Raw genomic sequence first — 57671 nt, 5'->3', positions numbered from 1 at the left:
GCGGATGGCGTTGCTTGCGATAGCTGTGTTGATCGCCGAGCTGCCAGCCAATGCTGGATAAACCGATGGCACGCCTTTGCCTGAAGCTTGATGACAGGTCGCACATTGATTTTCATACAGCTTGGCACCTGCTGTGATCATCGCTTTTTTATCTTCAGGTCGGATGTTTTCGGCGCCCGCTTTTGGCACTGCGATCTGTTGCGGTAATGATTTCAAATAACCAGTTAATGCATTGATATCGGCATCGCTCATATGCTGCAAGCTGCCTGCGACCACTTCTGCCATCGGGCCGCTGACCGAACGATTTGGTGCGACGCCGGTTTTCAGGAAGGCGGCCAGATGTGCGGCTTCCCAATTGCCGAGGCCGTTTTCTTTATCGCTATTCAATGGCGGTGCGTACCAGTTCAACACGGGAATCATGCCGCCGCCGAGTTCGGCTTTCAAGCTGGTGCCGCCAAAAGAATCGCGTGGTGAATGACAGGCGCTGCAATGTCCCAGGCCTTGCGCAAGATAAGCGCCGCGATTCCATTCCACTGATTGCTTGTCATCGTTCGCGTATTGACCGGGGCGGAAGTACAAGGCGCGCCACACATACAAGAGTGCACGGTTATCGTAGGGGAAGCGCAATTCAGGCGAGATATTTTTTTGCGCAACTGCGGATAATGTTTGCAGGTAAGCGAAGATCGCATCCGAATCGGCGCGTGTGACCTTGGTGTAGTTTGTGTAAGGGAAAGCTGGGTAGAGCAGGCTGCCATCTTTCGATTTGCCATCATGCATCGCTTGCCAGAAATCGCCGTTATTCCATTTGCCGATGCCGGTTTCTGCATCGGGGGTCAGGTTCGATGTGTAGATATTGCCGAAAGGCGTAGGCACGGCGCGACCACCGGCATATTGTTCACCGCCACGTGCGGTGTGGCAGCTCATGCAATTGCCGACGCGCGCCAGGTATTCGCCTTGCTTGATTTGTTCTGCAGGATTGGCTGGTGCGACTGAAGGCTGATTCAGATCAGGATTGCGATTCGCCAGCGCGAGCCAGATCACGACGCTGGCAATGATTGCCAATAGCAGCGCAAGAATGCTCCACAAGATTTTTCGTTTCATCATCTGCTCTATATTTGTCTTTGCTTACTTTTACTTATTTCAACGACTTGATGGCGTGAGCCGGTCATCAGGCTCAAGGCGACAGCTTGCCGCATTCCAGTGGCAGTTTGATTTTTAGCGCAGGCGCTGGCGACGCATCTGCCGGCACGCGCTGTTCGGATAACCATGCGGTCACTGCGCTGATGTCGGCGGCATCCATTTTTTGCACGATGTGCGCCATGCAATCTGGTGTGGCGGCTTTGCGTGTGCCGATTTTCCATGCGCCTATCTGCCCGAGTAAATAATCACGTGGCAAACCGATCAGGCCGGGAATCGCTGGTGCAGTACCTGTCATTTTTGCGCTATGGCAGGCGACGCAAGCCGGAATGCCTTTGGCCTTGTCGCCGTCATGTACCAATACGCGACCACGTTCTCGCTCAGTTTGGGTGGATTGCGTTGGTTGTGGCTCTGGATAGGGCGGATGTTGGTCAGAAAAATATTGTGCGATCTCTCGCAGATAGGCATCCGACATGTTTTCCAGCATAGCCGTCATGACGGGATAGGTGCGCTTACCGTCGCGGAAATTGATAAGTTGGTTGTATAGATAGCCGGCGGGTTTGCCCGCGATACGCGGATAGTAACCATCGCTGCCAGCGCGACCTTCTTTGCCGTGGCAAACCACGCAAGCGGCGACGCGCTGCGCGATCGTGTCGGGAACTCTGGCTTCTTCAGCATGCGCAAAGTTGCTGCTGAATGTGAAGATCGTGATGCCAGCGATGAGCACGGATCTCAGCGCGGATCTGGCAAGCGTGTACTGATTGATGCGCATGGTGAATGATTCACTCATTTTTATGGTCTCTTGGCAAACGCTGGAAGCAGCGTTAATGATCCGGCAAATAAACTTGTAAACGCGATCAGGATTATGTGCTGGGGCGCGCAATGAATTGCGGTTTCTTGTGACAACTCAAGCCGCAGCTTCAGCAATCATACTGCAAGGGTAAGCGTACACAGGCGGTTTATCCAGAATCAGAAGCTGGATAACGTCCGCAGAAGTTTGGAGAGTGGAAGGCGAAGTCTTGTGATCGAGATAGCAAGCTCACGTCAAATCAGCAGGCTTTTCGTACCGTTTCATGCGGCTTGTTTAATTAGAATCGAGAGTGATGGTGCAGGGCAGACTCGGCATAGTCAGACGGATGATAAGACATTATCCGAGTCTTTCCCTGCGTGAGCGGCTACAATGTCGGCTGAAGCAAGCCAAGACAACCGCTGGCTGTCATTTCGGTGATGGCGGGAGGAAGGTCCGGACTCCATAGAGCAGGGTGACGGTTAATGGCCGTCCGCCGTGAGGCGAGGAATAGGGCCACAGAGACGAGCGTATTTAGTTACGGTGAAACGCGGTAACCTCCACCTGGAGCAATTTCAAATAGGCACGCGTTGACGTTGCTCGCGGAGCGTGCGGGTAGAAAGCTTGAGCCGTGGAGTAATTCACGGCCTAGAGGAATGGTTGTCATAGCGCATGGGCTTGCTCATGCGCCGTAACAGAATCCGGCCTATCGGCTTGCTTCAACTTTATTCAAAGGCGGTGCGATGATTCGCATCGCCTTTTTCTTTGCGCTGGTCTGATCAGAAATTCAAAAATAAGCGCAGCTCAAGTAGTCAACTGATTGGAAACTTCAATCAGATTGAAATCCGGATCACGTATATAGAGCGACAAAATCGGCCCAGTTGCACCAGTGCGCCGTATCGGGCCTTCTTCTATCGCGACCTTGCAATCGGCAAAATGCATCGCGACTTGATCCAGCGGAACCGAGGTAATAAAGCAAAGATCGGCTGAGCCCGGCGTAGGTCGTTCAGCCTTGGGTTCGAACTCCTTGCCTTGCTGATGCAGGTTGATCTTTTGCGCGCCGAAGGCCAGCGCTTTTCTTCCTTCGCCGAAGGTGACGGTCGTCATGCCCAACACACGTTGGTAAAAATCAACGGTGGCGGCTATGTCTTTAACGGTCAACACCAAGTGATCGAGTGAGTCCAGTTTCATCATTGCTTGCTTCGCTTAAAAGAGTCTACCCGTCATTCTAATCGTCGATTATCGCTGCTGCTACGAACAGTTCGCCGTCGCACACAAGATCCTGGACAGATGGGGTAAGCTAGTTCGATATGCACATGCGGTGCATAATTTTAATAAAAGGAATTTCCATGAATTTGCACATTACCTTGGCTCCACTGATTTCTCTGATCGCTGGTGTTTTGATTCTGTTGATGCCACGCTTGTTGAATTTTATCGTTGCGATTTATTTGATCGCCATCGGCTTGATCGGGATATTCGGAATTCGTTACTGAAGTAAGTTCAGATCTATGTCCGGTGTGCGATGCTTTTGACGATGTTGGCCACATATCTAAAGAAATGAGGCAATCATGACTAGCAAAATGGCGTTTCTATTTGCTTGCAGCATGCTGTTTTCCACAGCTTATGCGACGACGATTTATCAGTGGGTTGATGAAAACGGACGCACGCAGATTTCGGATACGGTACCGCCGCGCTACAAGGACGTCGCCACCAAGGTGGATACCAGTGCATCGCGCGTCAGTGAAAAGCAACGTCAAGAAGCTTTGGAGCGTGTCGCCAAAGAGAAAGAGCTGGTCGAGTCAGCCAATAGGGCGCGCGCCGACGCTGCGGCTACGAAAGCGGCCGATCAGTCTGCAGATCCAAAAAGTGCACCCCCAGTCGTCGATAACAAGAACGCAGATTGCGAACAATTGATGCGCGCATATCGCGAAAGCCAGGAATGCTTTGCTCCTTTCATGCGGGTTGAAGGTGGTACTAGAGAAGAAGCCTATAAATACTGCACGCCGGTGGCCGACCCTTCTGTCAAATGTGGATTGCCGTCGCAAGAATAGCGCGTTCTTCGTTGCTCGAAACTTGTCGAGTTATTTGAACAAAATGGCGGTATTCCACTCCAATCTGCCGGATAGATGCTGGTTCGAGTGGTAGTTAGCTACATAAAGTAGGTAGCAGATAAGCCCCGAACATTAGAAAAGTGCAATCGTCCTCCATCAAATAATCAACGTGCCAATGGAAGCTCATTGCCTATCATCAGATCAAGCTTTCTTGCGCACTTTAATGTGCGGACATGGGGCGCAGTGCAATAAGGGGAATTTTTGAAAAACCAATTTTGGACACAACCGCTCGTGAGACGCCTCAAGTCGCACGCACTGTTGAAGTCTGTGGGAAACGCCATCGGTTTTTCTGCATTTTTTTTCGCGTACTTCTGGGTGATGGATCATCCGGCGCCGTTTTCCCCGTTACAAGTCATACCGGTTTTTGCACTCGATCACTGGATCGTCGTGCAACAGTGGGCATTGATTCCGTACGCTTCTTTGTGGTTTTACGTTTGTATTGCATCGGGTTTGATAGAAACACGCGCTGAATTTCTTGATTATTTATATCGCGCAGGCTTTCTTTGCATTGCGGGATTGCTGACGTTCTGGCTTTTTCCGACCACCGTGCCGGATTTTGGTGTGGATTGGCAGTTGTATCCAGCGCTGGCTTTTCTTAAGAGCCAGGATGGCGGCGCCAATGCGATGCCGTCGCTACATGTGGCATTTGCGGTGTTCACCGCGGCCTACCTAAACGCACACTTAAGATCCTGTGGTGCGCCAACGGCGGCCAGATTATTCAACTACGCGTGGTGTGCGCTCATCATCTATTCAACTCTGGCGACACGCCAGCATGTCTTCCTCGACGCATTAGCTGGCATGGCGTTGGGCGCGCTTGCTTTTTCGCCGGTGCAAAAGGTAAGTAGTCGGCTTTGCCGGATCAATATGTAGTCATCAGAAGCACCGCGCGATCTCTTTCCATTTCCTCATGAAAAGAACGCAGACGGCTGCGGGCTCTGCTTTACTGGATGCCCCATCTGATCTTCTTCGAAGCAATTCAGCGCAATCTCGCAACATTATTTTTCCTTCAAATAATTCTCTGAATCAGCTAAACACATGTGTTTAGCTGATGTGCCACTTTCACTATCAATCATAAGTGCTTAATTCTTAGGGTTATTTAACAAACGTGTTGCATCAATGTAATGCGCTAAGTCATTGACTTCATTGAAAAAATTAGTGTTTTTGCCCCTGAATTTCGCTTGACCGGGTTTGGTGCATCCTCTAAAGTGGGCGACAGTGTGAAAAAGTGTTTATTTGTGGGTAATTTGAACCGCAAGACAAACGCAAATCACCATGCAACGCATACTAAAAAAGGATTTCAGGGTGTTTCAAGGCGCGTCTTCTCTCAATCTCGATGCTAAAGGCCGGATGACTATTCCAGCTCGGCATCGTGACGCATTGCTTTTGCAGTGTGAGGGGCGCATCACTCTGACTAAACATCCTGACGGTTGTTTGCTGCTCTTCCCGCGTCCCGTCTGGGAAATGCGTCGCGAAGAGATTGCCAAATGGCCGATTTCAGCACGCGCCTGGCAGCGCATCTTTCTTGGCAATGCCTCCGATGTCGATGTCGACAGCGCCGGTCGCATCCTGATCGCTCCTGAGTTGCGTACTGCAGCCGGCTTGACGCGTGACGTGATGATGATGGGCATGGGCAGTCATTTCGAAATCTGGGATGCGGCCAAGCTGGGCGAGAGCGAGTCGAATGCGATCGCTGCGGGCATGCCCGATGTATTAAACGATTTTTCTTTCTGACGCCGTGATGAATGTAGAAACGGTGCAGCAATACCAGCACCGGACCGTGTTGCTGGATGAGGCGGTCGACGCGCTGGCGCTGGAAGGCGAGCGCGCGGATGGCATTTACGTCGACGGTACGTTCGGGCGTGGTGGTCATAGCCGTTTGATCTTGCAGCGACTTGGTGCTGGCGGACGTTTGCTGGCGTTCGACAAGGACACGCAAGCGATTGCGAATGCTGCAACGATCAACGATACGCGCTTCGACATTGCGCACGACAGTTTTGCAACCTTGGGTGAAGCACTCGCAGGTCGCGGTATCAAGCAGGTGAATGGGGTGTTGCTGGATCTGGGGATTTCGTCACCGCAAGTTGACGACGCTACACGGGGATTCAGTTTTCGTGCAGATGGGCCTCTCGACATGCGTATGGATACGACGCGAGGCATTTCAGCGGCAGAGTGGTTGGCAACAGAAACCGAACAAAAAATCGAGAAAGTGATACGCGAATATGGGGAAGAACGGTTTGCTTTTCAGATTGCAAAGGCGATTGCTGCTCGCAGGGCAGTCGAACCAATTTCAAGCACACGACAGCTTGCCGAGATCGTGGCACGCACCGTTAAAACCCGCGAGAAGGGCAAGGACCCGGCCACTCGCACCTTTCAAGCTATCCGGATTTTCATCAATAAAGAGCTTGAAGAACTCGAGGTAGTTTTAGGCGAAGCCTATAAACATTTGGCCCCGCACGGGAGATTGGTTGTGATCAGCTTTCATTCGCTGGAAGATCGCATCGTCAAGCAGTTCATGGTAGGCAAAGCCAATGTGCCGCAGCCGGACCGTCGCTTGCCGATACGTGCAGTCGATCTGCCGCAGCCTGAAATGAAATTGATTGCCCGCATCAAACCTTCCGACGAAGAAATCAGTGCCAATCCCCGTTCCCGCTCAGCCGTCATGCGCGTTGCCGAACGCTTGCCAGCTCCTGGAGTTGCGCAATGAGCGGGCGCATCAGCCTTTTGATTACCTGCATCCTTGTGGTGTGCGCCTTGTCAGTGGTGAACGCGCATTATCAATTCCGCACTTTGTTTATTCAACTCGAACGCGCACAAGCGCAATCGCGTCAACTCGATATCGAGTGGGCGCAATTGCAGCTTGATCAGTCGACGCTAGGCAAACATTCCCGTATCGAACTGAACGCGCGCCGCGATTTGCGCATGGTGTCGGTATCGCCAGCCAGTACGCAATATCTGACGACGGGGGAGAAATGACGCGCGGTTCATCACGTAACTCTCGCACCGCCGCCGGTAAAGGCGTGCCTTTTGTAGCCAGCCCGGTGCTGGCAACAAAGCTGCCTGCGTGGCGTTCGCGTGTCGTATTGTTTCTGATCTTCGCCGCATTTTTAACGCTGGCTGGCCGTGCTCTGTGGCTGCAAGGAATGTCGAAAGACTTCCTGCAAAAGCAGGGCGCTTCACGTTACGCGCGCACACTTGAATTGCCGGCGACCCGCGGCAAGATTACCGATCGCAATGGCCAGGTTTTAGCATCGTCGATACCGGTGCGTGCGGTGTGGGCGATTCCTGACGATGTGTTGGAAGCACCAAAAGAAAAAATTCAGGCCTTGGCGAAATTGCTCGATATGAGCGAACGTGATTTGCGCGCCAAGCTGGATTCGGATCGCGGCTTTGTTTATCTGAAGCGCCAAGTCGAACTCGATACCGTCGACAAGATTCTGAAGCTCGGTATCGCCGGCATTGATACCCGTAAAGAATACAAACGTTACTATCCTGAAGGTGAAGTCATGGCGCACGTCGTCGGCTTTACCAGTGTTGAAGATAAAGGCCAGGACGGGATGGAATTGGCGTTCCAGAAAACCTTGGTTGGCGTCACCGGTAATCGTCGCGTCATTAAAGATCGTCTTGGCCGCATCGTTGAAGATATCGAGTCGGTGCGTGAACCGCACGACGGCAAAGATTTGACTTTGTCTCTCGACAGCAAGATTCAGTACATCGCCTTCTCGGCATTGAAAGATGCGGTTGAATTGCACAAGGCAAAAGCCGGCGGCATCGTCGTCCTTGATGCGAAAACCGGCGAAGTCTTGGCACTGGCAAATCTGCCAACTTACAACCCGAACAATCGCTCGGTACTGACCGGTGCGCAATTGCGTAACCGCGTAATGACCGACACGTTTGAGCCGGGTTCTACGCTCAAGCCTTTCACGATTGCATTGGCGCTGGATAATAAATACATCACGCCGAACACGATGATACAAACCGCGCCGGGCAAACTGAAGATTGGTACTGCGACAATTGGCGATGCGCATGCTGGCGGCTTGATGTCGGTATCGCAAGTGATCGAGAAATCGTCCAACGTCGGTACTGCAAAAATTGCACTGCAGATGGAACCACATGAAATGTGGGACATGTTTACTTCGGTCGGTTTCGGTCAACAACCTAAGGTTGGCTTCCCGGGCGCAGTTGCCGGCCGTGTGCGTCCGTATAAATCATGGCGTCCGATTGAACAGGCGACCATGAGCTATGGTCACGGTATCTCCGTGTCCTTGCTGCAGATTGCGCATGCGTACATGATCTTTGCGCGCGATGGCGAAATCATTCCAGTGACCTTTCAGCGTTCCAGCGATCAACCAATCGCGCAACGTGTGATCAGTGAAAAAACCGCACGCGCAACGCGCGGCATGCTGGAAATGGCAGCCGGCCCAACTGGCACGGCACCGCAAGCGCAAGTGCCAGGCTATCGCGTCGCCGGCAAAACTGGTACTGCCTACAAAATTGAAAAAGGTCAGTACGTTAAAAAATACGTATCGTCGTTTGTCGGCTTCGCGCCAGTTTCCGATCCACGCATCATTGTCGCTGTGATGATCGATGAGCCATCCGCCGGCAAGCATTATGGCGGTCAAGTCGCTGCGCCAATTTTTGCTGCGGTGACTGCGAATGCATTGCGTGCGATGAACGTGGCACCTGATTCGAGCATCACCAACATCATCATTCCGGCTGACGCTGCATTGGAGAATATGTAATGTCCTCCTTGCTTACCATCGCGGAAGTTCTGGACTGGCTGAAAGCCACTGCACCGAATGCAGAATTGACTTCTGATTCGCGTAGCGTGCGCGCTGGCGACGTCTTCGTTGCTTATCCCGGCGATGAAGCAGATGGCCGTTCATTTATTCTCGATGCGATTGAACGCGGTGCGGGCGCAGTGCTTTATGAAACTGCCGATTGCACATGGCGCGCAGAGTGGGATGTGCCGCATCTCGCCGTAGATAATTTGAAAGCGCATGCTGGCGATATCGCTGCACATTTTTACGTGCAACCTGATTTGGCGATGTCGACCATTGCGGTCACTGGCACCAACGGAAAAACATCATGCTCGCAATGGCTGGGTCATGCCTTGTCACGTTTGGGTGAGCCAACGGCAGTTATCGGCACCTTAGGTGTCGGCGTATTCCGCAATGGTTCTGCCGGTAATTTGACTGCAACTGGTTACACCACGCCGGATGCAGTATTGCTGCAACGTACCTTGGCAGAAATGCGCAAGCACGGCGCGACGACATTGGCGATTGAAGCCTCGTCCATCGGTTTGCATCAAGGTCGTTTGTCCGGCATGCATTTCGATATCGCGCTGTTCACTAATTTCACCCGCGATCATCTTGATTATCACGGTGATATGGCTGCGTACGAAGAAGCTAAAAATATCCTGTTCGACTGGCCGGGTTTGAAGCACGCAGTCATCAATCTGGATGATGCAATGGGCTTGCGTTTGGTTGAACGCATCAAGCGCAACAATCCTGATACGGCGATCACCGGTTATACACTGACGAATAATGAATTTGCTGGCGTCAATGTTTTGCGCGCGACGGAAATTCACAGCACGCAAAACGGTACCTCGTTCCAGTTTGCCTGCAGTCTTGGTGGCACGCATGTCAAAACCCAATTGGTCGGCCAATTCAATATCAGCAATGTACTGGCGGTAGTCGGCGCGATGCTGGCCAAAGGAATTAACTGGGGCAAGGCGCTGACAGCGGTAGAAATGCTGACAGCAGTTCCTGGTCGCATGCAGCAACTGGGCGGCGGCGAAGCGCCATTAGTCGTCATCGATTACGCGCATACGCCAGATGCCTTGGAAAAAGCATTGTCATCTTTACGTGATGTCGCGACAGAACGTGGTGGCGAATTGTGGTGTGTATTCGGTTGTGGCGGTGATCGCGATGCTGGCAAGCGTCCGCAAATGGGCAAGGTTGTAATGGCCGCCGATCACATCATCGTCACCAGCGACAATCCGCGTCACGAAGAGCCTGCCGACATCATCGCGCAAATCGTGACCGGCATCGGTGAGACCAAAAACGCGCCGCACATCATTGAGGATCGCGCGACAGCCATTCTGTGGGCTGGCAAACATGCGGCAAAACAGGACGTCATTTTGTTGGCAGGAAAAGGTCACGAGGCGTATCAAGAAATCAAAGGCAAAAAACAGATTTTCCTGGATGCTGATCATGCCGCACTGGCTTTGTCGGCACGTGTGATGCAGGGAGTGAGCTGATGAAATCGACATTAGCCATTCTTCAATCTGCAGTCGCTAATTCGACGGTGACAATGGATGCATCGTTCGATGGTGTTTCTACCGATAGCCGTAACGTCGCAGCTGGCAATTTGTTCGTCGCATTGCGCGGTGATCACTTCGATGCGCACGAATTTTTGCATCAAGTCGCAGATCGTAAAGTCGCCGCAATCGTCGTCGAAAAAATGCCGGCTGATTTGAATGTGCCTGCGTTGGTGGTGCCTGACACGCGTATCGCGCTGGGTCAAATCGCCCATTACTGGCGTCAGCAATTCACATTGCCTTTGATTGGTGTGACCGGCAGCAACGGTAAAACTACCGTCAAGGAAATGATCGCCGCGATTCTCGATGCGGCTTGCGGTACGGATGAATATCTGGCGACGCGCGGCAACTTCAATAATGACATCGGCGTGCCCTTGACCTTGCTGCGTTTGAATGTAGCTTGCAAAGCAGCAGTAATCGAACTCGGCATGAATCACCCTGGCGAAATCGCCGTGCTGTCCGCCATCGCGCAACCAACAGTCGGCCTCGTCAACAACGCACAACGCGAACATCAGGAATTCATGGAATCGGTGGAAGCCGTCGCGCGCGAAAACGGCGCGGTCTTCGCGTATCTGCCAGCCGATGGCATTGCGGTTTTCCCAGCTGACGATACCTATACCACTCTGTGGCGTGAGTATGCAGGTCAGCGCAAAACACTGACATTTGGTTTCTCGGATGACGCAGACGTAAGTTGCACTTACAAGGTGAATGATTTCGGTAGCGAACTTTCTGTTGTTAGTGGCCGTCAGAAATTTGAAATCAATCTGGCAGCGGCTGGAGTACATAACGTACGTAATGCATTGGCCGCTGTCGCATGCACGCTGGCAATCGGCATTGCGCAAGACGCAATCGTGCGTGGCTTGCAAGCATTCGCACCGGTGAATGGTCGGCTGCAACGCAAAGTTTCGGTTGATGGCGCATTGGTCATTGATGACACCTATAACGCCAATCCGGATTCAGTACGTGCTGCGATAGACGTACTGGCACAAGCCGCCGCGCCACGCATTCTGGTGTTGGGCGACATGGGCGAAGTTGGTAACGATGGTCGCCAATACCATGAAGAGATCGGCGCTTACGCACGCACGAATGGCATAGAACATGTACTCACACTCGGCGATTTGGCATCTTCTACCGCCAACGCTTTTGGTGCGGGCGCACATCACTACGAAAATCTGGAAACCTTGAACGATGCGCTCGCTGCAGTGGTCAATGCGCATGCAACTGTGTTGGTAAAGGGATCGCGCTTCATGAAAATGGAACGCGTGGTACAGCATTTAGTTAATCAACAAATTCAGGAAGCTCACTAATATGCTGCTCTGGCTGGCACAATTTTTTCAAGACGAAATCGGACCACTGCGCGTCTTTAATTTCATCACGTTCCGCGCGGTGTTCGCGACCTTGACCGCACTTGCGATCGGTTTGTTTTTTGGACCGATGGTAATTCGCATGTTGCAGCGCCTGAAGGTCGGACAAGCTGTCCGTACCGATGGCCCACAAACACATTTGATCAAAAGCGGTACGCCAACGATGGGCGGCGTTTTGATTTTGCTGTCGATTGGCATTTCCACTTTGTTGTGGACCGATTTGAGTAATCGTTTTGTTTGGGTCGTGTTGATCGTGACGCTGGGTTTTGGCGCAGTCGGCTGGGTCGATGACTATCGCAAAGTGGTTTACAAAGATCCTAAAGGCATGGCGTCGCGTGAAAAATACATGTGGCAATCGCTGATTGGTTTGTTCGCCGCGATCTATCTGGCCTTCTCGGTTTCGGCTCCTAGTAATTCTCAGTTTTTTGATTTGTTTGTCGCATGGGTGCAATCCGGTTTCAGCATGGATTTGCCGCCTAAGGCCGATTTGATCGTTCCATTCTTTAAAACAATCAGCTATCCATTGGGCGTGTGGGGCTTCATCGCGCTGACGTACTTTGTCATCGTCGGTACCAGCAACGCAGTCAATCTGACCGATGGCCTAGATGGCTTGGCGATCATGCCAACCGTGATGGTTGGTACGGCACTCGGTTTGTTTGCGTACCTGACCGGTAGCGTTACTTATGCAAAATATTTGTTCATTCCACACATCCCTGGCGCTGGCGAATTGATTATTTTTTGCGGCGCGATGGCTGGTGCGGGTTTGGCCTTCCTCTGGTTTAACGCACATCCGGCACAAGTCTTCATGGGCGACGTCGGCGCGCTGGCATTGGGTGGCGCGCTCGGCACCATCGCCGTCATCGTGCGTCAGGAAATCGTGCTCTTCATCATGGGCGGCGTGTTCGTGGTTGAAACACTGTCCGTCATGATCCAGGTTGCTTATTTCAAATACACGAAGATGCGCACCGGGACTGGGAAACGCGTTTTGTTGATGGCGCCTTTGCACCATCACTTCGAACAAAAAGGCTGGAAAGAAACGCAAGTTGTTGTGCGCTTCTGGATCATCACGATGATGTTGGTGTTGTTCGGTTTGTCCACTTTGAAATTACGGTAATCGTTTTAGAGAATCATTAAAAAATGAACTACGCAGGTAAACATGTTCTGGTTTTAGGCCTAGGTGAATCCGGGCTGGCGATGGCGCAGTGGCTGGTCCGCTGCGGCGCGTCCTTGCGCGTGGCAGATACGCGCGAGCAACCAGATCGCTTGCCGCAATTGCGCGAGATCGCAACTGATGTTGAGTTTTTTGGCGGTGCCGCTGCGACAACATCTTCCGTTGAGTTCAGTGCTGATTTACTGGATGGCATGGATTTCATCGCGGTCAGCCCAGGCTTGATGCCATCGCGAGAACTGGCCGCGATCATCTCTGCGGCTGAAGAAAAAGACATTCCAGTCTGGGGCGAAATCGAATTATTCGCGCAGGCATTGGCCGCGTTGAAAGAAGAAAAAGCGTACGCGCCAAAAGTCATTGCGATCACCGGCACCAATGGCAAAACTACCGTCACCAGTCTGGTCGGTTTGCTGTGCCAACGCGCAGGTTTGACTGTGCAGGTAGCAGGCAACATCAGCCCGGCCGCGCTCGATTGTTTGTACAAGGTAGTTGCTGAAGACACTTTGCCGCAAGTATGGGTGCTGGAATTATCCAGCTTCCAACTGCATACGACATACAGTCTGCAGGCAGATGTCGCGACGGTATTGAACCTGACGCAAGATCATCTGGATTGGCATGGCGATATGGCTGGCTATGCAGACGACAAGGCACGTATTTTTGGCGACAACACTATCCGTGTGTTGAATCGCGACGATGCGTTGGTCATGCAAATGGCCTTGCCATCTGCTTCCGTTATCACCTTCGGTGCCGATGAAGCAGAGCAGGCAGATTGCTTTGGTTTGGTCGATGAAAACGGCATGCGCTGGTTGTCGGTTGCAGTAGGCGAAGAAGAGTTGCCGCAAAAGCGCCGCAAAAAAGAATTGGTCGAGCTGGAAATCTCAACCAAAAAATTGATGCCAGTCGATGCACTGAAAATCCGCGGTCAGCACAATGCAATCAATGCCTTGTCCGCACTGGCTTTATGCCGTGCGATCGACTTGCCATTTGCTGCATTGCTGCATGGCTTGCGTGACTATCACGGCGAGCCACATCGCGTTGAACACGTCACTAATATTGGCGGCGTTGATTTTTACGACGACAGCAAAGGTACGAATGTTGGTGCAACGGTCGCAGCATTGAATGGTTTGGGCGTCAGTCAGGACGGCGCATCCAAACACCTGGTACTGATCGCTGGTGGCGATGGCAAAGGTCAGGATTTTTCACCTTTGGCTGATCCTGTTGCGAAGTACGCGCGCGCGGTTCTGTTGATCGGCAAAGACGCTGCAGCGATACGCTCAGTGTTGCAAGCAACGGGCGTGGAATTGATCGATTGCACAACTCTGGAAGAAGCCACAGAAAAAGCTGCAGTCATCGCGCAAGCCGGCGATGCTGTCTTGTTGTCGCCAGCTTGCGCCAGTCTCGATATGTTCAAGAATTATGCGCATCGCGCACAAGTGTTTGTCGATGCTGTACGTGAAATCGGTTTGTCGCGTGGCGAGGTAACGGCATGAAATTCGCCTTCCCATCATTCTCTGGCGCACCAGCTCAAAAGGGCGTGCCGAGTCTCGACCAGCGGTCGAAGATGATGGCGTACGACCAACCGTTGGTGTGGGTCGTTTTGTTGCTGATGCTGTTCGGCATGGTGATGGTGTATTCGGCGTCGATCTCGCTGCCTGACTCTCCTAAGTATGCGCGTTATGACAACGCGCATTTCCTGACGCGTCAGGCGATGTTCATTGGTGTTTCGATCTTCGCTGCAATGCTGGCCTTCCGCGTACGGATTGAAACATGGCAGCGCCTTGCTCCCTACCTGTTCGTTGCGACTTTGATTTTGCTGGTGCTGGTGTTGATTCCTGGCGTAGGTAAAGGCGTGAATGGTGCGCGTCGCTGGTTGTCGTTCAAGGTATTCAATATCCAGCCATCTGAATTGATGAAATTGTTTGTCGTCTTGTATGCGGCCGATTACACAGTGCGCAAGCAACAAGTGATGCACAAGCTGACCAAGGGTTTTATGCCGATGACCTTGGCGATCGGCTTTGTCGGTTTGCTGTTGTTGCTGGAACCAGATCTGGGTGCATTTGGCGTGATCGTTTGTATCGCGATGGGCATTCTGTTTTTGGGTGGCATCAACGGTATCTGGTTTGGCGGCATAGGCGTAACGCTGGTCAGTATTTTCAGCATGGTGATTCTGTTGTCACCTTGGCGTCGTGAACGGATTTTTGCTTATCTGAATCCTTGGGATGAAGAACATGCGCTGGGTAAGGCGTATCAGTTGTCGCATTCATTAATTGCATTTGGTCGCGGCGAATTATTCGGCGTCGGGCTGGGCGGCAGCGTAGAAAAATTGCATTACCTGCCGGAAGCGCACACCGATTTCTTGCTGGCGGTGATAGGTGAAGAGCTCGGATTCGTCGGCGTGTTTGTCGTCGTGGCGATGTTTTACTGGATCATCAAGCGCTCGTTTGAAATCGGCCGTCAGGCGATTGCGATGGATTTGACGTTTGCTGGGTTGACTGCAAAAGGTATCGGTATCTGGATTGCCGTTCAAACCTTTATCAATATGGGCGTGAACCTCGGTTTGCTGCCGACAAAAGGTTTGACGCTGCCGTTGATGAGTTACGGCGGCTCGGGTGTACTGATTAACTGTGTGGGTCTGGCGATTTTGCTGCGCATTGATTATGAAAATCGTGTGCTGATGCGCGGAGGCCGGATATGAAAAAACTTCTGATCATGGCAGCGGGAACTGGCGGACATATTTTCCCGGGTTTGGCGATTGCCGAAACGATGCAGGCGCGCGGCTGGGAAGTAACCTGGCTTGGTACCGAACATGGGATGGAACGCGATCTGGTGCCGAAGACCGGCATCGCGATGGATACGATTTCGTTCGCTGGTTTGCGCGGTAAAGGTTTGAAACATACGGTTGCGGGTGTGTTGCGCATGCTGGCTAGTTTTAAAACCTGCTATTCGATTTTGTCGCGCCGCAATCCCGGCATCGTGTTGGGCATGGGCGGGTACGTAACAGTACCTGGTGGATGGACTGCAAAAATGCGTGGCGTGCCGCTGGTCTTGTTGAACGCAGATGCAGCTTTGTTGTTGTCGAATAAAACGCTGACACCGATTGCAGAGCGCGTGTTGTTTGGTTTTCCGGCAGATTTCGGTAGCGCTGCGAGTAAGGCTGTTGTGACTGGCAATCCAGTGCGCAAGGAAATCATCGCATTGGCGCCACCAGCGGAACGTTATGCGCAACACAGCGGCCCACTGAAAATTTTGGTGGTCGGTGGAAGTCTCGGTGCGCAGGCATTGAACGATGCGTTGCCGGCTGCATTGGCGTTGATTCCTGCAGCGGAGCGCCCAGTCGTAACGCATCAATCGGGTAAAAAGAATATCGATGCATTGCGCAGCAATTATGCGAATGCAAATGTGGATGCTGAAGTAGTTGATTTCATCAACGATATGCCGCGTCGTTATGTCGATGCTGATTTGGTGATTTGCCGGGCTGGCGCGATTACGGTTTCTGAATTGACGGCTGCTGGTGTGGCGAGTGTTCTGGTGCCTTTGTTGGTATCAACAACCACGCATCAACGCGACAACGCGCGCTGGATGGAACAACAACAAGCGGCGATCCATTTGCCGCAAAGCGAATTGACTGCACAAGGTTTGGCGACCTTGTTGCAAAACATGACGCGTGAGAAATGCACACAGATGGCCGAAGCGGCGTATGCCAACGGCCGCCGCGATGCGAATGCTGCGATCGCCGATGTACTTGAAAAGTTAGTGAAGATTGTATGAAACATAAAGTCAAAAATATCCATTTCGTAGGAATCGGCGGTAGCGGCATGAGCGGCATCGCTGAGGTGCTGCTGAACCTAGGCTACACGATCTCGGGTTCAGATCTGGGCAGCAATGCTGCGACGCGACGTCTGATTGAATTCGGCGCAAAGGTCATGCTCGGCCATGCTGCGGAAAACATCGCAAACGCCGATGCCATCGTGACTTCGACTGCAGTCAAGGAAGACAATCCGGAAGTGATTGCGGCACGCGAAAAACATATTCCTATCGTGCCGCGCGCAGTGATGCTGGCTGAGCTGATGCGCCTAAAGCGCGGTATCGCGATTGCCGGCACGCACGGCAAAACTACAACGACCAGTCTGGTTGCCAGCGTCCTGGCGGAAGGTGGTCTAGATCCAACCTTCGTCATCGGTGGTTTGTTGAATAGCGCAGGCGCCAACGCCAAACTCGGTACGGGCGAATTTATCGTCGCTGAAGCGGATGAGTCGGATGCATCTTTCCTGAATCTATCGCCTGTGATTGAAGTCATCACCAACATCGATGCCGATCATATGGAAACGTATGAGCATGATTTCGAAAAACTGAAAACCGCCTTCGTTGAATTTACCCAGCGCCTGCCGTTCTATGGAGTTGCTGTGTTGTGTATCGATGATGCGAATGTGCGCTCGATCATGCCGCGTATCTCCAAGCTGATCACGACTTACGGTTTCCATGAAGATGCAGAAGTGCGCGCGATCGATGCAAAAGCTGTCGATGGCCACATGCAGTTCACAGTAATTCAAGATGGTTACGCGCCTATGAACGTCAGCCTGAATCAGCCCGGCATGCATAACGTGCAAAACGCTTGCGCTGCGATTGCGATTGCGCGCGAACTCGGTGTCGACGACAAAGCCACGCAAAAAGCGCTGACTGAATTCAATGGCGTTGGCCGTCGCTTCACGCGCTATGGAGAAATAAATATTCAAGACGTCAACGGCGAAGCCGCTGGCTCGTTTGCTCTGGTGGACGATTACGGTCATCACCCGGTAGAAACAGCTGCAACGATATCGGCCGCACGCGGCGCGTATCCAGGGCGTCGTTTGGTACTGGCATTTCAACCGCATCGTTATACGCGTACTCGCGATTTGTTCGAAGACTTCGTCAAGGTGTTGTCGACAACTGACTTGCTGGTGCTGGCGGAAGTTTATGCCGCTGGCGAGCAGCCTATCGTTGCAGCTGACGGTCGTACTTTGGCGCATGCATTGCGCGTTGCAGGCAAAGTCGATCCAGTGTTTGTGGAAGAAATCGCGGATATGCCATCGACGATCATGAACGTCATCAAGGATGGCGACGTGGTCATCACGATGGGTGCAGGATCGATCAGTGGCGTGCCAGCCAAGTTGAAGCAATTGCAGGATCAGGTTTAATCATGACGACAAATTTGAAATCAGAATTCGGTAAGGTTGGCGTCTTGTTCGGCGGGCGTTCTGCCGAGCGTGAAGTGTCCTTGATGTCGGGCAAAGGCGTGTTGGCTGCGCTGCAAAGCAAGGGCGTGGACGCGCATCCATTCGATCCGGCTGAACGCAGTCTGGCGCAATTGGCTGCCGAGAAATTTGATCGCGTTTTTATCGCATTGCACGGTAGTTATGGCGAAGACGGCACCTTGCAAGGTGCGCTGGAACAACTGGGTATTCCATACACTGGTCCTGGCGTCATGGCGTCGGCGATTGCGATGGACAAAGTCATGACCAAGCGTATTTGCCTGAGCCACGATGTACCAACGCCAAAATTCGCCGTGCTGGATTCGGATGCGACTACTGCCGATCAACTGCAAGCAATCGCAAAAGAATTCGATCTGCCTTTGATGTTGAAAGCGCCGCACGAAGGTTCGACGATCGGTATCGCCAAAGTGGAAGACGCTAATGGCATGCAAGCTGGTTTTGACCTGTGCGCCAAGTATGACCGCGTCGTATTGGTCGAGCAATTTATCAAAGGTCGTGAATTGACAGTGCCGGTCATCGGCAGCGGTCGTAGTGCGCGTGCCTTGCCTATCGTCGAAATTCGAGCGCCGCAAGGCAACTACGATTACCAGCACAAATATTTTAGCAATGACACGCAATACCTGTGTCCTGCGCCGCTGGATGAAGCTTTCACCAAACGGATACAGGCATTGGCTGTCAATGCATTCAATGCAGTTGGTTGCACCGGTTGGTCGCGTGTTGATTTCATGATTCGTGAATCGGACAACGAACCGTTTCTGCTCGAGATCAATACTTCGCCAGGCATGACCAGTCATTCGCTGGTACCGATGTCGGCCAAAGTGGCTGGAACTGATTACGAAGATTTGTGTGTAGAGATTTTGCGTTTGGCAAAACTCGAGTTGAAGCCGTCGCAACACGTTAAAGGTAACTGATAACACCATGTGGCAAGACATCAAAATGTTGAACGCAACCGCCAACGCCTTATTCGGCCTGGTCGCGCTCGCGCTGATTTCTGCATGCTTGTGGTGGGTCGCGCAGCGGCCGTACTTCACATTGAAAGTGATACGGATTGAAGGCGCGGAGCAAGCGCAGTTGCGTCACATCAATCCATTGACCGTGCGCAGCGCTGCGTTGGCGCGCATCAAGGGTAATTTTTTCACCGCAAATCTGGATACGGTTCGTCAAACATTTGAATCAGTACCTTGGGTACGCAAGGCAACCGTGCGTCGTGAGTGGCCGAATCAGTTGACGGTAACGCTGGAAGAGCATTCGCCGCTCGGTACCTGGGGTGAAGACGGACGTTTGTTGTCGACCAAGGGCGATGTGTTCACCGCCAATCTGGCAGAGGCGGAAGAAGATGCCGATTTGATGGCGTTTAACGGACCGTTGGGCAGCGAGAAAGAAGTGATCGCGCGCTTGAATGATTTGAATACATGGTTCGCGCCTATGGATGTCACGGCCGAAGCGCTGTATCTGTCGGGTCGTTATGCATGGACAGTGAAATTAAGTAATGGCGTCATGGTGGAATTAGGCAGGGAAAAAAGCAATACGACGTTGAAAGAACGTGTCGAACGATTGGTAGGGATTTATCCGCAATTGGCAGCACGTTTGCAAAACAGGATTGAAAGTATCGACATGCGTTATCCAAACGGTCTGGCCTTGAAGGCGCAAGGTTTGACTGCTGGATCGGACAGTAAAAAAAAGTAAGCGGAACAATATGACAAAAGACGCAAAAAACCTGATCGTCGGTCTCGACATCGGCACTTCTAAAGTGGTGGCTGTAGTGGCGGAAGTATTGCCGAACGGTCGCCACGAAGTGATCGGCCTGGGCCAGCATGAATCCAAGGGATTGAAAAAAGGCGTGGTCGTCAACATCGAGGCCACCGTCGAGTCGATCCAGCGCGCATTGGAAGAAGCCGAGTTGATGGCCGATTGCAAGATCCGAAATGTGTACACCGGCATCGCTGGCAACCACATTCGCAGCTTCAATTCCAGCGGCATGGTGGCGATCAAGGATAAAGAAGTTACCGCTACTGACGTCGCACGCGTGATTGAAACAGCGAAGGCTGTTAACATTCCGACCGACCAGCAATTACTGCACACCGTACCGCAGGAATTTATTGTCGATAATCAGGAAGATGTACGTGAACCAATCGGCATGAGCGGCATCCGACTCGAGGTAAAAGTTCACATCGTCACGGGTGCAGTTTCTGCAGTACAGAATATCGTTAAATGCATACGTCGTTGTGGTCTTGAAGTATCGGATCTGATTTTGCAACCGATGGCTTCTGCTGATGCAGTGTTGACGCCGGATGAAAAAGAACTCGGCGTGGTCTTGATTGATATCGGTGGCGGTACAACTGACGTGGCGATTTTTACTGAAGGTGCGATTCGTCATACCGCAGTGATTCCAATTGCTGGCGACCAGATCACAAACGACATCGCGATGGCCGTGCGTACACCGACTGCCGAAGCCGAAGAAATCAAGCTGCGTTATGGCATGGCCAAACAAGTGCTGGCTGATCCGGGCGAAACGCTGGAAGTGCCAGGCTTAGGTGATCGCGGTACGCGCACCTTGTCGCGTCAGGCTTTGGCCGCTGTGATCGAACCGCGCATCGAAGAATTGTTTTCGCTGGTGCATCAGGTAGTGCGTGAATCCGGTTACGAAGAGGTGCTGTCGTCCGGCATCGTCTTGACCGGCGGCACCGCGATGATGCCCGGCATGGTGGAATTGGCAGAAGATATTTTCCTGAAGCCTGCGCGTTTGGGTACGCCCGAATACAACGGCCAACTGGCAGATGTAGTACGTAGTCCGCGTTATGCAACGGTGTTGGGTTTGTTGTTGGAAGCGAAGAAGCAGTATTTACGCGGACACATCGTCACGCGTCAGGACGGATCAGCAACTGCGCTGGTACGTCGGATGAAAGAATGGTTCTTGGGTAATTTTTAAGTTTGGCTTCAAGTTTTAGTTTTTGTATTTAATTTTAATTTATGTATTAACCAGCAGTTGGCAGTTGCTAGTCGTCACACCGCGTGAGGCCTAGCCACTGGGAACTGCAACTTCTTTAAGGAAATAATCATGGAAATCGATATGCTCGAGAATGTAACGCAAGGTACCGTGATCAAAGTGGTTGGCGTTGGTGGTGCTGGTGGCAACGCTGTACAACACATGATCAACCGCGGCGTCAGCGGTGTGGAATTTATCGTCGCTAATACCGACGCGCAAGCCTTGCAAATGTCGAAGGCACATAACGTCATTCAAATCGGTGAAACCGGTTTGGGCGCTGGTATGAAGCCTGCAGTCGGCCGTCAATTGGCGGAAGAAACACGTCCACGTATCGAAGACGCATTGCGCGGCGCGCACATGGTTTTCATCGCGGCCGGTATGGGCGGCGGTACGGGTACCGGCGCAGCACCGATCATTGCGCAAATCGCGCGTGAACAAGGCGCGTTGACAGTGGCTGTCGTTTCCAAGCCATTCTCGTACGAAGGCAAAAAATGCATGGACATCGCTGACGAAGGTCTGGAAGCGTTGGGCCAGCATGTTGATTCGCTGATCATCATCCTGAACGAAAAACTGGAAGAGATCTATGAAGACGACAGCATGATCGAATGGCTGCAACACGCAGATGACGTGCTGAACAACGCCGTCGCAGGTATTGCAGAAATCATCAACGTCCCAGGTCACATCAACGTCGATTTCAATGACGTCAAAACGATCATGGGCGAACAAGGCAAGGCAATGATGGGTACCGCGACAGCGCACGGCGTTGATCGTGCGCGTATCGCAGCAGAACAAGCAGTTGCATCACCTCTGCTCGACGGTATCGACTTGTCCGGCGCACGTGGCGTGTTGGTCAATGTGACAGCAAGCCGCAGTCTCAAAGGTAAAGAAATCAAAGAAGTCATGGCAACCGTGCGCGCCTTCGCCGCACCTGATGCATCGATCGCGCAAGGTATCGCGTACGACGATGAAATGGGCGACGACATCCGCGTAACAGTCGTTGCGACCGGCTTGGGTCGTGCGCGTAAAGGCGTGCAACTGGTGCAAACACCAATGTTGCGCACTGGTACGCATAATGAACCAATGATGGCGAATACCGGTATGGCTGCAGGCATGACGCACGGCAGCGCTCAACCAGCGTTTGACGGTTTGAAAGCGCCGGCAGTATGGCGTCGTGAATCGGCTTCCGATACGGTGCGCGCGCTGGAAAAGAACGGCATGGAAACCTACGACATTCCTGCATTCCTTCGCAAACAAGCCGACTAATTAATGCACTAATTCTGTACGAATAGACGTAGGTGGTGCGACGAAAGTTGTCAAACCACCTGCAAAAACCGACAGAACAAGGCATACTTCGGTTTCTACGCCGCGCCAAGTGCGCGGCGTTTTACTAATCGGCATTGCCGTAAAAATTAATCAAAGGAATTCATATGACAATCAAAGTTGGCGATCAATTGCCAGAAGCGCGTCTCGCGGAATACATCGATGTAGCAACTGAAGCTTGCTCAATCGGCCCAAGCAAAGTCATGGTGCACGAAGCAACCAAAGGCAAAAAAATCGCAATTTTCGCGGTTCCAGGCGCATTTACACCAACCTGCTCAGAAACACACGCTCCTGGCTACATCAAGGCAGCGGACCAGTTCAAAGCCAAAGGCGTTGATGAAATCTGGTGCATCTCGGTTAACGATCCATTCGTCATGGGCGCATGGGGCCGTGACCAAAAAGCAGTCGGCAAAGTACGTTTCATCGCTGACGGCAGCGGCACATTCACCAAAGCTTTGGGTTTGGAATTCGATCTGACCAAAGGCGGCCTGGGTGTTCGTTCGCAACGTTATTCGATGTTGGTTGAAGACGGCGTCGTCAAACAATTGAACGTTGAAGACAGCGGTCATCTGGAAGTTTCTACAGCAGAAAAATTGCTGGAACAGATTTAAGTTTTTCTGTTTTTGGAAATGCCGTCCGATTGAAAGATCGGGCGGCATTTTTTGTTTGTAGGTTTGGTTTGGGCTTTGTTATTTTGTTTTGTGCGTGCTCTTGTTGGTAATGGCTTTCTCTCTTCGATGAAAGTTGGTATGCCGGGGGTAGCCCGGCGGCTACTCACTTTTCTTGCTTCGCCAAGAAAAGTAAGCAAAAGAAGGCGACGCAGAAGCCGTTGCCCGCTGCGCGGGTACCCAAGTCAAACGATCATCAGTCGGGAGCACAAACAAACTCGCTGTGCTCAAACAGGTTTGCACTCTTTATCCGCCTGACGACCGCTTGCCTTGGCAACGTCACATGCGGTTAAGGTCAAAAGCAACCGCAACCGCAACCGCAACCGCAACCGCAACCGCAACCGCAACCGCGACCGTAAGATCAACTACCTTACTCATTGAACTCCAAGTTAGCTCACGAGAACGCTGTTGCCGTTGATCTTCACCCGCTGTGACGCTGCCGTTTGTGCGGAGCAGAAAATGGAAAAAGAAGTGAACGCTGTCTGAGCCGCAGGCGAGTTTCGTTCGCTTCCCATTTTTTGATTTGCACAGACGGGAACCCGAAGGGCAGCGGCTTCGCGGTCGCCTTCTTTTGCTTACTTTTCTTGGCGAAGCAAGAAAAGTGAGTAGCAGCCGGGCTACCCCCGGCAACTGATTCTCCTCCAAGAGAACATTTTATTAAGACCAAAGAGCGTCTTACGCTGGTGCCAACAAGCAAAACCCCCTGTTGTTTTCAACACAATTCCCCCAACCATCGCCACGCGAATTCCCCCCACGATTGCTATAATCGCCAGATGCTAAAACAACGCACCATCCAACAAACAGTCAAGTCCGTCGGCGTCGGCCTGCATTCAGGCACCAAGGTCGAATTGACGCTGCGCCCAGCTCCTATTGACACCGGCATCGTGTTCTATCGCGTCGATCTCGACCCTGTTGTCGAACTGCCCGCGCAAGCGCTGCGTGTCGGCGATACCCGCATGGCTTCTACTTTGCAAGTGGGCGAGGCCAAGGTTTCGACCGTCGAACATCTGATGTCCGCTTGTGCTGGTCTCGGCATCGACAATCTATATGTCGACCTGACGGCCGAAGAAGTGCCGATCATGGACGGTTCTGCTTCGTCCTTTGTGTTTCTGCTACAGCAAGCGGGTTTGCAGGAGCAGGACGCAGCCAAAAAATTCATTCGCATCAAGAAGCCAGTCGAAGTACGTCACGGTAGCGGCAATCGCGAAATCTGGGCGCGCCTTGAGCCCTATGAAGGCTTCAAGCTCAAGTTTTTCATCGAATTCAATCATCCTGCAGTCGATGCCACTGGCCAAACCGCCGAGATCGATTTCAGTTTCGAGTCCTACGTCAAAGATGTGGCGCGCGCCCGTACTTTTGGTTTCATGCAGGATATGGAAACCTTGCGCGGGATGGGTTTGATTCGTGGAGGCTCGCTGGAAAACGCGATTGTGATGGATGAATATCGCATCCTCAACACCGATGGCCTGCGTTACGACAATGAGTTTGTAAGGCACAAGATCCTGGACGCAATTGGCGATTTATATCTGGTCGGTTATCCGCTGATTGCCAGCTATAACGCGCACAAATCCGGCCACATGCTGAATAATCTTTTGGTCCGAGCTCTGCTTGAGCAGCCAGATGCTTATGAAATTGTTACCTTCGAAAAAATCGAATCTGCGCCTAAAGACTATGCGCGTCAGGCTGATCTGGAGTGGGTGTTGAGCTAAGTCAGGCTTTAATGCGGGGGTGTGGCTCGTTTGCGTCGCTCCCTAAAACCTTACTTTTCCGTACGTCTACGCTGCATTAATGCTGCGAGCGCATTTTTTAGCGCCTCGTTGCGTGGCGAGTTTTCCAAGGTGTGGCTGAGTTCGTTAAATGCAGAAACAGCTTCTGTTGGCAGCACCAATTGCTTGGAAGCTGTTGATTTTACAAGCATTTTGGCGACTTGCACTTTGAGGCGTATTGCATTAACCTGCCATCCCCGCTGTAACAATTGCTCTTGTAATTTTGGACATTGTTGCTTTAGTCTCGCAGCCAGCGCCGCGTTCGGAACCGATAGAACCAGCTGGTCCGCCTCGAACTGCAATACGGCGCAGTGCGTAAACATGGCAGGAAGCGCCGCTGCACAATCTTTTTGCAGTGCGGCCATGCGAGTGATGGATGGTAGCAATGCAGCCATCTGGTCGTGGGAACGTAAGAATTCCGCAGCACCTTTCGCAGTTTTAGTGAAAGGAGAGCTTTGCTTGAAAGGGGTAAATGAGGGTGCGCGCATCGTCATGAAACCTTATCACACCTCGTCCTCAACCGGCGAGGCAAGGGAGTCGCGATGCAGATTATTTTGTTGCACCCACGTTTTACCCACGCCAAATCCGTCACTTTGACGCATCGGCATCTGATGTTGGTGGTCGTCGCTTTCATCGCGGCGGTTTTGCTAGTCACATCTCTGTTGTTCTATTTTGTATCCAGCAATGCAGCGAGTCTGCCATCCCCATTCCGCGAAATGTTCACGGGTGTGGCGCAAGGCGACGAAGCGCAAAAAGACAAATTCCTGAAAGAAAATCTCGCCTTGATGGCACGCCGCGTCGGTGAAATGCAGGCGCAATTGATGCGTCTGGACGCTTTGGGCGAACGTGTACAAGGTTTGGCCGGAGTCAAACCAACTGAATTTAATTTCAAAGAGTTGCCGGGCCGCGGCGGCGTCGAGCCTATGGATAGCACCAGTAGCCGCGATCTAACCATGTCGGAATTCAAGGCATTGCTCGATGCAATGTCGCATGACGTCGAGCGCCGTGCCGATTACATGAATGTGGTTGAGTCGACGTTGATGAGAGACAAGATCAAATCCAAATTGTTGCCTACCAGCCAGCCGGTCAACGTCAGCTATAACGCTTCCACGTTTGGACGCAGACTTGATCCGTTCTCAGGTCGCAGCACGATGCACGAAGGAATCGATTTTGCAGCGCCTATCGGTACGCCCATCATGGCGGCTGCCGGCGGCGTCGTGACGGTGGCGGAATTCCATCCGCAATACGGCAACATGATGGAAATTGATCATGGCAATGACATGATCACGCGTTATGCGCATACGTCACGTTTGTTAATGCATGTCGGCGATATCGTGCGGCGTGGTCAGCATATCGCCGATATCGGTACCACGGGGCGTTCGACCGGGCCGCATTTGCATTTTGAGGTCCGCATCAAAGGCGTGGCGCAGGATCCGCACAAGTTCTTGATTGCCGGCGCGAATCAGGCCAGATTGGCTGGCAAGTAAGGTAAGTGGTAGTGAGAAATAAATGAGGAGTGAAAACAGATAATCGTTTTATTCTCGATGAATAGGGTGCTGTAACGGTCAGACCAAGAACAAAATCGCATTACAAAGGTCAGATTGCTGCAAGATCAAGTGCCCGTTTCATGAACTAGCTATTGTTTCCGGACTGATAAGCCCAATATGCCGGAAACCACATGATAAAATCCATAATTTAGCCCAAGCCCAATTCGATGCAGCCCAAGTGGTGGTTGCTGTATTTGATTGTTTCAAGGCGCCTTTTTTAGAATCCAAGCATGTCATTACTGACTCAGATTTTCGGTAGCCGCAATCAGCGCTTACTCAAGCAATACCAAAAGACCGTTCGCGAAATCAATGCCTTCGAGCCGGCGCTGGAAAAATTATCGGACGAGGCCTTGCAAGCCAAAACGCCGGAATTCAAGGAGCGTCTCGCCAAAGGCGAAAACATCGATGACCTTTTGCCGGAAGCTTTTGCCGTTTGCCGCGAAGCGAGTAAGCGCGTCTTGAAGATGCGCCACTTCGACGTTCAGCTGATAGGCGGGATGACGCTGCATTATGGAAAAATTGCAGAGATGGGCACAGGCGAGGGTAAAACCCTGATGGCGACCCTGCCTACATATCTGAATGCGCTTGTCGGCAAAGGCGTGCACGTCGTGACGGTCAATGATTATTTGGCGCAACGCGATGCCGAATGGATGGGCACTTTGTACGGCTGGCTCGGTTTGAGCACAGGTATCAATCTGTCGCAGATGGCGCACGATGTGAAGCAGAGCGCATACAACTCCGACATCACCTACGGTACCAACAACGAATTCGGTTTTGATTACCTGCGTGACAATATGGTCTACGACGTGGCTGATCGCGTCCAACGCGATTTGCACTTTGCCGTCGTCGATGAAGTGGATTCGATTCTGATCGATGAAGCGCGTACGCCGTTGATCATTTCCGGACAGGCTGAAAATCATACTGAGCTGTATCACAAGATCAATGAAGTACCGCCGTTGCTGACTCTGCAAATCGGTGAAGAAACTCCCGATGGCAAAGGAACGGTAGAAGTCCCTGGCGATTACACCAAGGATGAAAAATCGCATCAAGTTTTGTTGACTGAAGCTGGTCACGAAAAAGCCGAACAAATCCTGACGCGCATGGGTTTGCTGCCAGAAGGCGCTTCGCTGTACGACGCTGCCAACATCACCTTGATTCATCATTTGTACGCCGCTTTGCGCGCACACACGCTGTATCACAAGGATCAGCATTACGTGGTGCAGAACGATGAAGTGACGATCGTCGATGAATTCACCGGTCGTTTGATGACTGGTCGTCGCTGGTCTGACGGTTTGCATCAAGCGGTTGAAGCGAAAGAACACGTACGTATTCAGAATGAAAATCAGACCTTGGCGTCGATTACATTCCAGAACTACTTCCGTATGTACGGCAAGTTGTCCGGCATGACCGGTACTGCTGATACCGAAGCGTACGAATTCCAGGAAATCTACGGCCTCGAAACCGTCGTGATTCCACAGAATCGTCCGAACCAACGTAAAGACCGTCAAGATCAGGTTTACAAATCGTCGGAAGAAAAATACGGCGCGATGCTGAAGGATATTCAGGATTGCTACGAGCGTGGTCAGCCGGTATTGGTTGGTACGACTTCGATTGAAAATTCCGAATTGTTGTCAGGCATTTTGACTAAAGCAAAATTGCCGCACAACGTGCTGAACGCTAAACAGCATGCACGCGAAGCGGAAATCATTGCGCAAGCAGGTCGTCCTAAAGCAATCACGATTGCCACCAATATGGCCGGTCGCGGTACGGATATCGTATTGGGCGGCAACGTCGCCAAACAAGTACAGATCATCGAGGCGAATCCCGATTTGTCCGATGCTGATAAAGCAGCGCAAGCGCAAAAATTGCGTGACGAATGGCAATCGCTGCATGATCACGTGGTTACTGCTGGTGGCTTGCACATCATTGGTACCGAACGTCACGAATCACGTCGCGTCGACAATCAGTTGCGCGGTCGTTCAGGTCGTCAAGGCGATCCGGGTTCTTCACGTTTCTATCTGTCGCTGGACGATGCTTTGCTGCGCATTTTCGCCGGTGACCGCGTACGCGCGATCATGGACCGTTTGAAAATGCCGGAAGGCGAACCGATTGAAGCGGGCATTGTTTCGCGTTCGATTGAATCGGCACAACGCAAGGTTGAAGCACGTAACTTCGATATTCGTAAGCAATTGCTGGAATACGATGACGTCGCCAACGATCAACGCAAAGTGATCTATCAACAGCGTAATGAATTGCTGGCTACGCAGGATGTGTCGGAGTTGATCACCTCATTGCGCCAAGGCGTATTCCACGATCTGTTCCGCACTTATGTGCCTGAACAATCGATGGAAGAGCAGTGGGATTTGAAAACGCTGGATGATGTATTGCGCAACGAATGGCAAATCGATTTCTCAGTGGCTGCTGTGCTCGAAGCAGAGCCAAACATCACGGACGAAGAGTTGCTTGAGCGTTTGTTGAAGGTAACTGACGCCGTCTACGACGACAAAGTCGGTATCGTCGGCAAGGAATCGTTTGGCGGCTTTGAGCGTGGCGTCATGCTGCAAGGCGTCGATTCGCATTGGCGTGAACATCTGGCTGCTTTGGATCATTTGCGTCAAGGTATTCATCTGCGCGGCTATGCGCAAAAAAATCCTAAGCAGGAATACAAACGTGAAGCCTTCGAACTGTTTGGTCAAATGCTGAATCTGATCAAGGACGAAGTAGTTAAAACGGTGATGACCGTGCGCATACAATCACGTGAAGAAATCGAAGCGGCAGAAGAACAACTGTCACAATCCAATGTGGAAAATGTGCATTACCAACATGCTGATTTTGATCCAGATGCAGCGCCGGAAGAATTGCTGGCGCCAACCGCACAAGCTAGCGACGCTGGTGCACAGCCGCAAGTAAATGAAGTGCCGAAGGTCGGTCGTAACGATCCATGTCCTTGCGGTAGCGGCAAGAAATACAAACAGTGTCATGGTCGTCTCGCGTAAGTTCTGATCAAGCACTGAACAATGAAGGGCGCGTGGGTTTATATCTCACCCGCCCTTTTACTTTGGCGGCTGCGTACTGAGCGCGGATTCTGCTGATGCTGGTTCAAGCGTTTACAATATCCATTTGCGATAGCTTCTGAATTCAGTATTCGTCGTTGAACACTATATTCAGCGCTTGCTATCGATGTAGTTCTATTTTTTAACCTTACATAAATTAAAGCCATGGCCGTCAATCTCCCTCTTCCCATTCCTGAAAATCTGACCGCAGTTGCCGGTATCGAGCTCGGTCAAGCCGAAGCGGGAATACGCAAGGCCAATCGCAAAGATGTGTTGGTGATGAAATTGGCGCCGACTGCAACTGTGACTGGCGTCTTCACGAAGAATCGCTTTTGCGCCGCACCGGTACAAGTCTGCAAAGAACATTTGGCGAATCGCAAAGTTGGAGCGCCGATACGCGCGCTGGTTATTAACACTGGCAATGCGAATGCCGGCACTGGCGAAACCGGGCTGGCGGATGCGAATGCTACGTGTGCCGCATTGGCAAAATTGCTGGATTGCGATGCATCGCAAATCCTGCCGTTTTCTACCGGCGTGATTCTCGAACCATTGCCGGTTGATCGTTTAGTCGCCGGTTTGCCGCAAGCCATTTCGAACTTAAAATCAGACAACTGGCACAACGCGGCCTTGTCGATCATGACCACTGATACGCAGCCGAAAGCCGCATCGCGTCAAGTCACGATCAACGGTCATACGATTACGCTGACTGGCGTGAGCAAAGGCGCTGGCATGATCAAGCCAAATATGGCGACCATGCTGGGCTTTATGGCAACCGATGCCAAAGTGGCGCAGCCGGTGTTGGATCATATGGTCAAGCAAGTAGCTGATCGCTCATTCAACTGCATTACGATCGACGGTGATACATCGACCAACGATTCGTTCATCGTGATCGCAACCGGTACTTCACCGCTGGAAATCAATGCGATTGATACGCCGGAATACACGGCACTCGCTGCCGCGGTTCTTGGCTTGTCGCAAGAGTTGGCGCAAATGATCGTGCGTGATGGCGAAGGTGCAACCAAGTTCATTACAGTGACGGTAGAAGAAGGCAACGATGTCGAAGAGTGCCGCAAGATCGCTTATTCGATTGCGCATTCGCCATTGGTTAAAACTGCTTTCTTTGCGTCTGATCCAAATCTCGGCCGCATCCTCGCCGCTATCGGTTACGCCGGTGTCGATGATCTGGATGTAAGCAAATTGAATCTGTATCTGGATGACGTATGGGTCGCAAAAAACGGCGGCCGCAATCCGGATTACAAGGAAGAAGACGGTCAACGCGTGATGAAGCAAAGCGAAATTACTGTGCGGGTTAAACTCGGTCGCGGCAACGCAGATGCCACCATCTGGACCTGCGATTTATCGCATGAATACGTGACGATCAATGCCGATTACCGTTCTTGATATACGTCGCGTGCGCGGCTGAACCAAGGCTGTAAAGCATGCTTGGAACCGCGCTTTGAAATACGCTTTGAAGTAATTAATTACGCTGAATAACATGACACAACTTGAACAGTTTTTAACCCGTGCCGAAGCTTTACTCGGTCGCCTGGAAGCTATTTTGCCTCCTGCAGTTGCTACGCCGGACTGGAATGCAGGCATCGCCTTTCGCTGGCGCAAATCCAGCGGTAAAGATGGTCGCGGCTATTTGCAGCCGGTTGCGCATTTGTCGCCTATCGCGTTGACGGATCTGCATAACATTGGTCCGCAAAAGCAGCAGATCGAACAGAACACCAAGCAGTTCGTTGATGGTGTTCCTGCAAACAATGTACTGCTGACCGGCGCACGTGGTACAGGAAAATCATCCTTGATCAAGGCTTGCCTGAATCAATTTGCAGACCAAGGTTTGCGCCTGATTGAAGTCGACAAAGATGATCTGGGCGATCTTGCGGATATCGTGGATTTGGTTTCTGGTCGGCCTGAACGCTTCATCATCTTTTGTGACGATCTGTCGTTTGAAGAAGGCGAGAGTGGTTACAAAGCATTGAAGGTGGCGTTGGACGGTAGCATCTCTGCGCAATCGGACAATGTGCTGATCTATGCAACATCGAATCGGCGGCACTTGCTGCCAGAGCGTATGTCGGACAACGCCAGCTACAAGACAGACGACAACGGCGATCTGCATCCAGGCGAGACAGTAGAAGAAAAAATTTCGCTGTCTGAACGTTTTGGATTGTGGGTGACCTTTTATCCGTTCCGGCAAGATGACTATCTGGATATCGCTGCCCATTGGCTGGCCCATTTTGGCTGCAATCCACAGCAGATTGAAGAAGCTAGAACCGCGGCTTTACAGTGGGCCTTGCAGCGCGGTTCACGCTCTGGTCGTGTGGCATGGCAATTCGCCAAGGATTATGCCGGCAAACTGCCGAAGTGATTTACATGGCGTGCAAGATGTATGCTTGCGTGCCGTTTGAACTTGCCCCCTTGATACTTTTCCCGTGCTCTTATGTCTGAAGTCCAGCCTAAACCTATTGATGTCGCAGTCGGTATCTTGATGCAGCCGAATGGCGACGTGCTGCTCGGTCAACGACCAGAGGGAAAACCATACGCGGGTTATTGGGAATTCCCCGGTGGAAAAGTTGAGGCTGGCGAAGCGATATTCGATGCCTTGAAGCGCGAGTTCGTTGAGGAGTTGGGAGTAGAGATTGTTTCTGCAGAACCGTGGTGCGGCGTCGAACATATTTATCCGCATGCGCATGTGCGCTTGCACTTTTACATCAGCCGGGAATGGCGTGGTGATCCGCAAAGTCTGGAAAATCAAGCATTTGCCTGGCAGGGTTGCGTTGGTGTCGAACCGCTATTGCCGGCTACTATTCCATTAATTGAATGGCTCGATAAGTTACGTCAGTGAGTGACGTAAATAGTAGCGCTATTCAGCGAACGCGCTGTTTTAAACGTTGCGTGGCTGATTAAGGTTGTGGCGGTGGAGGAATATCTTCGTCCAGATCGTCCAGTGGATTGACGACTGGAATTACATACTTCTCTTCAGCCCAGGCACCCAAGTCGATTTGCTTGCAGCGATTGGAACAGAAGGGCCGAAACTTGCTTATTTCCGACCATTCCACTTTGGTGCCGCATGTTGGGCAATCAACTATCGTAACCATAAAAACTATCTAATCAAAAACTGCACAAGCTCAGCTCGAACGGCACATCGCCTTCGAACGCTTTCGGTTTCATATCGCCATCTTGCGAGGTAAAACGTATCCACAACATGTATTTGTTGGCGGATATCTCGGGAATCGCACCCAAGCCTTCATCAATATTCAAGCGCAGCATTTGGTAGGCCTTACCTTGCAACATTTGCTGGTAGCTACCTGCTTGCGCAATCATTTTTACCGGACGTCCCGACTCACGTAGCAAGCGCAAGATCATGCCGATTGCGTCGAATAATGGTGCCAGCGGCGTAAACCATTTATTGATATCCGCCAGACGCTGTTCAGCGGAATCATTTTGCCACGCGTAATAGGACGGCAGATCAAATTCGCAAGCGCCGCCTGGAATGATGGTGCGGCCACGTATGCTCATCAGCCATTCATTCTCGCGTATATGCTGGCCAGTTTTTCCTTGTGACGCGACTAGTGCGGTACTGATACGCTCGATGTCGAACAGGATTGCATCCAGCATTTCTGCTTCGACATTGGGATTGGATTTGAATCCGAGTAGGGTTTGCTTCTGACGTTCCAGTTCTTGCAGCAGATCTGATTTGAGATCGGCGCGACCGGCTACTTCCAGCATTTCGAAAATTGTGGAGAGGGCGACGTGATGGTGCTGCGGATGATCATGACCGACAAAGAAAGCGAATTTCTCGTACAGGTCTTCTAACCGCAACAACGTGCGAATACGCTCGTTGAAAGGGTATTCGTAGACAATCAAAGTGGCATCCCTTTAAAGTTTAAAGCGGGCAATACGAGCTAATTGTGTGATTCTGAACGAAGCCGAGGCAAATTACAAATGCAGGTGCAATTTTGTTTGCGATCACTGCGTTTGCATGCCTGGATTTCACGCAATTTCAGCGAATATTAATGTTGATAGACCGTAAGTATAAGAGGATGTTCAACCACAGCCGGCCAGTGACACATATAAATCGTGCAAACGCTGTATTTGCGGGACCAGCGCCGCTGTATCGCTATCGTTGATGATGATCTCATCTGCTGCTGCGAGTCTGGCTTCGCGTGGCGCCTGCGCGGCAATGATGGCGCGTACTTGCGGCTCGGTGAGTTTATTGCGCTGCATCACACGGCGGATTTGCGTTTCTTCCGAACAGTCGATTACCAACACGCGTGACACTCTTTGCTTCCACAATCCGGACTCGACTAGCAATGGCACTACGAACAATATATACGCACCTTGTGCTTGCGCTGCAGCATGTTCGGTTTCTGTGCGGATCAACGGATGAAGAATAGCTTCTAGGCGCTTTTTCTCTGCAGGATCAGCAAACACAGCTTCGCGCATTTTTGCTCGATCCAAAGCCCCGCTAGCTGCGATGAAGTCTGCTCCGAACGCCAGCTTGATCGCGTCGATTGCGCGGCCTCCTGCGACCGTCAGTTGGTGTGCAATCAGATCGGTATCGATTACGGCAGCACCATGCGCAGCAAACATGTCGGCAACTGTACTTTTGCCGCTACCAATGCCGCCGGTCAAGCCTATGGAAAATCGATGCTGGGATGCTGGAGCTGCCATCTGCTCAGTAAAAGCCTAAATACATTTGTGCCAAAGGTTTGCCGTAAAACAAAGTCAGCAAACCGGCGGCTGCGAGGTAGGGGCCGAATGGGATTGGAATATCGCGACCACGTTTTGCCAGCACAATCAATGCAATCCCGACTACAGCTCCGACTAAGGACGATAGCAAAATGATGACCGGTAGCATTTTCCAGCCTAACCATGCGCCTAGCGCCGCTAATAACTTGAAGTCGCCGTAACCCATGCCTTCTTTGCCAGTCACCAGCTTGAATAGCCAATAAATCGACCACAAACTCAAATAACCTGCCGCCGCACCCATCACAGCTTCTTCCAAAGGTACAAAGGCGCCGTTCAGATTGATGAGCAAGCCTAGCCAGAGTAAAGGCAAGGTCAAATCATCCGGTAGCAACTGCGTATCAGCGTCGATAAACGTCATTGCGATCAGAAGATAAGTAAAGACCAGCGTCGCAAGACCGAGCAAGCCGCTACCAAAATGCCAGATCAGCAAAGCTGACAACACGCCCGTTAGTAATTCAACGATAGGATAACGAATCGAGATATGCGTTTTGCAGGCTATGCATTTACCGCGTAAAAATGCATAGCTGAAGACGGGAATATTTTCTTTCGCCGTAATCTGGTGTCCGCACTGCGGACAAGCGGAGCGCGGCATTACCAGATCGTAGCGGTCTTCGTGCGGCAGAGGCTTGCCACTTTCGTGCGCAACGTAGTTGTCGGATTCACGCTGCATCATTTTCGGCATGCGATGAATCACAACGTTGAGAAAACTACCAATCAGCAAACCGAATACACCAGCAACGATTGCGGGTAATACGCTACCCGCAGGCGCAGACCAAAGTAACTCCATCATCAGACCACGGAACCCAGTTTGAAAATTGGGAGATACATGGCGATAACCAAGCCGCCGATGAGGACACCCAGAATGACCATGATCAGCGGTTCCATCAGGCTGGAAAGTGAAGCCACAGCTTCATCGACTTCATCTTCATAAAAGTCGGCAACTTTGCCGAGCATATTATCGAGTGAGCCGGACTCTTCGCCGATCGATACCATCTGCGTGACCATGTTTGGAAATACGTCGGAGTTTTGCATTGCAACAGTCAAGCTGGTGCCGGTACTGACTTCGTTCTGAATTTTCTTCGTTGCATCCAGATATACTGCGTTGCCAGCGGCACCACCTACCGAATCAAGCGATTCCACTAGCGGCACGCCAGCGGCGAACATGGTCGCGAGTGTACGTGTCCAGCGTGCAATCGTCGCTTTACGTATTACTGCGCCAAAGATAGGTGCTTTCAACAGCAATCTATCCATAGTGCGTTGCATTTTCAATGAACGTTTCCACGATTGGAAAAACAGATAGAGGCCAGCAAACAGTAATCCGAATATCAGATACCAATACGAGACAAAGAAGTCGGAAATCGCCATCACCATCAACGTTGGTGCGGGTAGATCGGCGCCGAAACTTTTGAACACTTCCTTGAAGGCAGGTACGACCCAAATCATGATGACTGCGGTCACAAGAAATGCCACGCCTAAAATCGCAACGGGGTAGACCAATGCAGATTTAATCTTTGCTTTGATGGCTAGCGTTTTTTCCTTGTATATCGCAAGTCGCGTCAACAAGTCTTCCAGAATACCCGCCTGTTCGCCTGCGCCAACCAGGTTGCAAAAAAGTGGATCGAAATACAATGGGAATTTGCGGAACGCTTGGTTCAGGCTGGTCCCGGTTTCCACATCCGCACGAATGTCCTGAATCAATTTTGAGACAGATGGATTGTCATTGCCTTTGGCAACAATATCGAATGATTGAAGCAGCGGTACGCCAGCCTTCATCATGGTTGCCAGTTGACGAGTGAACAGTGTGATGTCTTTATCAGAAACTTTTTTCCCGCTGCGATAAGTTTTCTTTTTAACTTTGGTGACCAACACACCTTGCCGACGTAGCGTCGCATTGACGACAGATTCCCCACCTGCACGTAGTTCACCGCGTACGATTTTCCCTGCTTTGTCCTTGCCCTCCCAGACAAAAACAGCCTCCTTGGCAAGTGTGCTGCTTCCAACCTTACGTGCTGAAGTTGCCATCCCTAGACCTCTTTATTATTGGTTTGTACAACCCAGAATTTCTTCCAGGCTGGTCATACCCTGTTTGACTTTTCTCAGGCCTGATTCACGCAAGGTGCGAACGCCATCTTTTTTTGCCTGTGCTTCGATTTCCAGAGAGGTACCGTGATTCAGAATAATGTGTTCGATTTCTTCGCTGATCGGCATGATTTGATAAATGCCCAAGCGACCTTTGTAGCCGCTGCCACTGCAACGCTCGCAACCTACTGGTTTGTAGGGGAGCCAGGTACCATCCAGATCGTCTTCATGAAAGCCTGCTTCCAGCAAAGCCTCATCTGGAATAACAGTAGTCTGTTTGCACGTACAAAGACGGCGAGCCAAACGTTGCGCAGTGATCAAAATCACCGACGATGCAATATTGAAAGGCGCGACGCCCATATTCATCAAGCGGGTTAGGGTCGCAGGCGCGTCGTTGGTGTGCAGCGTCGAGAAAACCATGTGGCCGGTTTGCGCTGCCTTGATAGCGATGTCAGCGGTTTCCAGGTCGCGAATTTCGCCGACCATGATGATGTCTGGATCTTGCCGCAGGAAGGCTTTCAATGCGACTGGGAAAGTCAGCCCTGCACGGTCATTCACATTGACCTGATTCACACCTGGTAAATTGATCTCGGCGGGATCTTCTGCCGTTGAAATATTGATGCCAGGTTTGTTCAGAATGTTCAGGCAAGTGTAGAGTGAGACAGTTTTGCCGGAACCTGTCGGACCTGTGACCAGTACCATGCCGTAAGGTCGCTGAATCGCATTCATCAGCGTTTCCTTTTGATCCTGATCGTAGCCGAGTGCCTCGATGCCCATCTGTGCTTGCGAACCATCCAGAATCCGCATCACGATCTTTTCGCCAAACAGCGTCGGTAAAGTACTGACGCGGAAATCGATGGAGCGCGTTTTCGACATCACAAGCTTCATGCGGCCGTCTTGCGGTACGCGTTTTTCCGAAATATCCAGCTTGGAAATAACCTTGATACGCGAGGCTAATTTTTCCTTGATCGCTAATGGCGGTTGCGCAATATCACGCAGTACACCATCGACACGAAAACGGATGCGATAGAATTTTTCGAATGGTTCAAAATGAAGATCGGATGCGCCAAGGTTGATCGCATCGACTAGAATCTTTTGCAAAAATTTGACGACCGGGGCGTCATCGATATCGGTGGTGCCGCCTTCAGTCGCAGCCTCCAGATCTTCTTCAACGAAATCAATTTCTAGGTCATCGCCTATCAGTTCGTTTAAGTCTTGCTCGGCACTCTGCCCAAGCTTCTCGATCAACTTCAGCAATGTCGAGTGATCGACGATGATAGGTTCGACAGTCAACTGCGTCTGAAACTTGATCTGATCCAATGCCTGGGAATTGGTGGGATCTGAAATCGCAATCAATACCTTATTGCCGCGCTTGGCAAGTGCAATCACGCGCTGACTTTGCATCAGCTTCGCATCAATTATTTTTTCGGGCAGATTGCCGCTATTGAAAGCGGCTAAATCGAGGAGTGGATAACCAAATGTCTGAGAGCAAAATGCCGCTAGCCTTGATGCATTCAAGATATCGCTTTTGAGGAGCGCGTCTATAAATGCAATTTTTTCGCTAGTCGCTTGTTTGGCTATCGTGTCGGCTTGTTGCGGCGTTATTTGTCCAGCTTGCAGCAATGCGCGAGCAAGACCTGACATCGCACTATTTGACGCCGAGCTAGGGAGGACTGCAGCCATTGTATTTATGCCGAATGGATCGATTGAAACATCGAAGGTGCGTTAGATAATGCCTCTAAGCATCTGTTTTGTAAAGATATCGGAGGGCTTGTTACTTCTCTAAACAACAAAATGCAACATTTGGCTTGGGTGCGATACTTTAGGTTGTGATTAGCGATGTGGAGATACTATAAATATCATTCAAAACAATGAGTTTGGCTCAGGTTTTTGTATTTACTTTTTTGAAAAACGGCTTTGATGGCAATCAGTCTAAATTAGTGATTTCGATGAACCGCGAAATCACTCAATTTAAGCAGTGCTTCCTTGAACTTACTCTCAGGTAAGCTAATGATGGATGCACTCGCTCGCGCTGAGGCTTCTTCGGCTTTACGCTTGGTGTAATCGAGCGCACCGGATGTCGTAACGGCGAATAGAACTGCATCGAAATGCTGTTCGTCGCCGTTTTCGATGCAATTACGCACGAGTTGGCGTTGTTCTTCTGTGCCATGTTCCATCAGATAAATCAGCGGCAACGTGGCTTTGCCTTCGCGTAAATCGTCACCCACATTTTTGCCAATATCGTCGGCCTGACCTGAGTAATCCAGTACATCATCAATCAGTTGGAACGCGGTGCCGAGCGAACGGCCATATTCTGCTGCGGCTTCGATTTCTGCATCCGAAGCCCCCGCAATCAGTGCGCCCAATTGGGCGGCAGCTTCGAATAATTTGGCAGTTTTGGAGCGTATAACTTGGGTATAGCGCTCTTCTGAAACATCCGGATCGTGCATGTTCAGCAATTGCAGGACTTCGCCTTCGGCAATCACATTGGTCGCATCAGCCAGGATCTGCATGATGCGGATGTCGCCAACCGAGACCATCATCTGGAAAGCGCGCGAATAAAGGAAGTCGCCCACCAGCACGGATGCTGCATTTCCGAATAGGGCATTGGCAGTTTTGCGGCCGCGTCTTAGTGACGATTCGTCCACAACATCGTCATGCAACAAGGTAGCGGTATGAATAAATTCGACTACAGCGGCCAATTGGTGATGGTCGGTGCCGCGATAGCTGTAAGCGTTCGCTATCAATAAAACCAGCACTGGGCGTATGCGTTTGCCGCCTGCGCTAATAATGTATTCCGCAATTTGGTTGACCAGCGCCACTTCCGAGTGGAGTTTTTGGCGTATCACCGTATCGACTGCGTTCAGATCTGCGGCGATGGGTTGTATGAGCAGGTTTTGTGCGGAAGAAGTAGAAGCGGAAGCCAAGTGTAAGCCTGATGAATGAGCATGGACGAGTGAGAATTATACGACGACAAATGCGGTGAACGCGTGCATGTTGCGGCTAGGGAACGGGTTATTTCTTAAAAGACATGTTTCTTGATACCTTAAAACGGATCTGATTAAGGGCTTTGACCGATAGGGTAAGTCCATGTATAATTGGAAGTTTTCCCGATTCCGTCTGAGTAATTCCGGCGATTCGAAGAGAGAAAAGTCCTTTAATCAATTGATGAGGTTTCACATGTACGCGGTCATAAAAACCGGTGGCAAACAATATAAAGTTGTCGCTGGTGAAAAATTTAAAGTAGAACAGATACCGGCAGACATTGGATCCGAAATCACCCTTGATCAGGTGCTCGCATTGGGCGCAGGAGAAACCATTAAGTTTGGTGCTCCACTGGTTGAAGGTGCTACGGTCCTTGCTACGGTTGTCTCCCATGGTCGTCACGAAAAGGTAACGATTTTCAAGATGCGTCGCCGTAAGCATTACCAGAAGCACCAAGGCCATCGTCAAAATTACACCGAATTGCAGATCGTTTCGATCAACGGCTAAGCCGCTGACTCGGACTAAACAGATACAAGGAGTCAGAAATGGCACATAAAAAAGGCGGCGGCACTACGCGAAATGGTCGTGACTCAGAGTCAAAGCGACTTGGCGTTAAAGTCTACGGTGGTCAAGCTATCAATGCAGGCGGCATTATCGTTCGTCAGCGCGGTACCAAGATGCATCCAGGCGAAAACGTCGGCATGGGCAAGGATCACACTTTGTTCGCATTGACCGATGGCAAAGTAGCTTTTGTTACCAAAGGCGCATTGCAACGTCACTACGTTACAGTATTACCTGCTTAAGTTTTCTTAAGTAAGCGAAGTAAGGCGAAAGCCTTCAATCGAAAGGCTCTGCCCCAGGTAGAGCCTTTTTAGTTTTATGGCGGCACAATATTATGAAGTTTATCGACGAAGCAAAAATCGAAGTCATTGCCGGCGATGGCGGCAACGGCGTCGCCTCCTTTTGTCGTGAAAAATTCAGGCCGTTCGGCGGCCCGGATGGCGGTGATGGCGGCAAGGGTGGCAGCATATTTGCGGTTGCAGATCGCAACATCAATACGCTGGTTGATTTCCGCTATTCAAAAATGCACAAGGCGCGCGATGGTGAAAACGGTCGCGGTGCGGATTGCTACGGTAAAGGCGCGGACGATATCAAACTGCGCATGCCGGTTGGCACGCTGATCATCGACAACAATGACGGTGAATTGATTGCCGATCTGACCGAGCATGGCCAGGAAGTCTTGATTGCCAAAGGCGGCGAAGGCGGCTGGGGCAATATCCATTTCAAATCATCGACCAATCGCGCTCCACGTCAGAAGTCTGAGGGCAAAGAAGGCGAACGACGTGAACTGCGGCTTGAGCTGAAAGTGCTCGCCGATATCGGTTTGCTCGGTATGCCGAATGCAGGTAAATCTACCTTCATTTCTGCTGTCTCAAATGCACGGCCGAAGATTGCTGATTATCCATTTACGACTCTGCATCCAAATTTGGGCGTGGTACGCGTTAGTCACGAAAAGAGTTTCGTGATCGCCGATATTCCTGGCCTGATCGAAGGTGCATCGGATGGCGCCGGTTTAGGTATTCAATTTCTGCGTCATTTGCAACGTACACGTTTGCTGTTGCATATCGTCGATCTGGCGCCCTTCGATAATGTCGATCCGGTCAAAGAAGCCAAGGCGATCGTCAAAGAATTGAAAAAGTACGACGAATCCTTGTTCGATAAACCACGCTGGTTGGTTTTGAATAAGCTCGACATGGTTCCTGATGAAGAGCGCGTAAAACGCGTGAAAGATTTCGTCAAACGCTTTGGCTGGAAAGGTCCAGTCTTTGAAATTTCGGCACTAACACGTGATGGTTGTAGTGAGCTGGTAACCGAGATCTACGACTATATTTCGGTGCAACGTCTGGCAGAGCAGCGTACAGAAGAAACACCACAAATGGTGGAAGAAGCGCGCGGCATTGATTCGATTGATCCGGATGACCCGCGGTTTAAAATCATCGATTGAAGTAGGCATTAAACGGATTGCCACGCTAGTGGCAATCCCGCATTAAATAATAAAATTGCGAAGATATGCAGCGCTCAGGCAATGCTGAGCGACTGTTCAAGCAACGATAAAAACAGCGCCGGATTACAAAGCATGAACTCTGTCATTCAACAAGCCAAGCGCGTCATCATCAAGGTTGGTTCTTCTCTAGTCACTAACGATGGCAAGGGCTTGGACGCAACTGCTATTCAAAAATGGGCAGAGCAAATTGTCCATCTCCGCAGTCTCGGTAAAGAAGTGGTGCTCGTCAGTTCGGGTGCGATTGCCGAAGGCATGCAACGTCTTGGTTTCGACAAACGTCCGACTGGCATCCATGAATTGCAGGCATGCGCCGCAGTAGGCCAAATGGGCCTTGCACAAATTTACGAAACCAGTTTCCGCCAACACGATGTGCGCACCGCGCAAGTGTTGTTGACGCACGCAGATCTTGCTGATCGCGAGCGTTATCTGAATGCACGTTCGACGCTGTTCACCTTATTGCGTCTCGGCGTCGTGCCTATCATCAACGAGAACGATACCGTCGTTACCGATGAAATCAAGTTTGGTGATAACGATACTTTAGGTGCGCTCGTAGCCAACTTGATCGAAGGCGATGCCTTGATTATTCTGACTGATCAGCGTGGTTTGTTTACTGCTGATCCACGTAAAGATCCCAATGCAGAATTTGTGCATGAAGCCAAGGCTGGCGATTTAACACTGGAAGCAATGGCGGGCGGGGCAGGTAGTAGTCTGGGTCGCGGCGGCATGTTGACTAAAATTCTTGCTGCTAAACGCGCTGCTCTATCAGGAGCGCATACCGTGATTGCCTGGGGGCGAGAAGATCGCGTCTTGAGTCGGCTTGCTGCTGGCGAAGCGATAGGTACACAACTGACGGCACAAACCGCACAACTGACTGCCAGAAAGCAATGGATGGCCGATCATTTGCAAACAGCCGGCAAGGTTGTGCTGGACGCTGGTGCTGTCCAAAAATTAACTGCGGAAGGTAAATCACTTTTGCCTATCGGTGTGACCGATGTCAAAGGTGAGTTTGGGCGTGGGGACGTGATTACTTGCGTTGATACCGATGGCCGTGCGATTGCGCGCGGCATGACGAACTATACAAGTTCAGAGACGCGTCGCATCATGCGAAAATCTTCTACGGAGATTCTGTCTATTCTTGGGTTTGCCGAAGAGCAGGAATTGATACACCGCGATAATCTGGTGCTTGTCTAAAAATACTTGGCGCGATCTACGATCAAAAACCGTGATCAGTGCTTCTTCAGCAGATCGCGCCAATATTCATTCGCGTAACAAACCGTCTATCAGTGTTTTGCCGGACTTGAGTCTGTAAAGCATGTCTTTTTCGTTTCCGACTACTGTCAAATTACTGCAGAAGTAATCTGCTGACAGCGCCGCATGCTGGCGGTTTGCATTGCCGCGCACGATGGGATCCCACTGATTACGGCGCGATGGCGCCCAAGTGCCGTCATCTCGTCCAAGTGCGTAGACTTTCTTTTCATATGATGCGCAACGAATACCTTCATAGCTGATATTTTTTGCGCCGCCCGGGCTGACAGCGACCAATGTATAGCGCACTACGCCATCTTTGCCGATGGAAAGCGATTTAGCATCCACAGCAAATTTCTGAGTCGCCGTTGGTCCAACGTAGAACGGCAGCAGATTTTCATCCTTGGGCGCTGGCGGCAACTCGGCCTGGATTTCTTCCCAAGGTTTGGCTTCTTCCTCGTCGGGAGTTTTATTCCATTCCAGCTGTTGGGCAATCGAAATTTGCGCCGTAGCTAATAGACTTAGCCCGAGCAATGCAGGCATTAGTTTGCGTGATAGCAGAGAAAATTTATTCATTTTCAGACTTGGTCTTTTCAGTAGATGGCTCGTCGGGTTTGCGCGGTGTATGCGTTTGCCGCAGGTAGCGAGCCGTATTATGAGTAGGGCCAGGAGGATGTGCCGGACGCGACAAAAAGCGTGACAACTCTTGCAACGCTCGTTGATAAACATCGCGTTTGAATTCGATCACTACATCGAGCGGAACCCAATAGTCATGCCAGCGCCACGCGTCGAACTCAGGATGTTCGGTCATGCGTAAATTGACATCGCAATCCCGCCCAACCATACGCAGCAAAAACCAGATTTGTTTCTGGCCTCTGTAATGACCGCGAATTTCCCGCTTGATGAAATGATCCGGCACCTCGTAGCGCAACCAGTCGCGCGTACGCCCGATGATTTTGACGTGCTCCGCCCGCAAGCCTACTTCTTCTTCCAGCTCGCGGAACATTGCCTGTTCGGGTGTTTCGCCGAATTTAATCCCGCCCTGTGGAAATTGCCACGAGTGCTCGCGCACCCGTTTGCCCCACCACACTTCATTTTGGGCGTTGATCAAAATAATGCCGACGTTTGGGCGAAAGCCTTCACGATCAAGCATATTGCACCTCAAACTTTCTGCGGCTAACTTACCCTCTATCGAAATCGGCTATACGACCTTATACCGTCGCACGCACGATGGCGTGCGAACAACGGAGGTAGTAATCAATTGTGCGAAGAGTGGGTGCATCAGCCAGCTAATCCTTTAAAATTGAGTTGATTATAACCTTCTCTCTTTTTAAAAAGAATTCATCGTCATGCGTGCATCCCGTTTTTTCATTTCCACTCTCAAAGAAGCCCCTTCCGACGCAGAAATCGTTAGCCACAAATTGATGATGCGCGCCGGCATGATCAAGCGCCTCGGTTCCGGCATCTACACTTACATGCCTATCGGTTTGCGCGTGATTCGCAAGGTAGAGGCGATCGTGCGGGAAGAAATGAACCGTGCCGATGGCATCGAATTGTTGATGCCTTTGGTGCAGCCGGCAGAGCTGTGGCAAGAGACCGGGCGCTGGGACAAGATGGGCGCTGAACTGATGCGCGTCAAAGATCGTCACGGCCGTGACTATGCGATTCAACCGACGTCGGAAGAAGTCGTTACTGATGTGATTCGTACTGAGATCAAATCCTATCGTCAGCTGCCGCTCAATTTTTATCATATTCAAACCAAATTCCGCGATGAGCGTCGCCCACGTTTTGGTTTGATGCGCGGACGCGAATTCACGATGAAAGATGCTTACTCTTTCGATCGCGACGTCGAAGGTTTAAAGCGTTCGTATCAAATCATGTTCGATGCCTATACAAAGATTTTCAACCGCTTCGGTTTGCAATTCCGTGCAGTGGCAGCAGATAACGGCGCGATTGGCGGCTCAGGTTCGCACGAATTCCACGTGATCGCCGACACGGGCGAAGACGCAATTGTCTACTGCCCAACGTCTGACTATGCAGCCAATATGGAAGCGGCAGAAGCGATAGCGCCAGCAGCTCCACGCGGCGCAGCGACACAAGCTTTGACCAAGACATCAACACCAGGCAAAGCCAAATGCGAAGACGTTGCTGCATTGTTGAATTTGTCGCTGGCACAAACCGTCAAGTCAATCGTGTTGACGGTAGAAAAAGAAGAGAAGGGCGTCGTTAATAAAGAAGTCTGGTTATTGCTGTTACGCGGCGATCATGAGTTGAACGAAGTTAAAGCCGGAAAAATTCCAGGTCTGACTGACTATCGTTTTGCCAACGAAGCTGAAATCGTTGAATGGTTTGGCACGCCACCAGGTTATCTGGGTCCTATCAATACCAAGAAGCCAGTCAAGTTAGTAGTGGATCGCACAGTCGCAGCGATGAGCGATTTCGTCTGCGGCGCCAATGAAGTCGACTTCCATTTCACTGGTGTTAACTGGGGCCGCGATTTGCCAGAAGCAACCGTGCTCGATATACGCAACGTCGTCGAAGGCGATGCATCGCCGGATGGCAAAGGGGTGTTGGCGATTCAACGCGGGATTGAAGTCGGTCACGTGTTCCAGTTAGGTACGGCTTATTCCGAAAAGATGAAGGCGACTTACCTTGATGAAAACGGTAAACCGCAATTCATTCAAATGGGTTGTTACGGCATTGGTGTAACGCGCATCCTGGGCGCTGCCATCGAACAGAACTTCGATGACAAGGGCATCATCTGGCCAGCTGCGTTGGCGCCGTTTGAAGTGGTGCTGTGCCCTATGGGTTACGACCGTAGCGAAGGCGTCAAGACTGAGACAGAAAAATTGTATGAAGCTCTCCAGGCAGCCGGTGTTGACGTGATTCTCGATGATCGTGGTGAACGTCCAGGCGCGATGTTTGCAGATTGGGAATTGATCGGTGCACCGCATCGTATCGTGATCGGTGACCGTGGTTTGAAAGAGGGCAAACTCGAATATCAAGGCCGCCGTGATACCGAAGCAACTGCAGTTGCGCTGGATGAGATGCTCGCCTTCATTAAAGCCAAATTAGTTGCGTGATTTTTTTGACGCAGCGAGTGATGGCGCATAAGACCATGCGGTTTCAAATCACCGGCAGCGATCATCAAGAATGTTCGTTTGCCGCATTCGCCACATCGTCGTTGCGGCGCACATTTATCGGTGCGGTTCTTTTACTGTTACTGATAAATGCGTCAACAGTATTAGCTGGTAATCAAAAAGAAGAAGCCATGGCGGACTCAGTCCGCATGGCTTTATCGCGTGCGATTTCCGATCCGCGACCACCGATCCCGCAATTTATCGATATCAAGGAGCGGCTGGCTTATCTGCAGTGGTTGGGTGATATGTCGGATCGACTTGCCAAGCGTATTTCTGATCGTCAGGTGCGGATTGAATTCCTGCGTACGGTTTGGTACGAAGCGCGTCGTGCCGGTCTTGATCCAGCCTTGGTGCTGGGCTTGATACAAGTGGAATCTGCGTTCCGAAAATATGCGGTGTCGCCAGTAGGTGCGCACGGTTATATGCAAGTCATGCCATTCTGGACGCGTGTGATTGGCGATGGTGATCGCAGCAAGCTGTTTCATATGCAAACCAATTTGCGTTTTGGTTGCTCTATCTTGCGCATGTATCTCGATATGGAAAAAGGCGATTTGTTTCTTGCGCTAGGGCGCTATAACGGCAGCCGTGGTCGTGCTGAATATCCAAACTCGGTATTGGCATCTTGGAGAAATTGGGAACATCATCCTTGAGACGATCAGTGCTGATCAGGATGAAATAGCGACACAGAATTTGAAATTTTAAAGCGTCAGGGTAAAGCAAAAATAACCAACGACTATTTGCAGCAGAAACAAAAACGCCCGCGCGATGCGGGCGTTTTTGTTTGGTACCTGAAAAAATTATTTCAAGTGACCGGAGATGAGTTTTGTCATCTCGAACATCGATACTTGTTTCTTGCCACCAAAGACTGCTTTCAGTTTTTCATCGGCATCGATCATGCGTTTGTTTTCTGGATTTTGCAGTTTGAACTTCTTGATGTATTCCCACACTTTTTTAGTTACTTCAGTGCGAGGTGCTGGTGCTGCACCGATAACAGCCGCCAGAACTGCGGACGGTGTTACTGGTTTCATGAACGCAGCGTTAGGCTTGCGTGCAGTCGCTGGTTTTTTAGCGGCTACCTTTTTTGCTGCTGGTTTTTTTACTGCGACTTTTTTCGCTGCTGGTTTTTTAGCGGCTACTTTTTTGGCTGGCGCTGCTTTTTTAGCTGGCGCTGCTTTTTTCGCTACGACTTTTTTTGCTACTGGTTTCTTAGCGGCCGGTTTTTTGGCTGCTGGTTTTTTGGCTGTTGCCATCTTCAAACCTCCTTCACATTGTGTTGGGAAATTGCGCCACTTCACGCACCGCTAATAGTGGTGTGGTTTTTCTTGCTGTGCAAGTGTTTTTTGACTGTTTCACTGGGTATTTGTAGGTTGCGCGCCACGCAGGCCTCACAGAGGGAAAACGGTAAATGCGTGAATGTGTTCGATCGCTTCAAATTTGGATCGTATTTGATTTGCCAATGGGTGCGATTTTTTATAAATCGGGGTCCAGAAAATGGATGCAGATTTCTTGTTTTTGATCTGACCGTAAATGATTTGCACCATCGAAGTGCCGCACATGAAAAAGCCCGGCATTAGCCGGGCTTGGTATTTGATGACGCTGAAAATCAGCGCATGCCAGGCATCATGCCTTTCATGCCTCGCATCATTTTCATCATATTGCCGCCTTTAAGCTTCTTCATCATGGTTTGCATTTGGTCGAATTGCGCCAGCATGCGGTTGACTTCCTGCACCTGAACGCCAGCGCCGGTAGCGATGCGGCGCTTGCGTGAGGCCTTGATCAGCTCTGGCTTGGCGCGTTCCTGCGGAGTCATCGAGTTGATGATGCCTTCCATGCGTACGACCTGTTTATCCGCCATACCCATATTGGCGCCACTCGCGGCTTGCTGTAATTGCGCTGGCAGTTTGTCCATCAGATTGGACATGCCGCCCATTTTTTTCATCTGCGCGAGCTGCGATTTAAAGTCGTTCAAGTCGAATTTGCCGCCGACTTTGATCTTCTTGGCCAGACCTTCGGCTGCTTCGATGTCGACGCCTTTGCGGGCTTCTTCAACCAGCGCCAAGATGTCGCCCATGCCGAGAATACGATCTGCCATGCGGACTGGATCGAAGGCTTCCAGGCCATCCAGTTTTTCCGCAACGCCAGCAAACTTGATTGGCTTGCCGGTAATGTGACGCACTGATAGCGCCGCACCGCCGCGTGAATCGCCGTCCAGTTTGGTCAGGACAATACCGGTCAGAGGCAGGGCGTCGCTAAAAGCTTTGGCGGTATTGATCGCATCTTGGCCGAGCATTGCGTCGACCACGAACAGGGTTTCTATCGGTTTGACGGCGGCGTGGATCGCTGAGATTTCCTTCATCATCGCTTCATCGATGCCGAGACGGCCGGCGGTATCGATGATCAGGACGTCGTGATAATGGCGCTTGGCGTAATCGAGTGCGGCCAGCGCGATATCGACAGGCTTGTCAGTAGGCTCGGATGGGAAGAAGTCTGCACCGACTTGTTCGGTCACCGTTTTCAACTGGCCAATCGCGGCTGGGCGATAGACGTCGGCAGAAACGGTCAGGACTTTTTTCTTCTTTTGCTCACGTAGGTATTTCGCCAGTTTGCCGACCGTGGTGGTTTTACCTGCACCTTGCAAACCGGCCATCAAGATGATCGCGGGGGGCTGCGTCGCAAAATTGAGTTGCGACGCTTCGGGACCGAGATCGGCACCAATGATGGCGGCCAGTTCCCGCTGGACGACACCGACCAGTGCTTGGCCAGGTGAGAGCGAGCCGATGACATCTTCGCCCATCGCTTTTTCTTTGACGCGGCTGATGAACTCGCGCACGGCTGGGAGCGCAACGTCGGCCTCGAGAAGAGCGAGGCGAACTTCGCGCAGCATTTCTGCAGTATTCGCTTCCGTCAGGCGCGCTTCTCCGCGCATGGTTTTGACGGCTTTGGCTAGGCGTTGAGTGAGATTGTCGAGCATGAGTATTTTGTATGTATGGTGAAAACTAGTTGCGGCGAAAATTGGCGCGCGTGCAAGGAATACGCATGGTTGGCGCAGGAAGGTCTCATTTTAACCGATGCGATGGAAGATGACCGTGCTGTCATGATGCTAGTTCTGGGAACGGGTTTGGCAAACAGCGCCCGTCGATTTCCCCATAGATCTTGCATGATGCTTGAGCTGAGGTTGCTGCTGATCTTGTGGCCAGCCTTGCAGCCGATCTTGCAGCATATATAAGCGTTTTTCTTCGGCTAATGGTAATGTCGCGATAATCATTTCCTACTGGATAGTTGAAAGCCAATTTCTCCAGCGGAAAGCCCGAATTACATGGTGTAAACTTAAATGATGTATATATGTCTTTTTATCCTGGCAGCCCTGTTCTATGTGGTGTGCGCATGTTTGCCGCCGAAAAAACGCTTGGCAATTTCGCTTGGCACCCTGATTGGCTGGCTGCTGCACGGCGGTGCGTTGTGGGCAGATGCGATTACGTCCAACTCTTTGCGCATGGGTTTTGCAATCATGCTGTCGGGGACTTTGTGGATTTCCGTCGCGGCCTATTGGCTGGAAAATCGTAATTTCACGCTGGATGGTTTGCGGATTCTGGTGCTGCCATGTGCAGCTGTTGGTGTTTTGTTGCCTCTGGTTTTCCCGGGTAGCGTGATTGAACTTGCGGGCCGTTCCATGCTTTTCCCTTGGCACATTGCGATTGCGATGTTGGCGTACAGCACGCTGACGATTGCCGCCTTCCATGCGATTTTGATGGCGCTGCAAGAATCCAAACTGCATACGCGGTTGAATGTACAAAAAACCGGTTTGTTTGCAATGGCGATCGATCGCTTGCCGGCACTGCTGACGATGGAAAAATTGCTGTTCCGTTTGATCGGTTTCGGATTCTTCCTGCTGACATTGACGGTTTTATCCGGTGTCATTTTTTCCGAAGAGTTATTTAGACAAGCGTTCAAATGGGAACATAAAACCATCTTCACGATGTTGTCCTGGCTCTTGTTTGGCATCCTGCTGGCGGGGCGTAAATGGCGCGGCTGGCGTGGCAAGACGGCCCTCAGCTTTACGTTGACCGGCTTCACGACCTTGTTGCTGGCATACGTCGGCAGCCGCTTCGTGCTGGAAGTGGTCTTGCATAGAGGTCTTGCATGAAATTGTTGTTATGGGCCGGCATTATCGTCGCGGTTATCTGGATACTCCGCAGTAAAAAATCTTCTGCCAAAGTCGATTCGACTAAGGCTCCTCAACCACCACTTGCAAGTACAGAAGCAATGTTGAGTTGCGCGCATTGCAAGATTCATTTCCCTGCGTCTGAAGCAGTATTTGATTCTTCCCATACTGCATTTTGCAGTGCCGAGCATCGCGCTCAGCATGTCGTTCGTTAATTCATGAAACAAACCAAGCCGGTTTTTGACGACGCGCAAGCAACGTTCTGGCGCACCTTACAGACGTTCGCATTAACGCGTACTTTGATCGTGGCGGTTTTATTGCTTTACTTCGGTCTGAATGCCACGAAGATGTGGCCGCAAAAACAGCAGTTTTGGGAAATCTGTATTGCCTATCTGGCGGTAGCGCTGACATTTGTATTGCTATCGTTGTACTGGCGTCGCCGGTTCATGTTGCAGTTGGTTGCGCAAATTGCGGTTGATATAGGCGCGATCTCTTTTTTGTATTTATCCGCAGGCGGGATCAAAAGTGGTTTGGCGATTTTGTATTTATTCCCGTTGGCGGGCGGCGCCATTCTTGCGCCGCTGATCCTTTCCCTGTTTTTTGTTTCTGTGGTGACGCTGATTCTGCTGGCTGATAGCGGTTACCAGTTGCTGAATGAAAATTCGGATATTTCATCGTCACAAGTTGGCTTATACGGCGCAGCATTTTTCATCATTATTTTTGCCATCAATCGCCTTGCCGCTCGTTTGATCAAACAGGAGTCGTTGGCGCTGGGACGCGGCAAAGCCTTGCACGTTCAGCAGGCAATCAATCGTCTCATCATTGCGGATATGGAAGATGGCGTACTTGTAGTGGATCGCAAAGGCCGCGTCTTGATCAGCAATCCGGCAGCAGCGCATATGCTCGGCCTGACTTTTCCGCATGAAAAAAACTATGGAAAATTATCCGACATGGCATGGTTGCGGCCGATAGCGGACGCCTACCAAGCGTGGGGCCAGCAGGATGATTTACGGACGCCGACACAAGCTAATACGCCAACCTTTGTTTTAATCAAGCAAGGTGAAGATTTAACCTTGCAAGGTGGCACCACGGTTTTTGGGAGTCGCCGTGAGTTGATTACGCATTTGAAATTGCGCTTCGCAAAAGTTGATGCGGAAGGCGTGCAGGAAGAACGCGTCGTGATTTTCTTGCAGGATGTCACTGAAATCGAAAATCGCGCGCAGCAACTCAAGCTCGCATCCATGGGACGTTTAACCGCCAGCATTGCGCATGAAGTACGCAATCCCCTTTCGGCGATCGGGCATGCGGCTTCGCTGTTGAGTGAAGATGCACCGGATGCAGGTCAGCAGCGTTTGCTTGCGATCATCAACGATAACGTGGCGCGCCTGAATCGCATGATTGAGGATATTTTAAAGTTGTCGCGCAAGGCGCATCAATATCACGAACCCCTTTCTTTAGCGGTGTTGTTTGACGACGTTTTGAGTGAGTTGCAAGAGATGCACGGGGTGCAGCCAGGCATGATCGCGATTGGCGATATGACGGGCTACAAAGTGCGTTTCGATCCTTTGCATTTACGTGAAATCGTCTTGAACTTGCTGACAAATGCGTTACGCTACGCGAGCAGCACGCCGGGTAGTATTCGTGTGTATGTTGTGTCTGGCATCGGGCATAGACTTGAGCTGCATGTGCAGGATGATGGTCCGCAAATTACTTCGACCGTGCGCGCCCATTTGTTTGAACCGTTCTATACAACTTCCAGCAAAGGCACAGGGCTGGGACTCTATCTGGCGCGCGAATTGTGTTTGAATAATGGTGCTTTGCTGAATTATGAATATCGAAGTGATGATGAGAAGGGTGCGCCAGCCGGCCGTTTCGTCATCACCTTCGCCAATAATGAAAACATTTGATTGCCTTTGACCACTCATGAATCTTAAAATCCGCGCACTATGAGCTCCCCCCGTATTTTGATTGTTGACGATGAAGCAGACCTGCGGGAATTGCTGGAGATTACGCTCGTCAAGATGGGTTTGGATATTGATAGCGCACCGACGCTGGCAGTCGCGCGTGATTACCTGACCAAGACGGAATATGCATTGGTATTGACCGATATGCGCTTGCCGGATGGCTTGGGAATAGAGTTGGTGCATGAAGTGACGGCGCAGTATAAGAACACCCCGATCGCTGTGATTACGGCTTTCGGCAGCGCCGATAATGCGGTGGTGGCATTGAAGGCCGGCGCTTTTGATTACTTATCCAAACCGGTCGGGTTGGAGCAATTGCGGGTCATGGTGCGCTCTGCCCTGCGCATTACTCAAGGCGACAACAGTGATAAATCCAGTCAAAAAGCGGTAGCCTCGACAGCACTGCGTCTGATGGGCCAATCGGAAGCGATGCAGGATTTGCGTGCGCAAATCGCTCGCTTGTCGCGCAGCATGGCGCCGGTCGCGATCAGTGGCGAGTCAGGTAGTGGCAAGGAGTTGGCCGCGCGCGATATTCATGCGCAGAGTGCGCGTAACGACAAGCCTTTTGTTGCCGTCAATTGTGGCGCCATTCCAGAAGCCTTGATGGAAGCAGAATTTTTTGGTTACCGCAAAGGGGCATTTACTGGCGCGGTGGATGACCGCGATGGTTTTTTCCAGGCAGCCAATGGCGGGACTTTATTGCTGGATGAGGTCGCTGATTTACCTTTCGCTATGCAAGTCAAATTGCTGCGGGCGATCCAGGAGCGGCGCGTACGCAAAGTGGGTGCGACGGTTGAAGAGCCGGTGGATGTACGTATTATTAGTGCGACGCACCAGAATTTGCATGAATGCGTGGGCAAGGGCACATTCCGCCAGGATTTGTATTACCGCTTGAATGTCATTGAGTTGAGTTTGCCGCCTTTGCGCGAACGACTTGATGATATTGGTTTGCTGTCCGAGGTAATTCTGGCGCGGCTTGGCGGCGGACAAAAGACAGCGTTGACGCCTGCCGCGCTGGACGCGTTACGCAGTTATTCCTTCCCCGGCAATGTGCGCGAACTGGAAAACATTCTGGAGCGCGCGCTGGCATTTGCCAATGATGGAGTGATTGAAGTGACGGATCTGGCGCTGAAAGCCGCGCCATCGATCAAGATTTTCGCGCCATCACCGCCTGCAGAAGAAACCAAGATGGTGCCGGCTTTAATCGAAACGGAAGAAATGATTTTGCCGCCGCTGGCAGATGATTTGCCGCAGTCCTTGCCCGATCACCTCGACGATGTGGAGCGCGAAATCATTCGGCGCGCCTTGGCAAAAACCAGATTCAACCGGACGCAAGCCGCAGAATTACTCGGAATCAGCTTCCGTCAATTGCGTTACCGTATGCAGCGGCTGGATATCAATGCCCCCGAATAAGCAGACTTCCGATATACGATCTTTGCCGTTTCTAATCGATGAAAACGGTTGGGCGGCTGATGTCGTGCGCATGCCGTCGCCTAATTTCGATCAACGGGCCGAAGGGACGGACATTGCCTTGCTGGTAATTCACAACATCAGCCTGCCGCCAGAACAGTTCGGTGGTCCTTTTATCGCCGACTTGTTTTTGAATCAGCTTGATTACGATGCGCATCCATATTTCGACCAATTAAGACCTTTGCGGGTATCGGCGCATTTTCTGATCCGGCGCGATGGCATGGTGATGCAATTTGTTTCAGCCAACGATAGAGCTTGGCATGCCGGTGCTTCTTCGTTTTGCGGACAAGAGCGTTGCAATGATTTTTCTATCGGGATTGAGTTGGAGGGCACCGACTTTGAACCCTTTGAAACAGCTCAATATGCAGCGCTGGCGTTACTGACGGATGCTTTAAAGCAGAAGTATCCTTTGCAGAACGTGGCCGGACATGAGCAGATTGCTCCTGGTCGAAAAACTGATCCCGGCCCATTTTTTAACTGGACGGACTATCAGGAGCGCTACCATAAAGTGCGCTCGGAATCAGTGCAAACAGTGCGCACTGATGGTGATTTGCAGTTCTGCTTAGGGTAAAAAACGCACCATTGCAATCCCATATATTCATATAAAAAAATATATCTGAATCTCTCACGAAAGTGATTGCATCCCCGACTATCCCGCACTAGAATTAGTGCAGATCATAACTTCCGCACTAGATGTAGTGGGTTTTGTTGATCCACCCCTTAAGTCTGTTCAGTTGTTGCTTCACCATAATTTGTCCGTATATACATATTAATAGGGAGCCCTGAGCAGATGTCTTTCAACATAATTACTAGAATTAGAGTCGGTACAGGCAGCTAACGTAGATATCTGCGTTAGGCAGATACCTTCCATAAAAAATACCTTACACAAAACCAGCAATATCCGGTTTATCTCTTACAACCAGCACGGCAAAACCCGCCTGCAATAGTTTTTAAAGGAGTTGTAATGCTCTCTACGCAAGAAATTTCGGCTAAGTCGTCGACAGAAATCGGCAACATCGCGCCTCTCGCGGTTGCTCCATCGACTTCCGGCGCACACGCAGTCGGCCTCAGCGATCACCGCATCATCCGCCGTAACGGCGCAGTGGTCAGCTTCGAACCATCGAAAATCTCTATCGCTGTCACCAAGGCATTTTTGGCAGTTAACGGTGGACAAGGCGCGGCATCAGCTCGCGTACGCGAATTGGTTGAGCAGTTAACCGCAAACGTTGTAAACGCTTTAGTGCGTCGCCAACCAGCCGGCGGCACTTTCCATATTGAAGATATCCAGGATCAAGTTGAATTGTCCTTGATGCGTTCGGGTGAACACGATGTCGCGCGCGCTTATGTGTTGTATCGCGCCAAACGGATGGAAGAGCGCGCGCAGCAGCAAGCCGCCAAGCCTGTCGTTGAATCCAACCAGTTGCACGTGATCGAAGATGGTCAACGTCGTCCGCTGGATATGAATCAAGTGCGCGACCTGATCGCTGCAGCATGTATCGGTTTTGAAAAGCACGTTGACGCTGAAGCGATCCTGCGTGAAACAGTCAAAAATCTGTACGACGGTGTGCCGGTCGAAGAATTGCACAAGTCCGCCATCCTGGCCGCCCGCGCGCTGATGGAAAAAGACCCTGCGTATACAACAGTGACCGCACGTTTGCTGATGCACACCATCCGCAAAGAAGTATTTGGCAAGGAAGTTGCTCAAGCGGATGCGCCAGAAGCGTATCTTGAATACTTCCCTAAATTCATCAAGAAAGGTATCCAGGCAGATCTGCTGGATGCCAAGCTTGGTCAGTTCGATCTGAAAAAACTCGGCGATGCGCTGGTACCGGACCGCGATCTGCAATTCGGCTACCTCGGTTTGCAAACTCTGTATGACCGCTACTTTTTGCACATTGAAGATACTCGTATCGAAATGCCGCAAGCGTTTTACATGCGCGTCGCGATGGGTCTGGCATTGGGCGAAATCAACCGCGAAGAACGCGCAATCGAGTTCTACAACCTGTTGTCTTCGTTTGACTTCATGAGCTCGACTCCGACCTTGTTCAACTCCGGTACTTTGCGTTCGCAATTGTCGTCGTGCTATTTGACGACCGTTGCCGATGATCTGGATGGCATCTACGAAGCCATCAAGGAAAATGCATTGCTGGCGAAATACGCTGGCGGTTTGGGCAACGACTGGACACCAGTCCGTTCACTAGGCGCGCACATCAAAGGTACTAACGGTCGTTCGCAGGGCGTCGTGCCTTTCCTGAAAGTGGTCAACGACACCGCGGTTGCGGTGAATCAGGGCGGCAAACGCAAAGGTGCGGTCTGCGCCTATCTGGAAACCTGGCACATGGACATCGAGGAATTCCTCGACTTGCGTAAAAATACTGGCGATGATCGCCGTCGTACGCATGACATGAACACCGCCAACTGGATTCCTGATCTGTTCATGAAGCGTGTGATGGAAAAAGGCGAGTGGACCTTGTTCTCGCCATCCGACGCACCAGACTTGCATGACAAAGTGGGCAAAGCATTCGAAGAAGCCTATACCGGCTACGAAGCCAAAGCTGCACGTGGCGAACTGAAGCTGTTCAAGACAATTCAGGCGCTGGATCTGTGGCGCAAAATGCTGTCGATGCTGTTCGAAACCGGCCATCCATGGATCACATTCAAGGACCCATGCAACATCCGTTCGCCACAACAGCACGTCGGCGTGGTTCACAGCTCGAACCTGTGCACCGAAATCACATTAAATACCAACGATTCCGAAATCGCAGTCTGCAACTTGGGTTCGGTCAACATGCCAGCCCATATGAAAGACGGCAAGCTGGACCACGTCAAGCTGCAAAAAACCATCCGTACCGCAATGCGCATGCTCGATAACGTAATCGACATCAACTATTACGCAGTTAAAAAAGCGCGTGACTCGAACTTGCGTCACCGCCCAGTCGGCCTCGGCATCATGGGTTTTCAGGATTGCTTGCACATGATGCGTATTCCTTATGCATCGAACGACGCAGTGCAATTTGCTGATAACTCGATGGAAGCCGTTTGCTATTACGCTTACTACGCATCGACCGAATTGGCAGAAGAACGCGGCCGTTACAGTTCGTATAAAGGTTCCTTGTGGGATCGTGGCATCCTGCCGCAAGATTCGCTGAAATTGCTGGCGGAAGAACGCGGTGCCAAATATCTGGAAGCAGATTACAGCGAAACATTCGACTGGACTCCGTTGCGCGCACGCATCAAGGAATTCGGCATGCGCAATTCCAACTGCGTAGCAATCGCACCGACTGCGACGATTTCGAACATCATCGGCGTCTCGGCTTGTATCGAACCGACTTACCAAAATCTGTACGTCAAATCGAACTTGTCTGGTGAGTTCACCGAGATCAATGAATACCTGGTCCGTGATTTGAAAGCACGTGGATTGTGGGATGAAGTCATGATTTCCGATCTCAAATACTTTGACGGCAGCTTGGCGAAGATCGATCGCATTCCGCAAGATTTGCGCGCGATTTACGCTACCGCATTTGAAGTCGAGCCATCATGGTTGGTCGAAGCTGCATCGCGTCGTCAAAAATGGATCGATCAGGCGCAGTCGCTGAACATCTACATGGCTGGCGCATCGGGTAAAAAACTTGATGACACCTACAAGCTGGCATGGTTGCGCGGTTTGAAAACCACGTATTACCTGCGTACCATGGGTGCAACGCATACCGAAAAATCGACTTCAAAAACCGGTGCATTGAATGCAGTGGATTCTGGTGGCGGCAATTCGACAAGTGCATCCGCGGCTGAAACCGACGGCCCGGCGTGCATGCTGCGTCCAGGCGATGCGGGGTTTGAAGAATGCGAAGCCTGCCAATAATCGTCTATTCAGACATTGGGTTTCGCTAGTAAAAATTGATATTCATGATGTTGCACTGAACTTGAATTGCATAATGCTGACAAAGCTGTATAAGGTTTGGTCAGCATTAAAGTTTTCGGCAACATCCGCACCATATATAAATAAGGAAATACATCATGCTAAGTTGGGATGAAGAAGCAAAGCCAGCAGCACCGCAGTCGGCATTGCAACCAGCACTGCAACAAGTTCGTGACGCAGCAGCACAGCGCATACAAGCACAAGACGTAGCAATGGATCCTGCATTGGTGGCAAAACCAGCTGCTGCAGTGGATCCAATCCGTCGTATGGATGCCGCTGACAAGCGCATCATCAACGGCCAGACCGACGTCAACCAATTGGTCCCGTTTAAATACAAATGGGCATGGGACAAGTATTTGGCTGGTTGCGCAAATCACTGGATGCCGCAAGAAATCAACATGCAGCGCGACATCGAGCT

The 57671-nt window shown here is 51.1% G+C and carries 53 protein-coding genes and 1 other RNA gene (1 of these 54 running past the window's edge); 39 read left to right on the top strand and 15 right to left on the bottom strand.

Annotation, left to right across the window (positions count from 1 at the left end):
- Window positions 1-1101, bottom strand: the 5' portion of a protein-coding gene (locus tag Q7T66_RS08715; protein ID WP_304932948.1) for a cytochrome c. It extends 189 nt beyond the left edge of the window; the window shows 1101 of its 1290 coding nt (coding positions 1-1101); its start codon is at window positions 1099-1101; the stop codon falls past the left edge of the window.
- Window positions 1102-1174: 73 nt separating this feature from the next.
- Complete coding sequence (locus Q7T66_RS08710; protein WP_370691635.1) at window positions 1175-1909, bottom strand: cytochrome c; 735 nt, start codon at window positions 1907-1909, stop codon at window positions 1175-1177.
- Window positions 1910-2326: 417 nt separating this feature from the next.
- Between Q7T66_RS08710 and rnpB the strand changes: the two genes are divergently transcribed.
- Window positions 2327-2649, top strand: an RNA gene (rnpB, locus tag Q7T66_RS08705) — RNase P RNA component class A.
- Window positions 2650-2728: 79 nt separating this feature from the next.
- Here rnpB and Q7T66_RS08700 read toward each other — a convergent pair.
- The gene (locus Q7T66_RS08700; protein WP_370691632.1) at window positions 2729-3115 is read right to left on the bottom strand and encodes a VOC family protein; all 387 of its coding nucleotides are present in this window, start codon (window positions 3113-3115) and stop codon (window positions 2729-2731) included.
- Window positions 3116-3273: 158 nt separating this feature from the next.
- Between Q7T66_RS08700 and Q7T66_RS08695 the strand changes: the two genes are divergently transcribed.
- The 20 genes from Q7T66_RS08695 to lpxC all read left to right on the top strand — a co-directional run bounded on the left by Q7T66_RS08695 (window position 3274) and on the right by lpxC (window position 24818).
- The gene (locus Q7T66_RS08695; protein ID WP_304932945.1) at window positions 3274-3417 is read left to right on the top strand and encodes a DUF3096 domain-containing protein; all 144 of its coding nucleotides are present in this window, start codon (window positions 3274-3276) and stop codon (window positions 3415-3417) included.
- 75 nt (window positions 3418-3492) lie between these two features.
- Window positions 3493-3975, top strand: coding sequence for a DUF4124 domain-containing protein (locus tag Q7T66_RS08690; RefSeq protein ID WP_304932944.1), 483 nt, complete (start codon window positions 3493-3495; stop codon window positions 3973-3975).
- A gap of 291 nt (window positions 3976-4266) precedes the next feature.
- A complete protein-coding gene (locus Q7T66_RS08685) occupies window positions 4267-4905 on the top strand; it encodes a phosphatase PAP2 family protein (protein ID WP_304932943.1) in 639 nt (212 codons plus the stop codon).
- Between the two features lie 432 nt (window positions 4906-5337).
- Window positions 5338-5766 (top strand): division/cell wall cluster transcriptional repressor MraZ, encoded by a 429-nt coding sequence (mraZ, locus tag Q7T66_RS08680; RefSeq protein WP_304933019.1) that lies wholly within the window; start codon window positions 5338-5340, stop codon window positions 5764-5766.
- Between the two features lie 7 nt (window positions 5767-5773).
- Entirely contained in the window at window positions 5774-6739 is a 966-nt protein-coding gene (gene rsmH, locus Q7T66_RS08675; protein WP_304933018.1) for a 16S rRNA (cytosine(1402)-N(4))-methyltransferase RsmH, read from the top strand.
- Window positions 6736-7008, top strand: a complete 273-nt coding sequence (gene ftsL, locus Q7T66_RS08670) for a cell division protein FtsL (RefSeq protein ID WP_304932942.1) — start codon at window positions 6736-6738, stop codon at window positions 7006-7008. Before rsmH ends, ftsL begins: the two co-directional genes overlap by 4 nt.
- Entirely contained in the window at window positions 7005-8774 is a 1770-nt protein-coding gene (locus Q7T66_RS08665) for a penicillin-binding protein 2 (RefSeq protein WP_304932941.1), read from the top strand. The genes ftsL and Q7T66_RS08665 overlap by 4 nt, the downstream gene beginning before the upstream one ends.
- Window positions 8774-10294, top strand: coding sequence for a UDP-N-acetylmuramoyl-L-alanyl-D-glutamate--2,6-diaminopimelate ligase (locus Q7T66_RS08660; RefSeq protein ID WP_304932940.1), 1521 nt, complete (start codon window positions 8774-8776; stop codon window positions 10292-10294). The genes Q7T66_RS08665 and Q7T66_RS08660 overlap by 1 nt, the downstream gene beginning before the upstream one ends.
- Window positions 10294-11661, top strand: a complete 1368-nt coding sequence (murF, locus tag Q7T66_RS08655) for a UDP-N-acetylmuramoyl-tripeptide--D-alanyl-D-alanine ligase (protein WP_304932939.1) — start codon at window positions 10294-10296, stop codon at window positions 11659-11661. The genes Q7T66_RS08660 and murF overlap by 1 nt, the downstream gene beginning before the upstream one ends.
- Window position 11662: 1 nt before the next feature.
- Window positions 11663-12832 carry a phospho-N-acetylmuramoyl-pentapeptide-transferase gene (gene mraY, locus Q7T66_RS08650; RefSeq protein WP_304932938.1) on the top strand — a complete coding sequence of 390 codons (1170 nt, stop codon included), beginning with the start codon at window positions 11663-11665 and terminating at the stop codon, window positions 12830-12832.
- Window positions 12833-12855: 23 nt separating this feature from the next.
- On the top strand, window positions 12856-14376 hold the full coding sequence (gene murD, locus Q7T66_RS08645) for a UDP-N-acetylmuramoyl-L-alanine--D-glutamate ligase (RefSeq protein WP_304932937.1): 1521 nt from the start codon (window positions 12856-12858) through the stop codon (window positions 14374-14376).
- A complete protein-coding gene (gene ftsW / locus Q7T66_RS08640) occupies window positions 14373-15581 on the top strand; it encodes a putative lipid II flippase FtsW (RefSeq protein ID WP_304932936.1) in 1209 nt (402 codons plus the stop codon). Before murD ends, ftsW begins: the two co-directional genes overlap by 4 nt.
- On the top strand, window positions 15578-16654 hold the full coding sequence (murG, locus tag Q7T66_RS08635) for an undecaprenyldiphospho-muramoylpentapeptide beta-N-acetylglucosaminyltransferase (RefSeq protein WP_304932935.1): 1077 nt from the start codon (window positions 15578-15580) through the stop codon (window positions 16652-16654). The genes ftsW and murG overlap by 4 nt, the downstream gene beginning before the upstream one ends.
- Window positions 16651-18060 (top strand): UDP-N-acetylmuramate--L-alanine ligase, encoded by a 1410-nt coding sequence (gene murC, locus Q7T66_RS08630; RefSeq protein WP_304932934.1) that lies wholly within the window; start codon window positions 16651-16653, stop codon window positions 18058-18060. Before murG ends, murC begins: the two co-directional genes overlap by 4 nt.
- A gap of 2 nt (window positions 18061-18062) precedes the next feature.
- The gene (locus Q7T66_RS08625) at window positions 18063-19046 is read left to right on the top strand and encodes a D-alanine--D-alanine ligase (protein ID WP_304932933.1); all 984 of its coding nucleotides are present in this window, start codon (window positions 18063-18065) and stop codon (window positions 19044-19046) included.
- A gap of 7 nt (window positions 19047-19053) precedes the next feature.
- Window positions 19054-19821: a cell division protein FtsQ/DivIB gene (locus tag Q7T66_RS08620; RefSeq protein ID WP_304932932.1), complete on the top strand. Its 768-nt coding sequence runs from the start codon at window positions 19054-19056 to the stop codon at window positions 19819-19821.
- Between the two features lie 10 nt (window positions 19822-19831).
- Entirely contained in the window at window positions 19832-21064 is a 1233-nt protein-coding gene (gene ftsA / locus Q7T66_RS08615; protein ID WP_304932931.1) for a cell division protein FtsA, read from the top strand.
- A gap of 129 nt (window positions 21065-21193) precedes the next feature.
- Window positions 21194-22384: a cell division protein FtsZ gene (ftsZ, locus tag Q7T66_RS08610; RefSeq protein ID WP_304932930.1), complete on the top strand. Its 1191-nt coding sequence runs from the start codon at window positions 21194-21196 to the stop codon at window positions 22382-22384.
- A gap of 164 nt (window positions 22385-22548) precedes the next feature.
- Window positions 22549-23052 (top strand): peroxiredoxin, encoded by a 504-nt coding sequence (locus tag Q7T66_RS08605; RefSeq protein WP_304932929.1) that lies wholly within the window; start codon window positions 22549-22551, stop codon window positions 23050-23052.
- Between the two features lie 830 nt (window positions 23053-23882).
- Window positions 23883-24818 carry a UDP-3-O-acyl-N-acetylglucosamine deacetylase gene (gene lpxC, locus Q7T66_RS08600; RefSeq protein WP_304932928.1) on the top strand — a complete coding sequence of 312 codons (936 nt, stop codon included), beginning with the start codon at window positions 23883-23885 and terminating at the stop codon, window positions 24816-24818.
- Between the two features lie 50 nt (window positions 24819-24868).
- On the opposite strand, the gene Q7T66_RS08595 is transcribed toward lpxC, so the two are convergent.
- Window positions 24869-25240: a DciA family protein gene (locus Q7T66_RS08595; protein WP_370691631.1), complete on the bottom strand. Its 372-nt coding sequence runs from the start codon at window positions 25238-25240 to the stop codon at window positions 24869-24871.
- 177 nt (window positions 25241-25417) lie between these two features.
- On the opposite strand from Q7T66_RS08595, the gene Q7T66_RS08590 reads away from it, so the two are divergent.
- The 5 genes from Q7T66_RS08590 to Q7T66_RS08570 all read left to right on the top strand — a co-directional run bounded on the left by Q7T66_RS08590 (window position 25418) and on the right by Q7T66_RS08570 (window position 32323).
- A complete protein-coding gene (locus Q7T66_RS08590) occupies window positions 25418-26362 on the top strand; it encodes a M23 family metallopeptidase (RefSeq protein ID WP_304932926.1) in 945 nt (314 codons plus the stop codon).
- Window positions 26363-26652: 290 nt separating this feature from the next.
- Window positions 26653-29418: a preprotein translocase subunit SecA gene (gene secA, locus Q7T66_RS08585; RefSeq protein ID WP_304932925.1), complete on the top strand. Its 2766-nt coding sequence runs from the start codon at window positions 26653-26655 to the stop codon at window positions 29416-29418.
- A gap of 222 nt (window positions 29419-29640) precedes the next feature.
- On the top strand, window positions 29641-30876 hold the full coding sequence (gene argJ / locus Q7T66_RS08580; RefSeq protein ID WP_304932924.1) for a bifunctional glutamate N-acetyltransferase/amino-acid acetyltransferase ArgJ: 1236 nt from the start codon (window positions 29641-29643) through the stop codon (window positions 30874-30876).
- A 94-nt stretch (window positions 30877-30970) separates the two neighbouring features.
- Entirely contained in the window at window positions 30971-31846 is an 876-nt protein-coding gene (locus Q7T66_RS08575; protein ID WP_304932923.1) for an ATP-binding protein, read from the top strand.
- Window positions 31847-31918: 72 nt separating this feature from the next.
- A complete protein-coding gene (locus Q7T66_RS08570; RefSeq protein ID WP_304932922.1) occupies window positions 31919-32323 on the top strand; it encodes an NUDIX domain-containing protein in 405 nt (134 codons plus the stop codon).
- 58 nt (window positions 32324-32381) lie between these two features.
- Here the strand turns inward: Q7T66_RS08570 and yacG are convergent, their stop codons facing one another.
- From yacG to ispB, 7 genes are all read right to left on the bottom strand, one after another.
- Window positions 32382-32576, bottom strand: coding sequence for a DNA gyrase inhibitor YacG (gene yacG, locus Q7T66_RS08565; protein WP_304932921.1), 195 nt, complete (start codon window positions 32574-32576; stop codon window positions 32382-32384).
- Between the two features lie 13 nt (window positions 32577-32589).
- On the bottom strand, window positions 32590-33345 hold the full coding sequence (zapD, locus tag Q7T66_RS08560) for a cell division protein ZapD (RefSeq protein WP_304932920.1): 756 nt from the start codon (window positions 33343-33345) through the stop codon (window positions 32590-32592).
- Between the two features lie 180 nt (window positions 33346-33525).
- The gene (gene coaE / locus Q7T66_RS08555; RefSeq protein WP_304932919.1) at window positions 33526-34152 is read right to left on the bottom strand and encodes a dephospho-CoA kinase; all 627 of its coding nucleotides are present in this window, start codon (window positions 34150-34152) and stop codon (window positions 33526-33528) included.
- A gap of 4 nt (window positions 34153-34156) precedes the next feature.
- Window positions 34157-35020, bottom strand: coding sequence for an A24 family peptidase (locus tag Q7T66_RS08550; protein WP_370691630.1), 864 nt, complete (start codon window positions 35018-35020; stop codon window positions 34157-34159).
- Entirely contained in the window at window positions 35020-36252 is a 1233-nt protein-coding gene (locus Q7T66_RS08545; protein WP_304932917.1) for a type II secretion system F family protein, read from the bottom strand. Before Q7T66_RS08545 ends, Q7T66_RS08550 begins: the two co-directional genes overlap by 1 nt.
- A gap of 15 nt (window positions 36253-36267) precedes the next feature.
- A complete protein-coding gene (pilB, locus tag Q7T66_RS08540) occupies window positions 36268-37992 on the bottom strand; it encodes a type IV-A pilus assembly ATPase PilB (RefSeq protein ID WP_304932916.1) in 1725 nt (574 codons plus the stop codon).
- Window positions 37993-38246: 254 nt separating this feature from the next.
- The gene (gene ispB / locus Q7T66_RS08535; RefSeq protein WP_304932915.1) at window positions 38247-39236 is read right to left on the bottom strand and encodes an octaprenyl diphosphate synthase; all 990 of its coding nucleotides are present in this window, start codon (window positions 39234-39236) and stop codon (window positions 38247-38249) included.
- 253 nt (window positions 39237-39489) lie between these two features.
- Between ispB and rplU the strand changes: the two genes are divergently transcribed.
- From rplU to proB, 4 genes are all read left to right on the top strand, one after another.
- Window positions 39490-39801, top strand: coding sequence for a 50S ribosomal protein L21 (gene rplU, locus Q7T66_RS08530; RefSeq protein WP_112990891.1), 312 nt, complete (start codon window positions 39490-39492; stop codon window positions 39799-39801).
- Between the two features lie 38 nt (window positions 39802-39839).
- Window positions 39840-40097: a 50S ribosomal protein L27 gene (gene rpmA, locus Q7T66_RS08525; protein ID WP_304932914.1), complete on the top strand. Its 258-nt coding sequence runs from the start codon at window positions 39840-39842 to the stop codon at window positions 40095-40097.
- Between the two features lie 92 nt (window positions 40098-40189).
- The gene (cgtA, locus tag Q7T66_RS08520) at window positions 40190-41299 is read left to right on the top strand and encodes an Obg family GTPase CgtA (RefSeq protein ID WP_304932913.1); all 1110 of its coding nucleotides are present in this window, start codon (window positions 40190-40192) and stop codon (window positions 41297-41299) included.
- Between the two features lie 132 nt (window positions 41300-41431).
- Window positions 41432-42550 carry a glutamate 5-kinase gene (gene proB, locus Q7T66_RS08515; protein ID WP_304932912.1) on the top strand — a complete coding sequence of 373 codons (1119 nt, stop codon included), beginning with the start codon at window positions 41432-41434 and terminating at the stop codon, window positions 42548-42550.
- Window positions 42551-42616: 66 nt separating this feature from the next.
- Here proB and Q7T66_RS08510 read toward each other — a convergent pair whose 3' ends face one another.
- Both Q7T66_RS08510 and Q7T66_RS08505 read right to left on the bottom strand, forming a co-directional pair.
- Window positions 42617-43180 carry a CNP1-like family protein gene (locus Q7T66_RS08510; protein ID WP_304932911.1) on the bottom strand — a complete coding sequence of 188 codons (564 nt, stop codon included), beginning with the start codon at window positions 43178-43180 and terminating at the stop codon, window positions 42617-42619.
- A complete protein-coding gene (locus Q7T66_RS08505) occupies window positions 43173-43757 on the bottom strand; it encodes an RNA pyrophosphohydrolase (RefSeq protein WP_304932910.1) in 585 nt (194 codons plus the stop codon). The genes Q7T66_RS08510 and Q7T66_RS08505 overlap by 8 nt, the downstream gene beginning before the upstream one ends.
- 196 nt (window positions 43758-43953) lie before the next feature.
- Between Q7T66_RS08505 and Q7T66_RS08500 the strand changes: the two genes are divergently transcribed.
- Both Q7T66_RS08500 and Q7T66_RS08495 read left to right on the top strand, forming a co-directional pair.
- Window positions 43954-45687, top strand: coding sequence for a proline--tRNA ligase (locus Q7T66_RS08500; RefSeq protein WP_304932909.1), 1734 nt, complete (start codon window positions 43954-43956; stop codon window positions 45685-45687).
- 35 nt (window positions 45688-45722) lie between these two features.
- A complete protein-coding gene (locus Q7T66_RS08495; protein WP_304932908.1) occupies window positions 45723-46394 on the top strand; it encodes a lytic transglycosylase domain-containing protein in 672 nt (223 codons plus the stop codon).
- Window positions 46395-46541: 147 nt separating this feature from the next.
- Here Q7T66_RS08495 and Q7T66_RS08490 read toward each other — a convergent pair whose 3' ends face one another.
- Together Q7T66_RS08490 and ffh are read right to left on the bottom strand one after the other, a co-directional pair.
- The gene (locus Q7T66_RS08490; protein ID WP_304932907.1) at window positions 46542-46994 is read right to left on the bottom strand and encodes an SWIB/MDM2 domain-containing protein; all 453 of its coding nucleotides are present in this window, start codon (window positions 46992-46994) and stop codon (window positions 46542-46544) included.
- 353 nt (window positions 46995-47347) lie between these two features.
- Window positions 47348-48715 carry a signal recognition particle protein gene (gene ffh, locus Q7T66_RS08485; protein ID WP_304932906.1) on the bottom strand — a complete coding sequence of 456 codons (1368 nt, stop codon included), beginning with the start codon at window positions 48713-48715 and terminating at the stop codon, window positions 47348-47350.
- A 363-nt stretch (window positions 48716-49078) separates the two neighbouring features.
- Here ffh and Q7T66_RS08480 point away from each other — a divergent pair, with 363 nt between their 5' ends.
- From Q7T66_RS08480 to Q7T66_RS08450, 7 genes are all read left to right on the top strand, one after another.
- Window positions 49079-49888: an inner membrane protein YpjD gene (locus Q7T66_RS08480; RefSeq protein ID WP_304932905.1), complete on the top strand. Its 810-nt coding sequence runs from the start codon at window positions 49079-49081 to the stop codon at window positions 49886-49888.
- On the top strand, window positions 49885-50121 hold the full coding sequence (locus tag Q7T66_RS08475) for a PP0621 family protein (RefSeq protein WP_304932904.1): 237 nt from the start codon (window positions 49885-49887) through the stop codon (window positions 50119-50121). Before Q7T66_RS08480 ends, Q7T66_RS08475 begins: the two co-directional genes overlap by 4 nt.
- Window positions 50122-50124: 3 nt before the next feature.
- Window positions 50125-51813: a PAS domain-containing sensor histidine kinase gene (locus tag Q7T66_RS08470; protein ID WP_304932903.1), complete on the top strand. Its 1689-nt coding sequence runs from the start codon at window positions 50125-50127 to the stop codon at window positions 51811-51813.
- A gap of 39 nt (window positions 51814-51852) precedes the next feature.
- Window positions 51853-53280 (top strand): sigma-54 dependent transcriptional regulator, encoded by a 1428-nt coding sequence (locus Q7T66_RS08465; protein ID WP_304932902.1) that lies wholly within the window; start codon window positions 51853-51855, stop codon window positions 53278-53280.
- Window positions 53267-53908 carry a 1,6-anhydro-N-acetylmuramyl-L-alanine amidase AmpD gene (ampD, locus tag Q7T66_RS08460; protein ID WP_304932901.1) on the top strand — a complete coding sequence of 214 codons (642 nt, stop codon included), beginning with the start codon at window positions 53267-53269 and terminating at the stop codon, window positions 53906-53908. The genes Q7T66_RS08465 and ampD overlap by 14 nt, the downstream gene beginning before the upstream one ends.
- Before the next feature lie 393 nt (window positions 53909-54301).
- Complete coding sequence (locus Q7T66_RS08455) at window positions 54302-57196, top strand: ribonucleoside-diphosphate reductase subunit alpha (RefSeq protein ID WP_304932900.1); 2895 nt, start codon at window positions 54302-54304, stop codon at window positions 57194-57196.
- Between the two features lie 155 nt (window positions 57197-57351).
- The coding region (locus Q7T66_RS08450; RefSeq protein WP_370691629.1) for a ribonucleotide-diphosphate reductase subunit beta at window positions 57352-57671 on the top strand (320 nt) is incomplete at its 3' end.

It is taken from the genome of Herminiimonas sp., from assembly GCF_030655415.1.
This window is presented reverse-complemented; position numbering and strand designations above follow the sequence as displayed.

Coding starts and splice junctions, on each gene's coding strand:
- Q7T66_RS08570 (WP_304932922.1), top strand. CDS start 31,919: ATGTCTGAAGTCCAGCCTAAACCTATTGATGTCGCAGTCGGTATCTTG.
- lpxC (WP_304932928.1), top strand. CDS start 23,883: ATGCTAAAACAACGCACCATCCAACAAACAGTCAAGTCCGTCGGCGTC.
- Q7T66_RS08660 (WP_304932940.1), top strand. CDS start 8,774: ATGTCCTCCTTGCTTACCATCGCGGAAGTTCTGGACTGGCTGAAAGCC.
- murC (WP_304932934.1), top strand. CDS start 16,651: ATGAAACATAAAGTCAAAAATATCCATTTCGTAGGAATCGGCGGTAGC.
- Q7T66_RS08690 (WP_304932944.1), top strand. CDS start 3,493: ATGACTAGCAAAATGGCGTTTCTATTTGCTTGCAGCATGCTGTTTTCC.
- Q7T66_RS08710 (WP_370691635.1), bottom strand. CDS start 1,909: ATGCGCATCAATCAGTACACGCTTGCCAGATCCGCGCTGAGATCCGTG.
- ftsL (WP_304932942.1), top strand. CDS start 6,736: ATGAGCGGGCGCATCAGCCTTTTGATTACCTGCATCCTTGTGGTGTGC.
- rplU (WP_112990891.1), top strand. CDS start 39,490: ATGTACGCGGTCATAAAAACCGGTGGCAAACAATATAAAGTTGTCGCT.
- ftsW (WP_304932936.1), top strand. CDS start 14,373: ATGAAATTCGCCTTCCCATCATTCTCTGGCGCACCAGCTCAAAAGGGC.
- ftsZ (WP_304932930.1), top strand. CDS start 21,194: ATGGAAATCGATATGCTCGAGAATGTAACGCAAGGTACCGTGATCAAA.
- rsmH (WP_304933018.1), top strand. CDS start 5,774: ATGAATGTAGAAACGGTGCAGCAATACCAGCACCGGACCGTGTTGCTG.
- Q7T66_RS08465 (WP_304932902.1), top strand. CDS start 51,853: ATGAGCTCCCCCCGTATTTTGATTGTTGACGATGAAGCAGACCTGCGG.
- Q7T66_RS08620 (WP_304932932.1), top strand. CDS start 19,054: ATGTGGCAAGACATCAAAATGTTGAACGCAACCGCCAACGCCTTATTC.
- Q7T66_RS08490 (WP_304932907.1), bottom strand. CDS start 46,994: ATGGCAACAGCCAAAAAACCAGCAGCCAAAAAACCGGCCGCTAAGAAA.
- Q7T66_RS08480 (WP_304932905.1), top strand. CDS start 49,079: ATGTATATATGTCTTTTTATCCTGGCAGCCCTGTTCTATGTGGTGTGC.
- Q7T66_RS08595 (WP_370691631.1), bottom strand. CDS start 25,240: ATGGCCGCACTGCAAAAAGATTGTGCAGCGGCGCTTCCTGCCATGTTT.
- coaE (WP_304932919.1), bottom strand. CDS start 34,152: ATGGCAGCTCCAGCATCCCAGCATCGATTTTCCATAGGCTTGACCGGC.
- Q7T66_RS08495 (WP_304932908.1), top strand. CDS start 45,723: ATGCGGTTTCAAATCACCGGCAGCGATCATCAAGAATGTTCGTTTGCC.
- Q7T66_RS08455 (WP_304932900.1), top strand. CDS start 54,302: ATGCTCTCTACGCAAGAAATTTCGGCTAAGTCGTCGACAGAAATCGGC.
- yacG (WP_304932921.1), bottom strand. CDS start 32,576: ATGGTTACGATAGTTGATTGCCCAACATGCGGCACCAAAGTGGAATGG.
- murG (WP_304932935.1), top strand. CDS start 15,578: ATGAAAAAACTTCTGATCATGGCAGCGGGAACTGGCGGACATATTTTC.
- ftsA (WP_304932931.1), top strand. CDS start 19,832: ATGACAAAAGACGCAAAAAACCTGATCGTCGGTCTCGACATCGGCACT.
- murF (WP_304932939.1), top strand. CDS start 10,294: ATGAAATCGACATTAGCCATTCTTCAATCTGCAGTCGCTAATTCGACG.
- proB (WP_304932912.1), top strand. CDS start 41,432: ATGAACTCTGTCATTCAACAAGCCAAGCGCGTCATCATCAAGGTTGGT.
- Q7T66_RS08475 (WP_304932904.1), top strand. CDS start 49,885: ATGAAATTGTTGTTATGGGCCGGCATTATCGTCGCGGTTATCTGGATA.
- Q7T66_RS08470 (WP_304932903.1), top strand. CDS start 50,125: ATGAAACAAACCAAGCCGGTTTTTGACGACGCGCAAGCAACGTTCTGG.
- ampD (WP_304932901.1), top strand. CDS start 53,267: ATGCCCCCGAATAAGCAGACTTCCGATATACGATCTTTGCCGTTTCTA.
- Q7T66_RS08695 (WP_304932945.1), top strand. CDS start 3,274: ATGAATTTGCACATTACCTTGGCTCCACTGATTTCTCTGATCGCTGGT.
- Q7T66_RS08545 (WP_304932917.1), bottom strand. CDS start 36,252: ATGGCAACTTCAGCACGTAAGGTTGGAAGCAGCACACTTGCCAAGGAG.
- Q7T66_RS08510 (WP_304932911.1), bottom strand. CDS start 43,180: ATGAATAAATTTTCTCTGCTATCACGCAAACTAATGCCTGCATTGCTC.
- secA (WP_304932925.1), top strand. CDS start 26,653: ATGTCATTACTGACTCAGATTTTCGGTAGCCGCAATCAGCGCTTACTC.
- ffh (WP_304932906.1), bottom strand. CDS start 48,715: ATGCTCGACAATCTCACTCAACGCCTAGCCAAAGCCGTCAAAACCATG.
- Q7T66_RS08575 (WP_304932923.1), top strand. CDS start 30,971: ATGACACAACTTGAACAGTTTTTAACCCGTGCCGAAGCTTTACTCGGT.
- Q7T66_RS08700 (WP_370691632.1), bottom strand. CDS start 3,115: ATGAAACTGGACTCACTCGATCACTTGGTGTTGACCGTTAAAGACATA.
- mraY (WP_304932938.1), top strand. CDS start 11,663: ATGCTGCTCTGGCTGGCACAATTTTTTCAAGACGAAATCGGACCACTG.
- Q7T66_RS08500 (WP_304932909.1), top strand. CDS start 43,954: ATGCGTGCATCCCGTTTTTTCATTTCCACTCTCAAAGAAGCCCCTTCC.
- Q7T66_RS08625 (WP_304932933.1), top strand. CDS start 18,063: ATGACGACAAATTTGAAATCAGAATTCGGTAAGGTTGGCGTCTTGTTC.
- argJ (WP_304932924.1), top strand. CDS start 29,641: ATGGCCGTCAATCTCCCTCTTCCCATTCCTGAAAATCTGACCGCAGTT.
- rpmA (WP_304932914.1), top strand. CDS start 39,840: ATGGCACATAAAAAAGGCGGCGGCACTACGCGAAATGGTCGTGACTCA.
- pilB (WP_304932916.1), bottom strand. CDS start 37,992: ATGGCTGCAGTCCTCCCTAGCTCGGCGTCAAATAGTGCGATGTCAGGT.
- Q7T66_RS08505 (WP_304932910.1), bottom strand. CDS start 43,757: ATGCTTGATCGTGAAGGCTTTCGCCCAAACGTCGGCATTATTTTGATC.
- cgtA (WP_304932913.1), top strand. CDS start 40,190: ATGAAGTTTATCGACGAAGCAAAAATCGAAGTCATTGCCGGCGATGGC.
- Q7T66_RS08550 (WP_370691630.1), bottom strand. CDS start 35,020: ATGATGGAGTTACTTTGGTCTGCGCCTGCGGGTAGCGTATTACCCGCA.
- Q7T66_RS08605 (WP_304932929.1), top strand. CDS start 22,549: ATGACAATCAAAGTTGGCGATCAATTGCCAGAAGCGCGTCTCGCGGAA.
- murD (WP_304932937.1), top strand. CDS start 12,856: ATGAACTACGCAGGTAAACATGTTCTGGTTTTAGGCCTAGGTGAATCC.
- Q7T66_RS08665 (WP_304932941.1), top strand. CDS start 7,005: ATGACGCGCGGTTCATCACGTAACTCTCGCACCGCCGCCGGTAAAGGC.
- Q7T66_RS08590 (WP_304932926.1), top strand. CDS start 25,418: ATGCAGATTATTTTGTTGCACCCACGTTTTACCCACGCCAAATCCGTC.